We start from the raw sequence: 57671 nt of genomic DNA on the forward strand, positions 1-57671 counted from the left end.
GCAGAAGACGTCTGTCAGTCGTCTACATTACTCCAACATAAGTTCTAAAAACTAACCTAAAACCCTATTCAAACGTCTCACACTAACTTCCACCATAGCGGAACTTAATCTGAAACGCTTTCAGATGACGGGATTTTGTGCGCTCTTTTTTTCGATTCCTTTCGGCTACAAAAACGATGAAATAAAGCATGATTAAAACCAGTGGAACTTACCCTGACACGGATTTCCACTGGTTTTTAGGATTTTTATCAGACTAACTTCCACTTGGATTAGCGGTGGAAGTTAGTTTGGGAATTTACCTTTTTTGCATGACTTCCTAGTGGGTACGGATGTCAAACTCTTTAAACACAATACGTAAGTCCTTTAGCACTCTTTGACGCCCTCGGAAGCGTTCATCCCTTAAGACGCGTTCTAACTCTTCTTGTTGCTCTTTAGTTTGTTTGTTTCTATAATCTCTTAGGGTTTCATGAAAGAGATAATAGTCATCTAGCCACAGACCGCCCTCACTTATACGATGACTTATCTCACCCACTTCTTCATAAGGTTCTTTATTATATCTTCGTTTGTGGCTTTCCTGCTTACGGAGATAATCTAAAATTCGATTCCGGAATTTTGTTTTGAAATATTTCCTTAAACGAGGGATATCTTCTACCAGCCCTTCTTCTCTACTAATCAATTCATGTAGACATATCATGCCCTCTTGGTCCCAATCCGATAGCTCCCACAAATGAAGGTAATATTCATTTCTACACTTGTATACAATTCCTTGGACTTCTTCATACATTTTTTTAAGCATAATCTTCCCCTTTCTAGATACAGTCTAACAGATTCAGAAACACTTTTGGCACATTTCCTCCATTCTGCACCCTTTAGATCCTCAACTGCACAAAAAAGAGAGGACAAGCCTCTCTTTGGGTTATTTTTCGTCATTCATTTTTGACTTTACTTCATCATAAGATAATGCATGAGACTCCTCTTCTACGGTTTCAGGCATCTTTCCTGTTTCATAAAGAGCTTTAATTTGTGTACTATCCAATGTTTCATATTTCAATAATGCTTCTGCAATCAACTTATGAGTTTCACGATTTGATTGGATGATTTCAGCAGCTTTATTTCGTGCTTCATTTAATAATGAACGAACCTCTTCGTCAATTTCATAAGCTGTTTGTTCTGAAATTGATTTTTGAGGACTCTGTGCACCAAACATAGCATGATTTCCTTCATATTGTACTGGGCCAAGTTTTTCACTCATACCGTACTCTGTAACCATTGCACGCGCCATTTGTGTCGCTTGTTCAAAGTCGTTTGAAGCTCCTGTAGTTTGGACATTAAAGATAATTTCTTCAGCTACACGTCCACCCATTAAGCCAGCCAATTGCTCTTTCATATCTTCTTTAGATAGAAGCATTTGATCTTCCTTAGGAAGTGCAATCATGTAACCACCTGCACGACCTCTTGGTACAATTGTAACCTTATGAACAACACGGGCATTCGACAAGACTAGACCAACAATGGTATGTCCTGCCTCATGGTAGGCAACCAATTCACGTTCTTTTTGTGAAACTGTCTTATCTTTCTTAGAAGGTCCAGCAATCACTCTATCTTCTGCTTCATCAATATCTGAAGCATCAATTATCGATTTATTGCGACGAGCGGCAACCAAGGCTGCTTCATTCAAGACATTCTCTAAATCAGCACCAACAAAGCCTGGAGTTTGTTGAGCAACTAATTTCAAATCAACATCTTCTGCTAAAGGCTTGTTCTTAGCATGAACTTTCAAGATTGCTTCACGACCTTTGACATCAGGACGGCCAACCAATACTTTTCTATCAAAACGTCCTGGACGCAGAAGGGCAGGGTCAAGTACATCTGAACGGTTTGTAGCAGCGATGACGATAATCCCTTCATTTCCCTCAAAACCATCCATCTCAATCAAGAGTTGGTTCAAGGTTTGTTCACGTTCGTCATTACCTCCGCCTAAACCAACTCCACGTTGACGTCCGACAGCATCAATTTCATCGATAAAGATAATAGCTGGCGCTGCTTTTTTGGCATCTTCAAAAAGAGAACGAACACGACTAGCTCCAACTCCGACAAACATTTCTACAAAGTCAGAACCTGAGATACTAAAGAATGGAACGCCTGCTTCTCCGGCGACTGCCTTAGCAAGCAATGTCTTACCTGTTCCCGGAGGTCCCTCCAAAAGAACACCTGCTGGAATCCGGGCTCCAAGTTTTGTAAATCGTTTTGGATCTTTTAAGAATTCAACAACTTCAACTAGTTCTTGTTTTTCTTCCTCAGCTCCAGCAACATCTGAAAATCTTACTTTAATATCTTCTTTATTTGCAGCTTTAGCCTTACTACGTCCAAAACTCATTGGGTTACGACCATTGCCTCCCCCCATATTTCCCATCATAGAGAATAGGAAGAAGAATAGAATTCCAAATGGCACAATGGATACGAGTAGATTAATCCACATACCACTTGAACTTTCATGCTTAATAGTTACTTCTGCTTTATGGTCCGAAGCAAGTTTTTGCAATTCTGATACTGTAGTATCAGAGGGAAGAATAATACTTGAAAATTTCTCTACTGTTGTAACAGATTGAGAAAAGAACTGAATGCCTGTTTCTTCTTTACTTGTTTTAGGATTTTTATAGACACCCGAAACTTCGATAACACTACCATTTGGTTGGTAGGTTAATTCTTTTACATTGTCATCGGTAATTTCTTTTACCAATTCTGTATAATTAATTTGCTCACTTTTCCCTGCAACACTACCTGTACTAAAATACTGGTAAGCTGTAACTAGGAAAAAAATAAGTAATAACCATAGAAATGGATTTTTAATTAAACCATTATTTTGTTTTTTCATTAAAAATTGTTCTTTCTAATTTGAATACACTTCTTCTTTCAATACTCCAACATAAGGAAGATTACGATAATTTTCTTTGTAGTCTAAACCATAACCTACTACAAACTCATTTGGGATAGTAAAGCAGGTATAGTCTGCCTCAATTTCTACAACACGTCCCTCTGGTTTATCCAATAAAGTTGCAATCTTAACAGAAGCTGCATCTCTTGCAATAAACATATCTCGCAAATTCTTCAAAGTTTGACCTGTATCAATGATATCCTCTACAAATAGAACATGTCTTCCTTTAATATCTTGAGTTACATCTTGCTTGATATTGATGACACCACTACTTGCTGTTCCACCATGGTAGCTAGAAACCATCATGAAGTCCATTTCAATATGTGTATCAATATGTTTGACCAATTCAGCCATAAAAGGAATAGATCCTTTTAAAATCCCAACCAAGATTGGATTTTTTCCTGCATAGTCCTTAGTTAATTGAGCACCTAATTTTTTAGCAGCTTCTGTAATTTCATCGTGTGAAACGAGGATTTTTTTAATATCGTTTTCTAACATTTTTTTACCTATCTATTTTTTCTATATAAAGTACAGTGTTCATTATATCATTTTTCGTGTTTTTACTCAAATCACTAGTCGCAATTCCCAAAATTGAGACAATTTCACCAAATTGCTCAATAATCAGAGCAGATTTTCGCTTTTCCATAGGGATTTTCAAATCAATAAATAGACGTCTGAGTTTTTTTCTATGCCCATTTTGAATCAAAAAATCTCCTCTTTTTCGATGACGAATGAGTATTGATGTTTCCCGTGAAACAGGTATTCGTTGAATTGATTCACCTTCTAATGGAAGTCCAAAGGAAAATAAATAACCTTGATAAGATACCTGATTTTGATAGTGTAACACAAGTTCATCTTCCTTTTCATCAGCCTGCGGACTGATTTTACAAATCTGAAACTGTTGATACTCTTTTATCAATTCATAGCCATTTTTAAGCAGATGACGATACTGGCTTTTAGTTTTTAAAATTTGCCGAACTTCAGCAAACTGCGCTTTTGTAAGATTCAAATCTGGAAAACGATTCAGATAAGTTTGAAGTAAAACTCTTTGTGTAGACTCAGAGTAAGACAATAGCTGATCTAAATTTTCTACATCAATATTATTAGATAATTCAGCTATAGCTAAGTCATAATCTAAAATTTCATTTCCAATACTTAAGATTGCATCTCTAAATCTAGGATTTTCTTTCTCTAATTCTGGTAAATAAGAGTTTCGAATACGATTTCGAAAATAATGATTTTCCTTATTTGATGTATCTTCAAAGTGAAAAATTGAAGGAAAGTCTTTTTTCTGAAAATGCAAGAAGGGACGAATGATTTCTATCTCTCCTACTACTTGCTTCTCCTTAATTCCTGATAGATAGCGCAAACGAGTACCTCGAATCAAACGCATCAAAATCGTTTCCACCTGGTCATCAGCATGGTGGGCAGTGACTAAAGCTGTCGCACCTGTCTTTTTCATGACCTCTTGAAAAAAATCATAACGAAAATGTCGAGCCCGCGCTTCTGAAAATTCTCCTAAAAAATTGCTAATATAAATAGGAAGCTCTGCTTCAGCAGCTAACTTCCTTAATTCCTGTTCTTCCCAATCTGATTCTACTCTCTGCTTATGATTCACATGTGCTAAAATCAGTTCAATTTCTAACTCTTTTTGATAAGTAGATAATACCTTAAATAGAAACATAGAATCTAACCCACCAGAAAGAGCTAGCACCACCTTAGTATGCTTTTTGAAATATCCCTTCTTGAGAAAATGATTTAAAAAATCTTGTTTTCTCATTTTAGAACCTCATAAACATCCTTGGATATCTGAGAAATTGTATAATAATCAGAATTCTTAGTGAAAATAGAAAGAATAAATGGAGAATCTGCGTAGACAACACCCGTATCATGCTTAAATTCGTCCGCATCCCCAATTTTATGAGCTACCTTCACAGAAACACCTTTGGCAATTCGCTGATTATCAAAATCTGTTTTAGTCAAAGACTCTAGCACAAATCCATTTTGATTATAAATAGCTTCCATGACCTTCCCGGCCATCTTGGAAGAAATCAATTTTTCTTTTGGATCCCAATCATCTCCCATAATGGCAGACATCTTGGATTTGAATGTGGCATCAGATTGGTTTGAAATGTAATAACCCAATAGATTATGAGCTACATTATCAGATTCTTTAGATACTTTTGTGATTAAGTCCTTGAGAGAATACTCTTTATTATCCTCTTTTTTAGGAAGACTACCACTTCCCTCTGGTTTATAAGAACCTGGAAAATCATTGACTGCAGATACGTATTTTACAGTCGTATCTAACTGATAAAGACCATCATTTATTTTTTCTTGCGCATAATAGAGATAAGGGAGTTTCAAAACGCTAGCTGCATACATCTTTTCATCTTGATTGATACCTGCTTCTTTTCCAGTAGTCAGTTGCTTAACATAAATAGAGAATGAATCCTTCTGATATTTTTCCGATAACATTTCTTGGACTTTACTCATCCGATTATCTTCTTCAGAAGTTGATTCTTTAGCTACCCATCCAGCCTGATCAATATGTAGAAATTCTCTTCCTTCTACAAACATGGTCTTATCAATTGATACTTGTGAATAAGCTGATAAGGATGATTTCACTTCTTTTAAATCATAAGGACTATTGTACAGTTTAAAGTCAGATTCTAACCATACTTTTTTTATTATTGGAGTTACCTCTGACTGATCATATAAAAATCGTTTGTCCGCAGCTATAAATTGATGATTTGATAGCTTAAATACCGGAATTCCTTGTTTATTTAAGCGCCACTCGGTTATTTGAAAACTTGTTTTAGGAGTCAATTTTCCAGATTCCACTACTAAATCTTCATTCGCATAGACAGGAACTTCTCCATAAACCATAGGAGAACTTAGCTTTTCTCTAAAATAAATACCAAAGTCAGATTGTGAAAGGTAATAAATTTCTTTCGAAGTATAGACGACTTCTTTTTCTGTGCTAACGACTTTTGAGATGGTCAAAAAACTCGGTAGCAACAAAATAATTAAGAATTTACGCATTCTTCCTTTCCTTTTCTTCTTGTAAACACAATAATTGATTTTTATCAGCCAATTCTTCCAGCTTTTCATCTGATAAACTCAAAAATTGCTCAATTACATCTAATAAATTTTCCATTTTATCACCTTTGAAGCAAGTCAGGAATCGTATAAACTATTTCCCTCGACTTAGAATAATAGTACTTCGCTCGTGTATATTTGGCAGCATAATCCTCATCTTTCAACTTGGTAGCAAATGCTGTCTCCTTATCCTTTTCATCACTCAAAGTCCGATACTGAGTTTGCAAGTCTGCTAATTGCTGACGTCTTTGGAGTAATTGCTGATAACTCTGCGCTAAATTAAAAGTTGGCAAGATAAATAACAGCATAATCAAAATCAGTACCCAACCCATGAAACGATTCCGTTTTTGTCGCTCTTTCATCAGGTAGCGCCGACGTTGGTATTCATTTTGAATAAAAGAATTATTCAATTGTACAATATTCTTAGACATTTTCTTCTACCCGTGTTTCACTGATAATTTCATACATGCCTGCTGCATCTTCTTTTTTTGTACTATCTTTCATCTCCAGTACTTTTACAAGTAACAATTTATTTCCAAAACGAATTTCAACTTGGTCATTAACTTTCAAGTCCGTTGAACTTTTGGCCAAGATTCCATTCACCTTGATTCTGCCTTTATCTGCTACTTCTTTTGCGACTGTACGACGCTTGATAATTCGCGATACTTTTAAATATTTGTCTAATCTCATCCTTATTACCTCAACTTATTATTGTACCATTTTTATCTATTTTATAGAAGAAAAATATCAAATGGAATTTTCTTTCTTAGACTCTTTTATCTCTAATAAACTTTCTCCAAAAATCAGCAGACCTTCTAAAATTTCATAATCTTTCTTATTTTGGACATCAAATACAAGCTCCATTAATCCCTTATTCTCAGCGATGCCTGCTTTTAAGTTCGTTGCGGATAAAGCTTTAAAATAATCTTGAGCTAAAAACAGTCGTTGAGTGACTTTTTCAAATTGAACTGTAATTTTATTATCTTTTCTTTCCACACGTTGAACAAATACCTTGTCCAAATATGACTTGACTAAACCAATCTCTAAAAGATAGGCTACTACATCTGGGTATTCTCCAAAACGGTCTATCAACTCCTCTTGTAACTCTTCATAATTGACACGGTTGTCAATTTGACGAATTTTCTTGTAAATTTCAATCTTATGTCGTTGATCAGAAATATAAGTATCAGGAAGATAGGCATCAATTTGCAAAATCAACTCAGCATTCCCTCTGGTTCTTGTATTAGTGTTAGCATTACCGTTTCGTTTAGCAATAGCTTCCTCTAATAACTGCGAATACAATTCAAAACCAACAGAATCAATGAAACCAGACTGGGATTTTCCTAGGAGATTCCCTGCTCCACGAATCGAAAGATCTCGCATAGCAATCTTAAATCCAGATCCCAATTCTGTAAATCCTTTAATCGCTTCTAATCTCTTTTCAGAGACTTCACTAATCGATTTTTCTGGACGATACATGAGATAGGCATAAGCAATACGATTACTACGACCGACTCTTCCTCTTAACTGATACAAGGTTGACAAGCCCATATGGTCCGCATTTTCAATAAATAAAGTATTAGCATTTGGAATGTCCACCCCTGTCTCAATAATGGTAGTCGTCACCAAGATATCGTATTGTCCCTCAATAAAGTCTAGTAGAGTATTTTCCAACTGGATTTCACTCATTCGACCATGAACATATCCAATCGAAGCCTCTGGAATCAACTCCTGTAATTCTGAAACCTTCTGGTCAATCGTGTCAACTTTGTTGTAAAGGTAGTAAACTTGACCTCCACGCTCCATTTCACGCAAAACAGCATCACGAATGACACTCTCATTCTTTTCCAAAACATAGGTTTGCACTGGATAACGATTAGTCGGCGGAGTTTCAATAACAGACAAATCTCTGATTCCCAGCATAGACATATGGAGGGTACGAGGGATTGGAGTAGCGGTCAAAGTTAGGACATCCACTTGTTTCTTCAGTTCTTTCAAGGTTTCCTTATGCTTGACACCAAATCGCTGTTCCTCATCAATAATCATCAAGCCTAAATCAGCAAACACAACATCTTTTGACAAAACACGATGAGTTCCAATCAAGATATCAACTTGACCGTTTTTCAATTTTTCAAGTGTTTCAGTCTGCTCTTTTTTACTTCTAAAGCGACTCAACACATCAATATTAACTGCAAAATTTTGGAATCGTTCCTTAAAATTGGTATAGTGCTGTTGCGCTAAAACAGTCGTCGGAACTAGAACGACAACCTGTTTGTGATCATTGACAGCCTTAAAGGCTGCACGCATTGCAACTTCAGTCTTTCCAAAACCAACATCCCCAACTAAAAGTCGATCCATTGGCTGAGAAGCCTGCATATCTCTCTTGATTTCCTCGATACTACGAAGTTGATCATCCGTTTCAACATAAGGGAAGGCATCATCAAAAGCATCTTGCCCTTCATCATCGGCTGAGAAAGCAAAGCCCTTCAACTGACTACGTTCAGAATAGAGTTTAATTAAATCGTCAGCTATATCCTCTACCTGGTTCTTAACTTTTTGCTTGGCTTTTTTAAAATGACCGTCATTTAATTTATTGAGTTTTGGAGCTTTCCCATCACTTGAAACATATTTAGACAATAGATGAATCTGTTCTACTGGAATAGAGATTTGATCCCCGTTTTGGTATTGAACACTAACATAATCACGGTGAATCCCTTTGATTTCAATTGTTTCAATCCCTAGATATTGACCAATTCCATGGATATGGTGAACAACGTAATCTCCTTTTTCAAGTTCATTGTAATCTTTTAATCTCTCTGCGTTTGAAACATGTTGTCTTCGAAAACGACGTTTTAATTTCTTTTGAAAAATCTCATGTTCAGTTATCAATAAAATCTTTTCATCTACAAAATGAAAACCACGTCTGAGATTACCCTCTATTAAGTTTACAGATTCTTTACAGATACTTGACTTATCTCTGGAATCCAATTTAATCTGATATTCCTCTAACATATCCTCCAATGCCTTACTTCCCATTGAATTGCTAAACTGCAGAATAATGGTGTAATTCATTTTTTTATATCGCTCAATTTCTTCTTTTAGAAAAGAAAATTGATTGAAAAACTCCTGCATAGGATATTGATTAAATTGATAAATTTGATCAAACTTGAGATTTCCTAAACCCTTTTGCAGATTAGAGAAAAAGGTCACCGGACTCTGTTTTTTATAGATTTGCTCTGTATCAGCAAAATACTGCATCTCAGAAAATGCTTTACTGTTCTGTAATTCTTCTGTAAAGTATTGTGCTAATTCTCTTTCAAAGACTTCATACTGATTCATTAATTTTTGATAATCATCAAAGAATATTGGAGTATCTTTTTCAATATAGTCAAATACAGTCCATGTCTTATCATAGCATAAAGATAAAAATTTCCGTGAATCAGAATGAATTTGTTTTTGGTGAAAACTTGAAAGAATTTCTTCTAAGTATGATTTTAAAATAGGTGATAAAGTCTTTGAAATTTGTTTTTCTAAAACTGACTGACCTCGTTGATAATCCTTTTCTCTCAAAAGCATATCACTAGCTGGAAAAATGGTGAGTTCTGTCTGATTTTCTTTTGATAGTTGTGTTTCTACTTCAAATGACCTAATACCATCAATTTCATCACCAAAAAACTCAATTCGGCAAGGTTCTAACTGGGATATTTCAAAAATATCTAAAATATCTCCTCGCAGACTAAATTCACCCTGAGTTTGTACTTGAGTAACTTTTCGATAGCCTATTTCCTTTAACTGATGGATAAGCACGTGTTGGTCATATTCTTCACCAACTGTTATTTTTACAATACTATCTTTGAATACATTTGGAGACGGTAAAATCAATCGACTTGCTGCGATATTACAAACTAAAATCCCTTTCTTAGATGAATCAGTCAAAAAACGCAAGGCTTCAACCCGTGAAATGATTTTTTCTTGTGAAGACATCAAAAACTCGACCATAGGGGAGTCATCTACCAAAAACGGATAAACAAGTTCCTCACCCAAGATAGTGATAAGATCACTAACCAGTCCTTCTGCCTCTCCATAAGTGGACGTCAGTAACACAATCTTATCTTCTTTTTCTAGACTACTTGCAATTGCAAGAGCCTTAGTAGACGTTGATAAACCAAGTATTAGTTGTCTTTTCTTATCTGTCAGATTTTGATACCATTTTTTAATCTGATCATTTTCTGAGAATAAGTCTAATAAGGTCACCATTTATCCATTATACCTCTGCATTGTTTTCTCAAAATTTTTCTCTTGTAAATAGTAGTTTACAGAATCGTCAACCTTGTCAATAGACTGTAAAATATCAATATAATCATCCTTGTCAAACTTACTCAAAACATGGTGAACAACTGACATACCATTTTTAGGTCTTCCGATTCCAATCTTAACACGGTTAAAGACCTGAGTTCCAATATGTTGAATAATAGACTTAATACCATTGTGACCACCTGCTGAGCCCTTTGCTCTTAAACGAATTTTCCCAACTTCCATGTCAAGGTCGTCGTAAATGACGAGTAAATCTTCAATATCCAAACTATAGTAAGTCAATAAAGCATGAACTACTTTTCCACTTTCATTCATAAAGGTCGTTGGTTTGACAAGATAAATTTTTTCTCCATTTAGGAAAAAGGATGCTAGGTCAGCTTGAAATATCTTATCGTGTGTAAAAGTGACATTCTGTTTTTTCGCTAGTTGATCAATCAACATAAAACCAACATTGTGTTTTGTTTCAAAATATTTATCCCCTGGATTTCCCAAGCCTACAAGTAATTTGGTCATTTATTTTTCCTTTCAAAAGCCAAAAGGGTTGGAATTTTTTTCCAACCTAATTGACACAATTTATTAATTTTTTAGACATTAAAGCGGAATTCCATGATATCGCCATCTTGAACGATATATTCTTTTCCCTCTTCACGCAAACGTCCAGCTTCTTTTACGGCCTTTTCAGATCCATATTTCACCAAATCATCGTATGACATGGTTACTGCACGAATAAAGCCTTTTTCAAAGTCTGAGTGGATAATACCAGCTGCTTGAGGAGCCTTCATACCACGTTTGAAGGTCCAAGCGCGAACTTCTTTTTCACCAGCTGTGAAGTAAGTTCCCAATCCAAGCAAGTGGTAAGCTGCACGCGTCAACTTGTCAACGCCTGATTCTGTCAATCCAAGTGCTTCAAGAAACTCTTGCTTGTCTTCATCGTCTAACTCAGAAATTTCTTCCTCAGCACGCGCAGAAATAACGACTACTTCAGCATTTTCTGTCGCTGCAAATTCACGAATTTGTTTGACATAGTCGATAGAATCTGGATCTGAAACTACATCCTCATCTACATTAGCAACATAGAGAACTGGTTTAGTCGTCAAAAGGAAGAGACCTTTGACAACCTTTTGTTCCTCATCTGTGAATTCAATGGTACGTGCTGATTTCCCATCTTCAAGGACTGGTTTAATTTTTTGAAGAACATTAAACTCTGCTACTGATTCCTTATCTTTTTGCGTACGTGCCATCTTTTCTACACGTGCATAACGCTTATTGACTGATTCTAAGTCAGCAAGAATCAATTCCAGATTAATTGTATCAATATCTGCAAGTGGATCTACAAAGGCGTCTTCACGTCCTTGCTCGCGCATGACATTTTCATCATCAAAAGCACGAACTACGTGAACAATCGCATCTACTTCACGAATATTGGCCAAGAATTTATTCCCTAGCCCTTCTCCTTTTGAAGCTCCTTTTACAATCCCTGCAATATCTGTAAATTCAAATGTTGTGGGAACTGTCTTTTTAGGAATAATCATTTCAGTTAGTTTTTGTAGGCGTTCATCTGGAACTTCAACCATTCCAACGTTTGGATCAATCGTCGCAAATGGGTAGTTTGCTGCCTCTGCTCCTGCTTTTGTAATTGCATTAAATAGTGTTGATTTACCAACGTTTGGCAAACCAACGATACCTGCTGTCAAAGCCATATTTCTCATTCTCCGTTTTCATTTCAATCCCTAATATTATAACACAAAAAGGGATAAAGTGCTAACCCTCTAACTAAGGGTTCTCAGTCAATAATTTTATTCATTTTTCGATCAAAATCATAGCGTCCCATCATGACAACATGGTCACAATTACTGCATTTTATTTTGATATCTGCTCCCACACGTGTAATTTCCCAACGATTAGCTTTTTTTCCTGTTGACTTGATAGTACAAGCATGTGGTTTTTTCATTTCAACAAAATTTCCAACTTGATACATACTACTCTCCTTTTCTTTTTCGATTATATCATAAAAGAGGCGAGCTAAGCTCAACCTCTTTCACTTAATTAGTACGAACTGGTGTAATGAGCTGCATGAAGTCTTCGTCAGTATCTGCTGGCACAAGAGTAAATGGACGAACAGCTGAGATAAAGCTAATGGTCACCTTTTCGCTATTTAAAGCTTTAAGAGAATCAATCAAGTAAGTTGGGTTGAAACTAATGGTCAAATCATCCCCAGTAACCTGGTCAGTATCGATTTCTTCGTTTACTTTACCAACTTCTGGAGAGTGAACATGGGCACTAACAACCCCATCTTTAATTTCAAGTTTCACAGTACCATTTTGAGTCGCACTTGATAAAAGACGAGCACGTTCCATTGACTGGCGTAAGTTTACCACATCAAAAGTAATAGTGGTGTTAAAGTCTGTTGGAATCAAGCGATCTGTGTCAGGATAGTTTCCTTCTAACAAACGTGTGTAGAAACTAATATTTTCACTTCTAAAGAGGATTTGATTGTTAGCAAAGAAAATCTCTACAGTTTCAATATCATCTGTAAATACCGCTGAAAATTCGCGTAGAGAACGGCTAGGGATTACGACAGCAAAATCATCACTATTTTTTTCAAGAGTCAATTTTTTCTGGCTTAGACGATGAGAGTCTGTTGCCACTGTTTTTAACTCTTTGTGTTGACTCAATACAAAATGAACACCTGTCAAAATTGGACGACTCTCTTGTGTACTTGCAGCAAAAGCTGTTTCATTGATAATTTTCTTGAGTAATTTTGTTTCAAGAACCAAAGGAGTGCTTGCTGAAATTTCTTGGATTCGTGGGTACTGTTCGCTATCTTTTCCTTTTAGGGTAATTTCTGATTTTCCACTGGTTAAAACAATTTGATTTTGTTCAATTTCTTTAAAATCAAGAGTCACATCAGGTAGACTAGATACTACATTGATAAAGAAAGAAGCTTCAAGAAGAATCGAACCTAAAGAAGTAATTAACAAACCAGCATCTTCATTTTTTTGAGAAATAAAATTTTCAATTGAAATCTGACCATTTGAACCAATTAAAGTAACACCTTCGTTGGTCACGTCAATTTTTACTGTTGATAAAATAGGAATGGCATTTTTAGAACTAATAGCTCTCTTAGTAATATTTAAGGCTTGTAGAAATAAATTTTTATTAATTGAAAAATGAATCATGGATTCTCCTTTATTTATTTTTAATATTAGAAGGATAATAGTAATAATAGAGTCTGTGAAATCTGTGGAAAACAGACTAAAAGTAAGTCATATCAAGTTTTTTAGCTTGTTTAAAAAATGTGGATAAAAAAGATAAAAAAGCGAAAGTTATCCACAAGTTATTTGATTTTCTTTTTGATTGATTCAATTTCTAAACGTAAATTATCGTCTTCATCAATCAAAGATTTAATTTTTGCATGGGCATGAATGACTGTTGTATGATCTTTTCCTCCAAATTCCTTCCCAATTTTTGGAAGACTATTATCTGTCAGTTCTCTAGATAAATACATGGCTACTTGACGGGCTAAAACAATATTTTGAAGGCGTCTGCTTCCTTTCATTTCTTTGATACTAACACCATAAAAGTTACCAACTTCATTTTGGATTTTGTCAATTGGGATGACGAGCATTTGGCTAACATCTTGTTTGCGAGCTCTAATAGCTTCTGCAGCAATATCAATAGTGATATCCTTGATGTTTTTTACTCTGGCAATTAAAGTGATGTCATTGATAGCTCCCTCAAGATCTCGAACATTTGAGTCAAATTGCCCAGCTAGGTATTCTAGAGTATCACTTTGAAAATTGTAGCCTAAATGTTCCGTTTTACTTTGTAAAATGGCAATACGTGTTTCAAAGTCAGGGGGGGTGATAGTTTGTGTCAATCCCCAACTAAAGCGCGTGACAAGCCTCTCCTCGAGCCCTTCTAGATGTTTTGGACTACGATCACTGGTTAGGACAATCTGTTTTTGCTTGTCATGAAGGGCGTTAAAGGTATTGAAAAATTCTTCCTGAGTTGCGACTTTTTTTCCGCTGAGTGACTGGATATCATCGATTAACAAAAGATCAAGACTACGATAGGTCTTTTTAAACTTTTCCATTTCCCCAAGTCTTAGGTGATCAAGAAAGTCATTGATAAAGCTTTCGGCAGGAATATATTTAACACGCGCATTTGGAATATTTTTTAGAATTTCATTTCCAATAGCGTTTAACAGGTGAGTCTTACCAAGCCCAGGTCCTCCATAGATAAAAAGAGGATTATAGGTCAAGGCCAAATCTTCAGAGACAGCCAAAGCGGCTGATACTGCCCAAACATTTCCATCCCCTTGAATAAAATTATCAAAGGTATACTTTTCTTTTAATCCCGTATCCGAATAAGGAATAGATGCTAACTTTGGACTATAGTCATAAAGAGTTGAATTTGTAGCTTCTTCAACTTGTGAGATAGCCGTATCTTGAGGTTTAGTGAAAATATAGTGAGGAGTAATCTCAGCATCATAAATTTCAAATCCAGCAACTACAATAATATCTTTTAGTTGTTTTTCCCAGACCATTTCCATTTCAGATCGTGGTAAAAATATAGTGGCAACATTTTCCTCTACCTTGATGAGTTCAGCTTGAATAGCATAGAAATCATACATGGATCGAGTCAGTCTTTCTTGAGCAAATTCTAATATACGATTCCAAAATTGTTTTTCTTTCAATCCTTTCTCCTCCTTTACTATTTAAAAGTTTAATACTAGACCTATTTTACCATAGATAGTAAGAATTTTCCACAAGCTGTGAAAAATAATCCACAATGTTATCAAGTTTTATCCACAGGTTGGGGATAAAGTCAGAAACTATTGATTTATTAAGCTTTTTATCGAAAAAAATAGTGGATAACCTTGTGAGATAAAAAAATAAAAGAACAGCCTTATTTCAGGCTGTTGATAATTCTACTATATTCTTCTTGATTTGAAAAAGAAATAATGATTTTTCCACTATCTTTTTTAGATAGTTTAATTTCTACATCTAATCCGAGTAGTTTTTTTAACTGTTCTTCTTCATTTTGTATGAAATGATCATTTTTTTGCTGTTTCTTTTGTTTTTTCTCTGTCAGAAGAGCTTCTAATTTCCTTACAGAAATATCTTCTTCTATAACCCGTTGAAAGAAATAGTCTTGTTGTTCCTTATTCAATCCAACTAGCGAACGAGCATGTGCTTGTGATAGTTTGCCATTTTCTACTTCTGAGAGGATAGCATCTGGTAAGGAAAGCAAACGAATGGAGTTGCTAATATATGGACGAGACTTGCCCATTTTATCTGCAATTTCAGCATGGGTGAATCCTTTCTCTACGAGAGATTCATAAGCGCGTGCTTCTTCTATTGGATTTAAATTTTCTCTCTGTAAATTTTCAATGATGGATTGGACCATCATCTCTTGATCTGAAAGCTGTTTAACAACAGCTGGGATAGACCTTAGACCAGCTAAAAGTGAAGCCCGATAGCGTCTTTCTCCTGCAAGGATTTCATAACCAATAACAGGAGATTGACGAACAATAATCGGTTGAATGAGTCCATTTTCTTTGATAGACTGTGCTAGTTCATCTAGTTTTTCTCTATCAAATTCTTTTCGGGGTTGATAGGGATTTTTTTGTATATCCGTGATAGAAATCATTTCAAATTTTTCCATGATTCTACACTAACACATCTTTTCTCTTATGTAAAGTTTTCTTTACATAGATGTCAATTAAGATTCTAAATCACCTGAACTCTTGTCAAGCTTGATGGATGTAGTTTCTTCTTTACCGTTACGATAGTAAGTAATCTTAATGGTGTCTCCGATAGAATGATTGTAAAGAGCACTTTGTAAGTCTGTTGATGAAGCAATATCTTTATCATCCACTTTTGTAATCACATCGTATTTTTCGAGGTGACCATTGGCAGGCATATTACTTTGTACAGAACGAACAACTACGCCAGATGTAACATTACTTGGAATATTGAGTCTTCTGATGTCGCTTGTACTTATATTAGATAAATTAACCATCTGGATTCCCAAAGCTGGACGCGTCACTTTTCCGTTCTTTTCTAACTGTTCAATAATATTGATAGCATCATTTGCAGGAATTGCGAAACCAAGACCCTCTACAGATGTTCCTCCATTTGTGGCAATTTTACTTGAGGTAATTCCGATAACCTGTCCTTGAATATTGATCAGTGGGCCACCAGAGTTACCTGGGTTAATAGCAGTATCAGTTTGGATGGCTTTTGTAGAAATGGCTTGTCCATCTTCAGATTTTAAGGATACATTTCGATTGAGACTAGATACGATACCTTGAGTAACAGTATTTGCATATTCAGAACCTAACGGGCTACCAATGGCAATAGCAGTTTCTCCTACGGTTAACTTGCTAGAATCACCAAACTCAGCTACTGTTGTAACTTTTTCTGAAGAGATTTTGACGACAGCAATATCAGAGAAAGTGTCAGCTCCGACGATTTCTCCAGGTACTTTAGTTCCATCTGACAATCGAATATCTACTTTGCTGGCGCCATTTATAACGTGATTGTTGGTGACGATGTAAGCTTCTTTATCATTCTTTTTATAAATAACTCCAGATCCTTCACTAGAGATTTGCTGAGAATCTGTGTCAGTATCATCATTGCCAAATACGCTATTTTGTCTATTTGCTGAATAAGTAATAACGGAAACAACAGCATCTTTTACTTTGTTAACAGCCTGTGTTGTTGAATTTTCGTTCTTATAGGCAGTCTGTGTAATGGTGCTATTGTTATTAGAGTTGCTTACACTACTTTTTTGAGTTAGTTGAGCTATTGAAAAACTACCCAAGGCTCCACTAAAAAAGCTAATGACGATAACGACTAATAATTGAAACCCTTTTTTGTAAAATGTTTTTAAATGTTTCATATTTGCCTCCATATTTTTGAATTACTGAAAGTATAAACTGACTAGCTTAATTATAACTTAAACACAAAAGTTTTACACAAACTGTGGATAACTCTTTTAAAACTGTGATTTTCTCAATTGAAATCTATTTTTTATTTTGTGAATAAGATGTGAAAAAATAGAGAATATGTTAGAATAGAGTCATGAAAATTAAAATTGTAACAGTTGGGAAACTGAAAGAAAAGTATTTAAAAGATGGTATCGCGGAGTATTCAAAACGAATTTCTCGATTTGCTAAGCTTGAAATGATTGAGCTAGCAGATGAAAAAACACCAGATAAAGCCAGTGAGTCAGAAAATCAAAAGATTTTAGAAATAGAAGGGCAGAGAATTTTATCAAAAGTTGGTGACCGTGATTTCGTTATTGTGTTGGCTATCGAAGGGAAAATGTTCTCATCAGAAGAATTTAGTAAACAATTAGAAGAAGCTTCTATAAAAGGATTTTCTACTCTTACATTTATTATTGGAGGGAGTCTGGGGTTAGCACAGGATGTAAAAAAGAGAGCTAATCTTTCTGTTAGTTTTGGCCGTTTAACCTTGCCCCATCAGTTAATGAGACTAGTTCTTGTTGAACAAATCTATCGCGCTTTTACGATTCAGCAGGGTTCGCCCTATCATAAATAGAAAATTGACTTTTAATTGAATTTTTGGTAGAATAATGGTGTTAGGTCTCATAGCTCAGCTGGATAGAGCATTCGCCTTCTAAGCGAACGGTCGCAGGTTCGAATCCTGCTGGGATCAATATAGTAGCAAAGCTGGGAATTTTCCCGGCTTTTTTCTTAAAAAAGTACACTTGGGGAGAAAAAAATGACAGTTGAGAGAATTTTATCTAAAATGAAATTCCATTTTGTATAATGGTTTTTGTAAGTTAGCTTACAAAAAAAAAACATTTTAGGAGATTTTATTATGAAAAACACAGTTAAATTGGAACAGTTTGTAGCCTTGAAGGAAAAAGACTTGCAGGAGATTCAAGGTGGGGAAAGTAGAGTTTCAGACCTCATCCTTGATTTTCTTTTCCAACGAAAAAAGTAATGAAATAAGGAGAAAGAGTAATGAATTTACTTGGATTTGGGACAGTTATTGGTCATTTTTTAATTATTAGTTACAGTTACCATTTAATTTGTAAAGGTCAAATAAATAGAAAAGAGCTATACGTTTTTGGTGCTTATACATTACTAGTAGAAGTAGTACTTGAACTTTCCTTTTATCTTCTAAATTTGGATGGGTTAGGGACTGCAACATTTTTACTTCCTTTGGGCTTATATTCCTATTTTCGATGGATTAAACAGTATGAGAGGGATAGAGGACTATTTCTAAGTTTACTACTATCTCTTTTATATGAGAGCACTCATAACTTTCTGTCCGTAACTTTCTCCTCTATAACAGGAGACAATTTTGTTTTACAACATTATTACCCATTCTTTTTCGTTGTAACGGTGTTAACCTATTTTGTTGTCTTAAAAATAATTCATTATTTCCATTTGGAACTAATCTATTTTGACAAGGACTACCTTTATCCTTTCTTGAAAAAAGTATTTTTTGCTTTACTATTGCTACATATTGTATCTTTCGTTTCTGATATGGTAAGTACGATTAAACATTTGAATAGTTTTGGAAGTATTTTGTCATCTATTGTCTTTATCTCTCTATTTTTGACCTTCTTTGCAATGAATTCTCATAAAGAACAAATGGAGAAAGAGATTGCGTTGAAGCAGAAGAAATTTGAACAGAAACATTTACAGAATTATACAGATGAAATTGTCGGTCTGTATAATGAAATTCGTGGTTTTCGACATGACTATGCTGGTATGCTTGTCAGCATGCAGATGGCAATTGACAGTGGTGATTTACAGGAAATTGACAGAATTTACAATGAAGTTTTGGTCAAAGCCAATCATAAACTGCGTTCAGATAAGTACACTTACTTTGATTTGAACAACATAGAAGACTCAGCTTTACGAAGTTTGGTTGCTCAGTCAATTGTCTATGCTCGAAATAACGGTGTGGAGTTTACACTGGAAGTAAAAGATACGATTACCAAGCTCCCAATTGAACTATTGGATTTGGTTCGTATCATGAGCGTTTTATTGAACAATGCTGTCGAAGGATCGGCTGATAGCTATAAAAAGCAGATGGAAGTAGCAGTTATTAAGATGGAAACTGAAACAGTTATTGTGATTCAGAATTCATGTAAAATGACGATGACTCCTTCAGAAGATCTATTTGCCTTAGGATTCTCCACTAAGGGAAGAAATCGAGGAGTCGGATTAAATAATGTGAAAGAACTACTAGATAAGTACAACAACATCATTTTAGAAACAGAGATGGAAGGCAGTACATTTAGACAAATTATTAGATTTAAGAGGGAATTTGAATGAAAGTTTTAATTTTAGAGGATGTTATTGAACATCAAGTGAGACTAGAGAGAATATTGGATGAAATTTCGAAAGAATCGAATATTCCAATATCATACAAGACAACGGGAAAAGTCCGTGAATTTGAAGAATACATTGAAAACGATGAAGTAAATCAGCTTTATTTTCTAGATATTGATATTCATGGAATTGAGAAAAAGGGATTTGAAGTGGCTCAGCTCATTCGTCATTACAATCCTTACGCTATTATCGTCTTTATCACTAGTCGATCAGAGTTTGCGACTTTGACCTATAAATACCAAGTATCAGCCCTAGATTTTGTTGATAAGGATATCAATGATGAGATGTTCAAGAAGAGAATTGAGCAAAATATCTTCTATACGAAGAGTATGTTACTTGAAAATGAAGATGTGGTAGATTATTTTGATTACAATTACAAGGGAAATGATTTAAAAATTCCTTACCATGACATTCTGTATATTGAAACGACAGGGGTCTCTCATAAATTGCGCATTATTGGTAAGAATTTTGCAAAAGAGTTCTATGGAACAATGACAGATATTCAGGAAAAGGACAAACATACTCAGAGATTTTATTCTCCTCATAAGTCATTTTTGGTAAATATAGGCAATATTAGAGAAATTGATCGAAAAAACTTAGAAATTGTTTTCTATGAAGATCATCGCTGTCCTATTTCAAGGTTAAAAATTAGAAAATTAAAAGATATTTTAGAGAAAAAATCTCAAAAGTAATTGACAATTAGCAAGAAATTGATATAATGGTTATATCTGCTACAGATAGAAGGTCCGTTGGTCAAGGGGTTAAGACACCGCCTTTTCACGGCGGTAACACGGGTTCGAATCCCGTACGGACTATTTTATCCGCCATAGCTCAGTTGGTAGTAGCGCATGACTGTTAATCATGATGTCGTAGGTTCGAGTCCTACTGGCGGAGTATAGATAAAAGGGAACACAGCTGTGTTCCTCTTTTTGTATCAATTTGTATCACCAAGCATCTTCATAAGGAAGTCTGTTATTTCTTGAGGACTTTCTTTTTTTCCGTGTGCAATCCAAGTTTGGCAGACACCAAAAAGTGCATGAGTTAGATAAATACTACTATATTCTAATTCAGTGGTATTGAGATTCAGTTGCATAAATCGCTTTTGTAAATCTGTACTGAGCATGATATGAAGTTTATTTCGTAAGAAATTTTGGATTTCTTTGGTCCCATTTTCAGAAAGAAGGGCAGCCAGAAGTGGTTCTGATTCCAGATATTCAAAGACTTCTAAAATAGCGTCTCTTTTGTGATGAGCATGTTTTTGAAAAATATATTCAAATGTATGAAATAGCTTACTTTGATAGTGCTCAATCATATCATACTTATCCTTATAGTGAGTATAGAAGCTGGAACGACTAATTCCGGCTTTTTCTGCTAACTTGACAGTAGAAATTTGATCAAATGGTTGTTCCATTAGTAATTGTACCATAGCATTTTCAATAGTTCGCTTTGTTTTTAAGCGTTTGTTACTTTCTTGCATATTTCCTCCTTGTAAACAAATTAGACTATATGTCTAAAAATGGATTTTTTATCTTGTAATTTAGATTTTTTAATGTATAATCTATTATATCAAAATTTTAGACAATATGTTTAAAAAAGGAGAAACTATGTTTAAAGAATGGAAAGCAATTTTTAAAAAACCAACCTTTATTATTGTCATGATAGGGATTTCTCTTATTCCAGCTCTGTACAATATCATATTTTTGTCATCAATGTGGGATCCATATGGTCAAGTGTCTGACTTACCTGTGGCAGTTGTCAATAATGATAAAGAGGCTTCCTATAATGATAATACTATGGCAATAGGAAAAGACATGGTGTCCAATTTAAAAGAAAATAAAACCTTGGATTTTCATTTCGTGGATGAAGATGAAGGAAAGAAGGGATTGGAAGATGGCGATTACTATATGGTAGTGACTTTACCAAGTGATTTATCTGAAAAAGCAGCTTCTATTTTAACGGATCATCCAGAGCAAATGCAAATTGATTATCAGACTTCAAGTGGTCATAGCTTTATTGCCAGCAAGATGAGTGATTCTGCTATGACACAATTAAAGCAGAATGTTTCTACCAATGTAACCAAGACCTATACTAAAGCTTTATTTAACAAAATGGTCGATTTAAAGGATGGCATGAGTCAAGCAGATTCTGGTAGTGAAAAATTAACTGATGGAGCGAATCAGTTAGTGACAGGAAGTCAAACATTAACTACTAACCTACACTCTTTAGCAGATTCAAGTTTAACATTTTCAAATGGAACGGAACAGTTTACTAGAGGATTATCCTCTTATGTTTCTGGTGTCGAACAACTTCATCTTGCCTTAGGGAATTTTAATAGTGGTTTAGTTACATATACTGGTGCAGTGAGTCAATTAGATAGCGGATTAGGTCAATTATCTTCTAAAAGTCCTGAATTATTAAGAGGAATCAATCAGTTATATACTGGTGTAGAATCCTATACTGGCGGTGTTTCTCAGCTTAATGCTGGTCTTACTCAATTTTCATCTGGTGTTAGTGCTTATACAAACGGAGTGGGAAATCTTGCAACAGGTGCTCATCAGTTATCTAATCAATCAGCTACACTTCGAATGGGGGTGGAGCAATTAAGTGAAGGGATTCAACAACTTTCTAGCAAGTTAGATGCTTCGTCTGGGAAAAAAGATCAAATTAATCAATTATCTTCTGGTCTGAATCAGTTAAATCAAGTTATTCAAAATATTGATGTTGAAGATACAAAACAATTAGATTCTGTTTTATCAAGTATAGTATCTCTTTCTAATCAAATGTTAGCAAGTGCCCAGTCTGATAAAGCGACTACATTAGCCAATATTCAATTGACAGCAGCTTATCAATCATTGACAAGTGAGCAACAAGCTGAGATAAGCGCTTCTGTATCTCAACATTCGACTGATAGTGTTCAATCGGCTCAGTTAATTATAGCTTTAGTACAAGGTTTACAGGGAGGTTTAGAAAACTTACAAAATCAATCTTCTAATCTTTCGACATTAAAAAATCAAGCTAATCAAGTATTACCGCTTGCTGCTACTTCTTTGACAGGGTTGTCAAGTGGATTAACAGAGATACAAGGAGCTGTTACTAGTAAATTAGTTCCTGCTAGTCAGTCGATTGCATCAGGTATAAATACATATACTACAGGTGTTGATAAAGTTTCTCAGGGCGCAAGTCAACTAAGTGAAAAAAATGCCACCTTGACAGGTAGTTTGGATCAACTAGTTTCAGGCTCAAACACCTTGACACAAAAATCTTCTAACTTGACAGCAGGAGTTGGTCAATTAGTTGAAAAAACTCCAGAATTAGTGTCTGGTATTGAAAAATTATCAACTGGCTCTAACCAATTGAATCAAAAGAGTCAAGAATTGATAGCAGGAGTTGATAAATTGCAGTCAGGCTCTAGCCGACTAGCTGACAAATCTAGTCAGTTACTTTCAGGTGCTTCTCAATTAGAAAGTGGAGCTAATAAATTGGCAGATGGAGCTGGGAAACTAGCAGAAGGTGGAACAAAGTTAACTTCTGGATTGGAAGGTTTACAGACAGGAGTTGCTTCTTTGGGACAAGGATTAGGTAATGCTAGTGATCAACTCAAGTCAGCATCAACAGAATCTAAAAATGCAGAGATTTTGTCAAATCCTCTCAGTCTCTCCAAAACTGACAATGACCAAGTTCCTGTAAATGGAATTGCAATGGCTCCTTATATGATATCAGTTGCTCTCTTTGTTGCAGCAATATCAACGAATATGATCTTTGCGAAGTTGCCTTCAGGACGTCATCCGGAGAGCCGTTGGGCTTGGTTGAAATCTCGAGCTGAAATAAATGGTATTATAGCTGTTTTAGCAGGAATTTTGGTATATGGAGGAGTTCATCTTATTGGTTTAACTGCTAATCATGAGATGAGAACATTTATTCTCATTATCCTAACAAGTTTAGTATTCATGTCTATGGTGACCTCTTTAACAACATGGAATAGTCGTATAGGAGCTTTCTTTTCTCTTATTTTGCTTTTATTACAGTTAGCATCAAGTGCAGGTACTTACCCACTTACTTTGACAAATGATTTCTTTAGAGCTATTAATCCCTGGTTACCAATGAGTTATTCAGTTTCGGGATTACGACAAACAATCTCTATGACAGGAAATATTCATCATCAAGTCATTTTCCTTGCAGTGATATTAGCCCTATTTACTGGTTTAGGCATGCTAGCCTATCAACCTAAGAAAATGGAAGAAGATTAAAAAATCGATCAACTGGTCGATTTTTTAAGCCTTAGATAACTTTCGTCTGTGATTATAGATTCCAAATAGTAAGAGAGAAGTAAAGGAACAGATTGCTCCAGTAATAAAACCATTGGGAATGAAGGAAAGTGTAATAGTTCCGTTCCCCTTAGGAATATCAACTTTCATAAAACCAGTTTGAGCTTGTTTAATTTCTATTTTCTTACCATATTGGTAGGCAGACCAACCTTTGTCATAAGGAATGGTGAAGAAAATAGATGTATCTTGTTTGACATCATATGTAGCAAAAACCTTGTTTTTAGAAGTTGATACTGTTACAGGTTGTTCTTTAATTTTTTGAATTGCCTCAGTTAAAGTTTGGGTATCTAAACGATAGAAGGTAGGAGATTCAAATGATACTTGTGAATTTCCAGGAAAACTAATATTGATATTGAAAGTCTTTTTCTCTTTTGTATAGCCTAGATTAAAGAAGGAGAAGACATTATCAGTTGTAAAAGTCTTTTTTTCACCATTTACAAGGATGTCAACCTTCTTTTGTTTATCATTAGAAAAGTGAAGATTTGTGAAAGAAAGATAAACTTGGCTGTTTTCTGGTACTTCAATTTGATACTGAATTTCTGCATCCTCATTTGAAGAACTTGTAACACTAATCAAATCATCAGTATTTTCGGTTTTTTCATAAGGTATTGGAGAAAAATAATCAAAATTGACGTTAGCAAGTTGATTTAAAAATGAGGCCTGATTATCTAAGGTATGTTCATTGAACTTGACATCATTGTAAACAGATTGACTAGCAAATGCAATCGGAAGAGAGTATTGATTTTCATATAGGGTAAGATTATCTTTTTGATAGATATCTTGGAAACCATACTTATCAATAGGGGTTTCTGAGATATTGTACTGGATTCCAAATAAACTATCAGCCAAAATACTATTATTTGCATAGCGGAGATTAAGATTAGTCCCAGAGGATTTAAACCCAAGTTTATCCAAAGTAGAGCTTGCTGAACGATTTCGAACAGATGAAAATTGAGAGATTCCATTATAGTTGAATTTCATACTGTCATTTCCTGTCTGAGTCTCTAGTTTCTCAGTACGAGTAAATTGATTTCCAATATATGTTGAGAAAGATTCCATAGCTGGGATATCTCGATTATATGCACTTCGAGAAGCAAAGCCCCATTCTTTAGCAATTCCGTCCATTTGAGATGAAGCATTTAAACTTATTTCAACTATTATAAATAACGAGATTAGAATGGTAAACAGATTCACAGAGATAAACTTTTTGATAACTGCAAGGAGTAAAAGCGAATAGACAACCAAAAATTCAAGAGTAAGCAGAATATTCAAATCTGTTAAAAAAGAATAATGTGATTTTAGATAGATGGTAGCTAAAAATCCTGTTACTATAAGAAAAAGCGAAACTAAAAAATTCCAGATTTTAATTTCTTTTAGACGATTTAAGACTTCCGCTGCTGTGTAAATTAACAAGGTAGAGAAAATCCAAGCATAGCGATGTAAAAACATGTTTGGAGTATGCATGCCTTGCCAAAATAAATCAAGAGCTTCAATATAAAAGCTTGCAATTAGAAATGTAAAGAAGATTGCATAGATAAGTTTCACGTGAAACTTAATAGTTTTCAGTGTAAAAAATAAAATAGTCAAAATAAAGGGAAGTAGTCCTACAAAAATCATTGGAATAGCCCCATACTTGGTTGTATCAAAGGAATCAATGAATTGCTTAGCAAAAAGATCAAGATACCAGCTACTTTCAGTTTGAAACTTTGTAACTTCAGTCAATTTTTCCCCATGTGTCTGTAAATCAAACAGAGTAGGAAGAGTCAGAATCAAACTAGCCATACCAGCTAAAACGGAGGTGATTATGAAATCAAGAAAAGATGATTTTCGGGTTTTAAAGTCCCAAGAAATTTGACAGAGATACCAGAAAATAAGAAACAATGCTGTCATATAGCCAAAATAATAGTTTTGGATAAATAAGATTGACAGACTTGTAAAGTACAATAGGAATTTCTTTTCAGTGATGAGTAGCTGTAAACCAGTTATAATTAAAGGAATCAAGATAAAAACATCCAGCCAGGTTTTTATCTCTAATTGACTGACAGAGAAACTCATCAGAGCATATGAAGTAGATAAAGCTAGTTTTAAAGGCTTAGGAATCAATTGAAATAAATTATTTAAACTAAAGTAAGTTGACAGTCCAATCAATCCAAATTTTAAGAGAGTTGTCAGATAGACAGCATCTGGCATATTCGTTAGATCAAAAAAGTAAACTAGAGGTGAAAGGAAACTACCCAAGTAATAACTAGATAGGGCATAGAAATTTAATCCAAGGCCACTTGTAAAGGTGTAAAACAGACTACCATTTCCATGTAGGATATTTCGTAAAGCTACATCAAAAATAACGTATTGATGAAACCCATCTCCTAATAGTGGAGATGTATCGCTATTCCAGTAGATACCTTGAGATAGATATACTCCTATCATAATGATTACGGGAATGATGAAAGAAACAAAATAGGTCCAATATGTTTTAAAAAATAATTTCATGTTACCTCATAAAATGTTAGAAAACCCAGCTGGTTAACCCAACTGAGTTTTGAAGTTTTATTTAGTCTTTCCAAAGTTCTTTAACTTTTGCTTGTACTTCTACATTTTCTAGGAATTCATCATAGGTTTCATCGATACGGTCAATGACACCATTTTTAGATAAGACAATGATATGGTTAGCCAAAGTTTGAATAAACTCGTGGTCATGACTGGCAAAGATGATTGATTCTTTAAAGTTTTTCAATCCATCATTCAAGCTTGAGATAGATTCCAAGTCCAAGTGATTGGTTGGATCATCAAGTACAAGGACATTTGATTTTAAGAGCATGAGTTTTGATAGCATGACACGAACTTTTTCTCCCCCTGACAAGACGTTGACAGGTTTGTTAACTTCATCTCCAGAGAAGAGCATACGGCCGAGGAAGCCACGTAGGAAAGTATTGTCATCTTCTTCTTTACTTGCGAATTGACGCAACCAGTCAAGGATTGACTCTCCTCCTGCAAAATCTGCCGAGTTATCTTTTGGCAAGTAAGAACGGCTAGTAGTTACTCCCCACTTGACAGTTCCTTCATAGTCAATGTCCCCCATGATTGCACGAATTAATGCAGTCGTTTGGATGTCATTTTGACCAATAAGAGCTGTCTTATCACCTGGACGCAAGATAAAGCTGATATTATCTAAAATAGTTTCACCATCAATCTTTACAGTTAGATTTTCTACTGTCAAGAGATCATTACCAATTTCACGCTCCGCTTTAAAGTTGATAAATGGATATTTGCGACTAGATGGCACAATCTCTTCTAGCTCAATCTTATCAAGCATTTTCTTACGTGATGTTGCTTGTCTTGATTTAGAAGCATTAGCAGAGAAACGAGCTACGAATTCTTGCAATTGCTTAATTTTTTCTTCTGCTTTGGCATTACGGTCTGCTAGCAATTTAGCAGCAAGCTCAGAAGATTCCTTCCAGAAGTCGTAGTTTCCGACATAGAGTTTGATTTTTCCAAAGTCAAGGTCGGCCATGTGAGTACATACTTTGTTTAAGAAGTGACGGTCGTGGGATACTACGATAACTGTGTTATCAAAGTCAATCAAGAAGTCTTCTAACCAAGTAATCGATTGGATATCCAAACCGTTGGTAGGCTCGTCCAAAAGAAGAACATCAGGTTTACCAAAAAGTGCTTTGGCAAGGAGAACCTTTACTTTCTCACCGTTGGCCAATTCGCTCATGTTTTGGTAGTGTAATTCTTCTGGAATGTTTAGGTTTTGAAGGAGTTGAGAGGCTTCGCTTTCTGCTTCCCAGCCTCCAAGCTCAGCAAACTCTCCTTCGAGTTCGGCAGCACGAACCCCGTCCTCGTCTGAGAAATCTTCCTTCATGTAGATGGCATCTTTCTCTTTCATGATGCTATAAAGTTTTTCATTTCCCATGATAACAACATCAATGGCACGTTCATCTTCATAGTCAAAGTGATTTTGACGGAGAACAGAGAGACGTTCATCTGGGCCAAGAGAGATGTGACCAGTAGTAGGTTCGATATCTCCAGCTAAAATTTTTAAAAAGGTTGATTTTCCGGCACCATTAGCACCGATTAATCCGTAAGTATTTCCTTCTGTAAATTTGATATTGACATCATCAAAAAGTTTGCGATCACTAAAACGTAGTGAAACATCAGATACTGTAAGCAATGTTTTTCTCCTATATGTGTAATATATTTATTTTACTAGAAAATACAGAAATATTCAAATTTTTATCTGTCAATTTTGTGTAAATTAAATTTACAGCATACGTTACACAAATCCGTAAATAGCAAGGCTGATTTATTTTGATAAATTACGGTTATTTCATTAAAAAAATGCTATAATTGAAGGGACTATATCGAAGGAGAACAAAATGACTAAACCCATTATTTTAACAGGAGACCGTCCGACAGGAAAATTGCATATTGGACATTATGTTGGAAGTCTCAAAAATCGAGTATTATTACAGGAAGAGGATAAGTATGATATGTTTGTGTTCTTGGCTGACCAACAAGCCTTGACAGATCATGCCAAAGATCCTCAAACCATTGTAGAGTCTATCGGAAACGTGGCTTTGGATTACCTTGCAGTTGGATTGGATCCAAGTAAGTCAACTATCTTTATTCAAAGCCAGATTCCAGAGTTGGCTGAGTTGTCTATGTATTATATGAATCTGGTTTCATTAGCACGTCTGGAGCGTAATCCAACTGTCAAGACAGAAATTGCTCAGAAAGGCTTTGGAGAAAGTATTCCGACAGGCTTCTTAGTCTATCCAATCGCTCAAGCAGCTGACATCACAGCCTTTAAGGCCAATTATGTTCCTGTTGGGACAGATCAGAAACCAATGATTGAGCAAACTCGTGAGATTGTTCGTTCTTTTAACAATGCATATAACTGTGATGTCTTGGTAGAACCAGAAGGTATTTATCCAGAAAATGAGAGAGCAGGGCGTTTGCCTGGTTTGGATGGGAATGCTAAAATGTCTAAATCACTCAATAACGGTATTTATTTAGCTGATGATGCGGATACTTTGCGTAAAAAAGTGATGAGTATGTATACAGATCCAAATCATATTCGAGTGGAAGATCCAGGTAAGATTGAGGGAAATATGGTTTTCCATTATCTAGATGTTTTTGGTCGCCCAGAAGATGCTCAAGAAATTGCTGACATGAAAGAACATTATCAACGAGGTGGTCTTGGTGATGTGAAGACCAAGCGTTATCTACTTGAAATATTAGAACGTGAACTTGGTCCTATTCGTGAGCGCCGTATTGAATTTGCTAAGGATATGGGAGAAGTTTATAATATGCTTCAAAAAGGTAGTGAAAGAGCTCGTGAAGTTGCAGGTCAAACCCTATCTGAGGTTAAAGGGGCAATGGGACTTCATTACTTTAACTAAGTTTATTTTACAAGAAACTATCATTTCTATCTCGAAGAAAAGATAGTTTTTTATTTACCCCTGTAACATTTGACAAATTTTTATAGAATGGTATGATAGATACAATATAAAAAGAGTCAAGCTCAAAAAGAAAGAAAAGAGGAAACTTCGAATGTCTAATTGGGACACTAAATTTTTGAAAAAAGGTTTTACCTTTGATGATGTATTGCTTATTCCAGCTGAAAGTCATGTGTTGCCTAACGATGCAGATTTAACAACTAAATTGGCAGATAATTTGACTTTAAATATCCCAATTATTACCGCTGCCATGGACACAGTTACAGAGAGTCAAATGGCCATTGCTATTGCTCGTGCAGGCGGTCTCGGAGTTATCCATAAAAACATGTCAATTGCTCAACAAGCAGACGAGGTTCGTAAGGTAAAACGTTCTGAAAATGGAGTTATTATTGATCCCTTCTTCTTGACGCCTGAACATACAATTGCTGAAGCAGATGAGCTTATGGGTCGTTACCGCATCAGTGGTGTTCCAGTTGTTGAAACACTTGAAAATCGTAAATTGGTTGGTATTTTGACAAACCGAGATCTTCGTTTTATTTCAGACTATAACCAACCAATCTCAAATCATATGACTAGTGAAAATCTTGTGACTGCTCCTGTGGGTACAGATCTTTCAACAGCTGAGAGTATTCTTCAAGAACACCGTATTGAAAAACTTCCGTTGGTAGATGAAGAAGGCCGTCTTTCTGGTTTGATTACTATCAAAGATATTGAAAAAGTTATTGAGTTTCCAAATGCTGCTAAAGATGAGTTTGGTCGTCTTCTAGTTGCAGGTGCAGTAGGTGTTACTTCAGATACATTTGAACGTGCAGAGGCTCTTTTTGAGGCAGGAGCGGATGCGATTGTTATTGATACTGCGCATGGTCATTCTGCAGGTGTCTTGCGTAAAATTGCTGAGATTCGTGCTCACTTTCCAGATCGTACTTTGATTGCTGGAAATATTGCTACTGCTGAGGGAGCGCGTGCCCTTTATGAAGCAGGTGTAGACGTTGTCAAGGTTGGTATTGGACCAGGTTCTATCTGTACTACTCGTGTGATTGCTGGTGTTGGTGTTCCACAAGTAACAGCTATCTATGATGCTGCAGCTGTTGCGCGTGAATATGGTAAAACGATCATTGCTGACGGTGGAATCAAGTATTCTGGAGATATTGTAAAAGCCCTTGCTGCAGGTGGAAATGCAGTTATGCTTGGATCAATGTTTGCTGGAACTGATGAAGCTCCAGGCGAAACTGAAATCTTCCAAGGACGTAAGTTTAAGACTTACCGTGGTATGGGATCAATTGCTGCTATGAAGAAAGGTTCAAGCGATCGTTACTTCCAAGGTTCTGTCAATGAAGCAAATAAACTTGTTCCAGAAGGAATTGAAGGTCGTGTTGCTTATAAAGGAGCGGCAGCTGATATTGTTTTCCAAATGATTGGTGGTATTCGCTCTGGTATGGGTTACTGTGGTGCAGCTAACCTTAAAGAGTTGCATGATAATGCTCAATTTATTGAAATGTCTGGTGCTGGTTTGAAAGAAAGCCATCCTCATGATGTACAAATTACTAATGAGGCGCCAAATTATTCTATGTAAAAAACAATGAAAAGAACTCCCGTGAAAACAGGAGTTCTTTTACGATGTTATCAATTTTAATTTACAGCAACTTTACCATCCTGAATAGTAAAGATGCTTAGATTTTTTGGCAGATTTTGAAGATGATCTAAGCTTGTTGTTGTGATAAAGGTTTGGATTGACTGAGAAATCGTTTCTAATAATTTTAGTTGTCTAGTGTTGTCAAGTTCGCTCATAACATCGTCAAGCAATAATATCGGAGATTCTGTAGTAATACTTTCCATTAATTCGATCTCTGCTAATTTTATCGATAGGACGAGACTACGATGTTGACCTTGACTTCCAAAACTAGCATCCATCCCATTTATATAAAAAGAAATATCATCTCGATGAGGCCCAACACCAGTATTCTTTTTAAATAAATCTCTGGACCTACTTTTTTCTAAAGCAATTTTGAAAGATTCTGATAAATCTTCTTTGTCAGTTATCTTTACAGAAGATTGATAGGATATTGACAATTCTTCAATCTGATTAGAGAGTTCAAAATGTTTCTTACGCCCAAATGATTCTAGTTTTTTTATGAAATCTAAGCGGTGATTCATTACACGACATCCATAATCAACTAGCTGATCATCTAAGACTGAAAGGAAGGTTCCATCTATTTTTTGAGCTGATTTTAGATAAGTGTTTCTTTGCTTTAGGATGTGGTTATAATTGGTTAAGTCAGATAAATAGATTGGCTTGATTTGTCCAAGTTCCATATCAATGAATTTTCGTCGAATCGAAGGTGCTCCTTTAATTAGTTGTAAATCTTCAGGAGCAAATAAGACAACATTCATATGTCCGACATAATCTGAAAGGCGTGCCTGTTTTAGGTGATTAACTTTTGTCACACGTCCTTTTTGTGTTAGTTCGATTTCGAGAGGAATAGATCCCGTTTTTTTCTGAACAAGACCTGAAAGATGAAGTTGTTCCTCATCAAAATGAATGAGATTTTTATCTGTTCGAGTTCGATGGCTACGTGTTAAGGCTAAAAAATAGATAGCCTCTAACATATTTGTTTTACCTTGTGCATTACGTCCTAAAAAGACATTTAATTTAGGATTAAAGTCTATTTTCGTCTCTTTGTAGTTACGAAAAGTTTTGAGAGATAGTTGTTGTAGCCACATGATTATCTACCAGGGAATCGCGGAGCTTGTTTGCTTTTGGGTGATGAAGTAGGTTTTGATTTATCTTTTTTTACTCCTTTATTCATCTCCTTAACAAGTTTAGCGATTCGTTCTTTTTCAACTTTATCAGCTTGATATTCCTCGTTCTCCTCAGAAGTAGGTTGTGTCAACAAGATGTCAATATTCATGTCAGGGATGTCAACTTTATCACCAATACGAAGTTTTTTACCGCGACGACTCTCTAATTCCCCATTAAAGTAAACAGAATGTTCAGAGAGAAATGATTTGATAGCTCCTCCGCTATGTGTAATTCCAAGTTCTTTGAGTAGTGCTTGGAGGGTAATAAATTCTTCAAATAATTTGTATTCCATAATTCACCTCAATCTTTGGTATTATACCATATTTTCCTAAAAATAGTGAGAGAAACAGGGAGAAATGTAAGCGATTTTTATTTCAAAAGTGTTACAGAGAACAAGAAAATTTCAGGTTTTCGTGATATAATAGAAGTCTGTATATAAGGAGGTAAATCATGGAGTTAGTGCATGGAATTTCAACACATTTTATCCAATCAAAGAAGTTTAAAACGAACAAAATTACCGTGCGTTTTACAGCTCCATTATCTCTTGATACGATTGCAGGTCGCATGTTGAGTGCGAGTATGCTAGAAACTGCCAACCAGATGTACCCCACTTTTCAAAATTTTAGGAGACACTTGGCCAGTCTATATGGTACAGATATGTCAACCAATTGTTTTAGAAGAGGGCAAAGTCATGTTGTAGAATTGACATTTAATTATGTTCGTGATGAGTTTTTAAGTAAGAAAAATGTGCTAACTTCTCAGGTTTTGGAACTTGTAAAAGAAACTCTTTTTTCACCCGTAGTATTTGATAATAGGTTTGATTCGGCCTTATTTGAAATTGAGAAAAAACAATTGCTAGCAAGTTTAGCAGCTGATATGGATGATTCTTTTTATTTTTCACATAAAGAATTAGACAAGTTATTTTTTCATGATGAACGTCTCAAATTGGAATACAGTGATTTACGAAATCGTATTTTAGCTGAAACTCCACAAAGTTCTTATTCTTGTTTCCAAGAATTTTTGGCCAATGATCGAATAGATTTCTTTTTCCTGGGTGATTTTAATGAGGTTGAAATTCAAAATGTATTAGAATCATTTGCCTTTAAAGGTCGAAAAGGAGATGTGAAGGTTCAGTATTGTCAACCTTATTCCAATATACTACAAGAAGGTATGATTCGGAAAAATGTGGAACAGTCTATTTTAGAGTTGGGATATCATTGCTCTGCTGAATATGGTGATGAGCAACATTTACCCATGATTGTAATGAATGGTTTACTGGGTGGATTTGCTCATTCTAAGCTCTTTACAAATGTTCGTGAAAATGCTGGATTGGCTTATACTATTTCAAGTCAGCTTGATTTATTTAGTGGATTTTTGAGGATGTATGCTGGTATTGATCGAGAAAATCGGAATCAGGCTCGTAAAATGATGAACAATCAACTGCTTGATTTAAAAAAAGGTTATTTTACAGAGCTTGAGTTAGAGCAGACCAAGGAAATGATTCGTCGGTCTTTGTTACTTTCTCAAGATAATCAAGGTTCATTGATTGAACGTGCTTATCAAAATGCCTTACTTGGAAAATCTTCAGCAGACTTTAAAAGTTGGATTACAAAACTCGAGCAAGTTGACAAAGATGCTATTTGTAGAGCAGCTAATAATGTGAAACTACAAGCGATTTACTTTATGGAAGGAATAGAATGACAAAGGTTGTTTTTGAAGAAAAATACTATCCAGCTGTAAAAGAAATGATTTATCGAACTCGTTTGTCAAATGGATTGACAGTTGCTCTTTTGCCTAAAAAGGAATTTAAAGAGGTTTACGGGAGTGTAACTGTCCAGTTTGGTTCGATAGATACGCTTGTCACAGAAATTGACGGAGATGTAAAAAAATATCCTGCAGGAATTGCTCATTTTCTTGAACATAAATTATTTGAAAGAGAAGATTCTAGTGATTTGATGTCTGCTTTTACGAGTCTAGGTGCAGATAGTAATGCCTTTACAAGCTTTACAAAAACAAGCTATCTTTTTTCAGCAACGGATCATTTTTTAGAAAATTTAGACTTACTTGATGAATTAGTAACATCAGCACATTTTACTGAAGCTTCCATTTTGAGAGAGCAGGATATTATTCAGCAGGAACGAGAAATGTACCAAGATGATCCAGATTCGTGTTTATTCTTTTCAACCTTAGCGAATTTGTATCCTGGTACTCCTTTAGCAACTGATATAGTTGGAAGTGAGGAGTCCATTTCCCAAATCAATCTAACTAATTTGCAAGAAAATTTTACAAGGTTTTACAAACCTGTAAACATGTCTCTGTTTTTAGTTGGTAATTTTGATGTGGAGCTAGTACAGGGATACTTTGAAAGAAAAGAACGGAAAGATTTAGATGTTCAGGAAGTAGCAAGAGAAAAAATTGTTTTACAGGCTGTAAAGCAAACAGACAGTATGAGAATGGAAGTATCTTCTCCCAAACTAGCGATTGGAGTTAGAGGTAAGCGAGAAGTTTCTGAAGCGGATTGCTATCGACATCATATTTTATTAAAATTATTGTTTGCAATGATGTTTGGTTGGACTTCGGATCGTTTTCAAAAGTTATATGAATCAGGTAAAATAGATGCTTCCTTATCTCTTGAAATTGAAGTAACAAGTCGTTTTCATTTTGTTATGTTGACAATGGATACGAAAGAGCCAGTTGCTTTATCTCATCAATTTAGGAAGGCCATTCGTAATTTTACAAAGGATTTAGATATTACAGAGGATCATTTAGATATTATCAAAAGAGAGATGTTTGGAGAATTTTTCAGTAGCATGAACTCTCTTGAATTTATTGCAACGCAATATGATGCTTTTGAACATGGTGAGACAATTTTTGATTTACCAAAGATTTTACAGGAAATTACTTTAGAGGATGTCCTTGATGCTGGACATCATTTAATAGATGATGGTGACATAGTTGATTTTACAATATTCCCATCGTAGTAACCTATCATAATAGACACTAGAAAGAAGGGATGACAAGTATGAGAAAAAAAACAATTGGAGAGGTTTTACGATTAGCTAGAATCAATCAGGGATTGAGTTTAGATGAATTGCAGAAAAAGACAGAAATCCAGTTAGATATGTTGGAAGCAATGGAAGCAGACGATTTCGATCAACTTCCAAGTCCTTTTTACACGCGTTCTTTCTTGAGAAAATATGCATGGGCTGTTGAGTTAGATGACCAAATTGTCTTGGATGCTTATGATTCTGGGAGTATGATTACTTATGAGGAAGTAGATGTTGATGAAGATGAGTTGACAGGTCGTAGACGTTCCAGTAAGAAAAAGAAGAAAAAAACATCATTTTTACCTTTATTTTATTTTATCCTTTTTGCTTTATCGATTTTAATTTTTGTGACCTATTATGTTTGGAACTATATTCAAACTCAACCAGAGGGGCTTTCTCTTTCTAATTACAGTGTGGTTCAATCAACAAGTTCAATAAGTTCAACTAGCTCTGTTCCCCACTCCTCAAGTAGTAGTTCATCTAGCAGTTCTTCTAGTGTAGAATCAGCTATAAGTGTATCAGGCGAAGGAAATCATGTAGAAATCGCTTATAAGACAAGTAAGGAAACAGTTAAATTGCAATTGGCAGTTTCAGATGTTACAAGTTGGGTCAGCGTTTCAGAAAGCGAACTTGAGGGCGGTGTAACCTTATCACCGGATAATAAAAGTGCAGAAGCAACAGTTGCAACTAAAAGTCCTGTAACCATTACGTTAGGTGTTGTAAAAGGTGTTGCTTTGACAGTAGATAATCAGACTGTTGATTTATCGAAATTAACAGCCCAGACTGGACAAATCACTGTAACCTTTACTAAAAATTAAGGAAAAACGAATGAAAAAAGAACAAATTCCCAATCTCTTAACAATAGGTCGAATTCTCTTTATACCTATTTTTATCTTTATTTTAACGATAGGAAATTCGATAGAGAGTCATATAGTGGCAGCTATTATCTTTGCTGTTGCCAGTATTACCGACTATTTAGATGGATATTTAGCTCGTAAATGGAATGTAGTCAGTAATTTCGGTAAATTTGCAGATCCTATGGCGGATAAGCTACTAGTTATGTCGGCTTTTATTATGTTGATTGAGCTAGGTATGGCTCCAGCTTGGATTGTTGCAGTGATCATCTGTCGTGAGTTGGCTGTGACAGGTTTAAGGCTTTTATTGGTTGAAACTGGTGGAACAGTTTTAGCAGCAGCAATGCCTGGAAAAATTAAAACTTTCAGTCAGATGTTTGCCATTATTTTCTTGCTATTACACTGGACTTTGCTTGGTCAAGTTCTACTTTATGTAGCCTTGTTTTTCACTATCTACTCTGGCTATGATTATTTCAAGGGTAGTGCCTATGTATTTAAAGGGACATTTGGTTCGAAATGAAATCAGTAATTGATGTAAAAAATCTTTCTTTTCGTTATAAGGAAAGTCAGGAATACTATGATGTGAAGGATATTACGTTTCACGTGAAACGTGGAGAATGGCTTTCGATTGTAGGGCATAATGGTAGTGGTAAATCAACGACGGTTCGCTTAATTGATGGCTTACTAGAAGCAGAATCTGGAGAGATTGTAATTGATGGCCAACGGCTAACTGAGGAAAATGTTTGGAATATACGTCGTCAAATCGGTATGGTTTTTCAAAATCCAGACAATCAGTTTGTTGGAGCGACTGTTGAAGACGATGTTGCCTTTGGTTTGGAAAATCAGGGCCTTTCTCGTCAAGAAATGAAAAAGAGAGTGGAAGAAGCTCTGGATTTGGTTGGCATGTTGGACTTTAAAAAGAGAGAGCCAGCACGTTTATCGGGTGGCCAAAAGCAACGTGTGGCCATTGCAGGTGTTGTAGCCCTAAGACCAGCTATTCTAATCTTAGATGAAGCAACGAGTATGTTGGATCCTGAGGGGCGTAGAGAACTGATTGAGACAGTAAAAGGAATTCGGAAAGACTATGATATGACGGTCATTTCCATTACACATGATTTGGAAGAAGTTGCCATGAGTGATCGTGTATTGGTCATGAAAAAAGGGTCAATTGAATCAACTAGTAGTCCAAGAGATCTTTTCTCTCGAAATGATTTAGATCAAATTGGATTAGACAATCCTTTTGCCAATCAATTAAAACATTCTTTGAACCAGAATGGCTATGATTTACCTGAAAATTATTTGACAGAAAGTGAGCTAGAGGATAAGCTATGGGAATTGCTCTAGAAAATGTGAGTTTTACATATCAAGAAGGGACTCCCTTAGCTTCAGCAGCTTTGTCGGATGTTTCTTTGACGATTGAAGATGGTTCTTATACGGCTTTAATTGGCCATACAGGTAGTGGCAAATCAACTATTTTACAACTCTTAAATGGTTTATTGGTTCCAAGTCAAGGGAGCGTGCGGGTTTTTGATACCTTAATCACCTCGACTTCTAAAAATAAAGATATTCGTCAAATTAGAAAACAGGTTGGCTTGGTATTTCAGTTTGCTGAAAATCAGATTTTTGAAGAAACGGTTTTGAAAGATGTTGCTTTTGGCCCGCAAAATTTTGGAGTTTCTGAAGAAGATGCGGAGCAGATTGCGCGTGAGAAACTGGCTCTGGTTGGAATCGATGAATCACTTTTTAATCGTAGCCCGTTTGAGCTATCAGGTGGACAAATGAGACGTGTTGCCATTGCAGGCATACTTGCTATGGAACCAGCCATATTAGTCTTAGATGAGCCCACAGCAGGCCTAGATCCTCTGGGAAGAAAAGAGCTGATGAATTTGTTCAAAAAACTCCACCAGTCAGGGATGACCATTGTCTTGGTAACGCATTTGATGGATGATGTTGCTGAATATGCGAATCAAGTCTATGTGATGGAAAAGGGACGTCTAGTTAAGGGTGGTAAGCCAAGTGATGTCTTTCAAGATGTTGTCTTTATGGAAGAAGTGCAGTTGGGAGTACCTAAAATTACGGCCTTTTGTAAACGATTGGCTGATAGAGGTGTGTCATTTAAACGATTACCGATTAAGATAGAGGAGTTCAAGGAGTCGCGAAATGGATAGTATGATTTTGGGGCGTTATATCCCAGGGGATTCGATTGTTCACCGATTGGATCCACGTAGCAAATTGCTGGCTATGATGCTACTAATTTTGATCGTTTTTTGGGCTAATAACCCCTTGACGAATCTAATTCTTTTTATAGCGACAGGGATATTTATTGCCTTGTCAGGAGTATCTCTTTCATTTTTTATTCAGGGCTTGAAGTCTATGTTTTTCTTGATTGCCTTCACAACTATTTTTCAACTGTTTTTCATTTCTAATGGGAATGTTTTATTTGAGTTTTCGTTTGTGAGAATCACGGATTATGCTTTGCAACAAGCTGGGATTATTTTTTGTCGCTTTGTATTGATTATTTTCTTTTCAACTTTGTTAACCTTAACGACCATGCCCTTAAGTTTGGCATCAGCTGTCGAAGCTTTGTTAGCGCCTTTAAAGCGTGTGAAAGTTCCAGTTCATGAAATTGGATTGATGCTGTCCATGAGTCTACGTTTTGTTCCAACCTTGATGGATGATACGACGCGGATTATGAATGCACAGAAAGCGCGTGGAGTGGATTTTGGTGAAGGAAGCATTGCTCAAAAAGTAAAGGCTATGATTCCTATTTTGATTCCTCTTTTTGCGACAAGTTTAAAACGTTCGGATTCCTTGGCTATCGCCATGGAAGCGCGTGGTTATCAGGGTGGAAAAGGCAGAAGTCAATACCGACAATTGAAATGGACTCGAAAGGATACGCTGACCATTCTTGTTGTTATCGTACTTGGTTGTTGCTTATTTTTCTTAAAATCTTAGTAGCTTTCAGGAATTGATAAAAAAGTTACTGTAACAGTTCTTGATATAAAGGTAGGGATATGAACCGTTTTAAAAAATCAAAATATGTCATTATTGTTTTTGTCACTGTTCTGCTTGTATCAGCTCTCTTAGCGACGACTTATTCAAGTACAATTGTAACAAAATTAGGAGATGGAATTTCATTGGTTGATAGGGTTGTACAAAAACCTTTTCAGTGGTTTGATTCTGTCAAATCAGATTTGGCTCATTTGACACGAACATATAATGAAAATGAAAGTTTGAAGAAACAGATTTACCAATTAGAAGTTAAATCAAATGAGGCGGAAAGTTTAAAGACAGAAAATGAACAATTGCGTCAATTGCTTGATATGAAGTCTAAATTGCAAGCCACAAAGACTTTAGCAGCAGATGTTATTATGCGTTCTCCGGTATCTTGGAAACAGGAATTGACCTTAGATGTAGGCAAATCAAAAGGAGCTTCAGATAACATGTTAGCTATTGCAAATGGTGGTTTGATTGGGAGCGTTTCAAAAGTGGAGGACAACTCTACCATGGTCAACCTTCTGACAAATACGGAAAATGCTGATAAGATTTCTGTTAAAATTCAACACGGCACTACCACAATTTATGGAATTATTGTTGGCTACGACAAGGAAAATGAAGTTCTTAAAATTAGCCAATTAAATAGTAATAGCGATATTAGTGCGGGAGATAAGGTGACTACTGGTGGATTAGGAAACTTTAACGTTGCTGATATTCCTGTTGGTGAAGTGGTTGCCACAACGCATAGTACAGACTATTTGACACGAGAAGTAACTGTTAAATTGAGTGCAGATACTCATAATGTGGATGTGATAGAATTAGTGGGGAATTCATAATGAGACAGTTGAAGCGGGTTGGAGTGTTTTTATTGCTTCCTTTCTTTGTTCTAATTGACGCCCATATTAGCCAGCTTCTGGGCTCATTTTTCCCCCATGTACATTTGGCTAGTCATTTTCTTTTTCTATTTCTCTTATTTGAGACAATAGAAGTATCAGAATATCTCTATCTAGTCTATTGTTTTATGGTGGGCCTGGTTTATGATGTTTACTTTTTCCATCTAATAGGGATTGCAACTCTCTTATTTATCTTATTGGGAGCCCTTCTTCATAAATTGAATAGTGTTATTTTGTTGAATCGTTGGACAAGAATGCTAGCCATGATTGTCCTGACATTCCTGTTTGAAATGGGTAGTTATCTTTTGGCTTTTATGGTAGGGCTGACAGTGGATAACATGTCGATTTTTATAGTCTATAGCTTGGTACCGACGATGATTTTAAATTTTTTATGGGTTACTGTTTTTCAATTTATTTTTGAAAAATATTATCTATAAGAACGACATATAAATGTAACAAAGGCGTAATATTTATTGGAGTTTTTTTTGGTATACTAGTATTGTCTTAAACAGAAGGAGTATTTATTAACCATGAAGAAAAAAATCTTAGCCTCGCTTTTATTAAGTACAGTAATGGTTTCCCAGGCAGCAGTATTGACGACTGCCCATGCAGAAACGACTGATGACAAAATTGCTGCTCAAGATAATAAAATTAGTAACTTAACAGCACAACAACAAGAAGCACAAAAACAAGTTGATCAAATTCAGGAGCAAGTATCTGCTATTCAAGCAGAGCAATCTAACTTGCAATCTGAAAATGATAGATTACAAGCAGAATCTAAGAAACTCGAGGGTGAGATTACAGAACTTTCTAAAAACATTGTTTCTCGTAACCAATCTTTAGAAAAACAAGCTCGTAGTGCTCAAACAAATGGAGCTGCAACTAGCTACATCAATACGATTGTAAACTCAAAATCAATTACAGAAGCTATTTCACGTGTTGCTGCAATGAGTGAAATCGTATCTGCGAATAACAAAATGTTGGAACAACAAAAGGCAGATAAGAAAGCTATTTCTGAAAAGCAAGTAGCAAACAATGATGCTATCAATACTGTAATTGCTAATCAACAAAAATTGGCAGATGATGCTCAAGCATTGACTACTAAACAGGCAGAACTAAAAGCTGCTGAATTGAGTCTTGCTGCTGAGAAAGCGACAGCTGAAGGGGAAAAAGCAAGTCTATTGGAACAAAAAGCAGCAGCTGAGGCTGAGGCTCGTGCAGCTGCGGCAGCAGAAGCGGCTTATAAAGAAAAACAAGCTAGCCAACAACAATCAGTACTTGCTTCAGGTAATACCAACCTAACAGCACAGGTACAGGCAGTATCTGAATCTGCAGTAGCACCTGTTCAGGCTAAAGTACGTCCAACATATAACACAGATGCCTCAACTTATCCAATTGGTGAATGTACCTGGGGAGTTAAAACATTAGCACCTTGGGCTGGAGACTATTGGGGTAATGGAGCACAGTGGGCCACAAGTGCAGCAGCAGCAGGTTTCCGTACAGGTTCAACCCCTCAAGTTGGAGCAATTGCATGTTGGAACGATGGTGGATATGGACACGTAGCGGTTGTTACAGCTGTTGAATCAACAACACGTATCCAAGTATCAGAATCAAACTATGCAGGTAATCGCACACTTGGAAACCACCGTGGATGGTTTAATCCAACAACGACTTCTGAAGGTTTTGTGACATATATTTATGCAGACTAATTAGAGAGGGACTCGAATAGAGCCCTCTTTTTCAGGTTTTACCGTGACAATAACGATTAAAAATCCCATCAAAATAGCTTGAAAATATCGAAAAAGTATGGTAGAATAAAAATTGTCGTGTGAACGATAATACTCATTCTTGATGAATTGTGAAGCAGTTGCCCTTGGGTCGTTTTGCGAGTTGAAGTCAAGAAGAGGAAAAAAACAAAAAGGAGAAATACTCATGGCAGTAATTTCAATGAAACAACTTCTTGAGGCTGGTGTACACTTTGGTCACCAAACTCGTCGCTGGAACCCTAAGATGGCTAAATACATCTTTACAGAGCGTAACGGAATCCACGTTATCGACTTGCAACAAACTGTAAAATACGCTGACCAAGCATACGACTTCATGCGTGATGCAGCAGCTAACGATGCAGTTGTATTGTTCGTTGGTACTAAGAAACAAGCAGCTGATGCAGTTGCTGAAGAAGCAGTACGTTCAGGTCAATACTTCATCAACCACCGTTGGTTGGGTGGAACTCTTACAAACTGGGGAACAATCCAAAAACGTATCGCTCGTTTGAAAGAAATTAAACGTATGGAAGAAGATGGAACTTTCGAAGTTCTTCCTAAGAAAGAAGTTGCACTTCTTAACAAACAACGTGCGCGTCTTGAAAAATTCTTGGGTGGTATCGAAGATATGCCTCGTATCCCAGATGTGATGTACGTAGTTGACCCACATAAAGAGCAAATCGCTGTTAAAGAAGCTAAAAAATTGGGAATTCCAGTTGTAGCGATGGTCGACACAAATACTGATCCAGATGATATCGATGTAATCATCCCAGCTAACGATGACGCTATCCGCGCTGTTAAATTGATTACAGCTAAATTGGCTGATGCTATCATCGAAGGACGTCAAGGTGAGGATGCAGTAGCAGTTGAAGCAGAATTTGCAGCTTCAGAAACTCAAGCAGATTCAATTGAAGAAATCGTTGAAGTTGTAGAAGGCGACAACGCTTAATTCATAATAAATAGTAATTACCTAGGAGGGCGGGGCTTAGCCCGGCTCTCCTATTTTTAAAAAATATAGGAGAATCAAAATGGCAGAAATTACAGCTAAACTTGTTAAAGAGTTGCGTGAAAAATCTGGTGCTGGTGTTATGGACGCTAAAAAAGCATTGGTTGAAGTGGAAGGCGATATCGAAAAAGCGATTGAATTGCTTCGCGAAAAAGGTATGGCAAAAGCAGCTAAGAAAGCTGACCGTGTTGCTGCAGAAGGTTTGACTGGTGTTTATGTTGACGGTAACATTGCAGCAGTTGTTGAAGTAAATGCTGAAACTGACTTCGTTGCGAAAAACGCTCAATTTGTTGAGTTGGTAAACGCAACAGCTAAAGCAATCGTTGAAGGAAAACCAGCTAACAACGAAGAAGCTCTTGCTTTGACAATGCCTTCAGGTGAAACTCTTGAAGCTGCATACGTATCTGCAACAGCGACTATCGGAGAAAAAATCTCATTCCGTCGCTTTGCTTTGATTGAAAAAACAGATGCACAACACTTCGGAGCCTACCAACACAACGGTGGACGTATCGGTGTTATCTCTGTAATCGAAGGTGGAGACGAAGCACTTGCTAAACAAATTTCAATGCACATCGCTGCTATGAAACCAACAGTTCTTTCATACAAAGAATTGGATGAGCAATTTGTTAAAGATGAGTTGGCACAATTGAACCACGTTATCGACCAAGATAACGAAAGCCGTGCAATGGTTAACAAACCAGCTCTTCCACACTTGAAATATGGATCAAAAGCACAATTGACTGATGAAGTGATCGCTCAAGCTGAAGCTGACATCAAAGCTGAATTGGCTGCAGAAGGCAAACCAGAAAAAATCTGGGACAAAATCATCCCAGGTAAAATGGATCGCTTCATGCTTGACAATACTAAAGTTGACCAAGCTTACACACTTCTTGCACAAGTTTATATCATGGATGACAGCAAGACAGTTGAAGCATACCTTGAGTCAGTTAACGCTTCAGTAGTTGAGTTCGCTCGCTTTGAAGTTGGTGAAGGTATCGAAAAAGCTGCAAACGACTTTGAAGCTGAAGTTGCGGCTACAATGGCAGCAGCCTTGAATAACTAATTATAGAAAGGAAGTAAATTTGCTTCCTTTTTTCTATGCAGTCGATCCTTATAGGGAGAACTTCCTATTTTCAAGGTAAAAATAAAAAGCCCTATAATAAGGGCTAAGTGCATTTAGGAGACTAAACTTCAAATTCATAGAGTGTTGTAGAGAGATAACGTTCACCGTTATCTGGTGCTAGAGCAAGAACTTTTTTACCTGTACCTAATTTTTTGGCAATCTCGATGGCTCCGTAGATAGCTGCAGCTGAAGAAATCCCTACAAGGAAACCTTCTTTTCCACCAATTTCACGGCCGAGTGCTAGAGCATCGTCTGACGTTACACGAACGATACCATCATAAGCCTTTGTATCCAGTGTATCAGGAATAAATCCAGCTGATATACCTTGAATTTTGTGAGGACCAGGTTTTTCACCAGATAGAATAGCAGATTCATCAGCTTCCACTGCATAAACTTGAATGTTTGAATTTGCTGATTTGAGTGCATGAGAAACACCAGAAATTGTTCCACCGGTACCAACTCCAGCAACAAAGGCATCTAATCCATTTTTACCGAAAGCAGCTAGTATCTCAGCTCCTGTTGTTCTTTCGTGTACTTCTGGATTTGCTGGGTTGTCAAATTGAAGAGGAAGGAAACCATCACGTTCAGCAGCGATTTCTTGAGCCTTAGCAATAGCACCTTTCATTCCTTCGCTACCAGGAGTAAGGACGAGTTCAGCACCATAGGCTTGGATAATCTTACGTCGTTCCACACTCATAGTTTCAGGCATAACGATAACAACTTTATACCCTTTAGCAGCCCCTACCCATGAAAGTCCAATACCAGTGTTTCCACTTGTTGCTTCAACAATAGTAGAACCAGGTTTCAGAATACCGTCTTGTTCAGCTTTTTCAATCATGCTAAGAGCAATACGGTCTTTTACAGAAGAACCAGGGTTAAATGCTTCAAGTTTTACATAGACATCTGCAGCACCTTCTGGCACAATGTTGTTGAGTTTAACAATCGGAGTTTGACCGATTAGTTCAGTAATGTTGTTATAAATAGACATATGAATACCTCTTTGTATAAGATATCTCTAGTATAACGCTATCTATACCATTTGTAAAATATAGAAATCCTATCGAAGTGATAGGATTTTTTTATATCACAGGTCTAAGCCATTAATTTTCAAGCGATTGTGATAAGCTAATTCTAGTAAATAGGTGTAAAGGAGAACGCTATCCGTTTTCTTTTTGAATTGCTTCATTTTCTAGTAGGTCTTGGCAAGCATCTTTTTATGTTGCTAATTAAAGTAGCGGAGAAAATATCAGTGAAACACTGTATTATCTATTATTTACACAAGGTTTACAGGAACCTCAACTTCGCGTAAACCTTGATCAGTTAAAGTGACTTTTCCATTAAAAAACTCTATAAGTGAAGCTTTAATATTTTCTTTTTCTTCTTTATCAACATAAATCATCGTATCGACTTGATCTGTAAAGTTTGTATCCAGCTCCATGAGATTATGTTCTTTAAGGAAGTTACTGTACTCTTGGTACTGAGCATAAGACATTTGAATAGCAATGCCAGCCTGTTCTTTTATTTCAATAATACCAATTTCTTTGACACCTAAGGCGACACTGCCGGCGTAAGCACGAATCAGTCCTCCAGCGCCTAGTTTAATACCACCAAAGTAGCGTGTCACTACCACACAGACATTGGTAAGATTGTGATTTTCTAGCACCCCAAGCATGGGAACGCCAGCAGTACCACTAGGCTCACCATCATCACTTGTTCGTTTGATTTCACTACGTTCTCCAATAATGAAGGCAGAGCAGTTATGCGTAGCTTTGTAGTGTTCTTTTTTGATGGTGGTAATGAAGTCACGAGCCTCTTCTTCGCTATAAACACGCTTGGCATGACAGATAAAGCGTGATTTTTTGATTTCTTCTTGGACTTGACCGTCCTCTTTAATTGTTCTAAATTCCATGATTTAATTGTACTAAAAAATCATCTAAAGCGCTAGGTTTTTACGAATAAAGAAGTATGAAAGTAAATCCAAATTATCTTGGTCGCTTGTTTACTGAGAATGAATTAACAGAAGAAGAACGTCAGTTGGCGGAGAAACTTCCAGCAATGAGAAAGGAGAAGGGGAAACTTGTCTGTCAACGTTGTGATAGTGCTATTTTAGATGAATGGTATTTGCCCATCGGTGCTTACTATTGTCGAGAGTGCTTGCTGATGAAGCGAGTCAGGAGTGACCAAGCTTTATACTATTTTCCGCAGGAGGATTTTCCTAAACAGGATGTTCTTAAATGGCGTGGTCAATTAACTCCTTTTCAAGAAAAGGTGTCAGAGGGATTGATTCAAGCAGTAGAGAAGCAAGAGCTAACTTTAGTTCATGCGGTGACAGGGGCTGGAAAGACAGAAATGATTTATCAAGTTGTGGCTAAAGTGATTAATGGAGGTGGTGCAGTATGTTTGGCTAGTCCTCGCATAGATGTTTGTTTGGAGCTGTATAAGCGCCTGCAAAAGGATTTTGCTTGTAAGATAGCCCTCCTACATGGAGAATCGGAACCTTATTTTAGAACACCACTAGTTGTTGCGACAACCCATCAGTTATTAAAATTTTATCAAGCTTTTGATTTACTGATAGTGGATGAAGTAGATGCCTTTCCTTATGTTGACAACCCCACGCTTTACCATGCTGTCAAGAATAGTGTAAAGGAGAATGGGCTGAGAATCTTTTTAACAGCGACTTCGACTGATGAGTTAGATAAAAAGGTCCATTTAGGAGAACTAAAAAGACTGAGTTTGCCTAGACGATTTCATGGAAATCCGTTGATTATTCCTAAGCCAGTTTGGTTATCGGATTTTAATCGCTATTTGGATAAGAATTGTTTGTCACCAAAGTTAAAGTCCTATATTGAGAAGCAGAGAAAGACAGCTTATCCCTTACTCATTTTTGCTTCAGAAATTAAGAAAGGGGAGCAGTTAAAAGAAATCTTACAGGAGCAATTTCCAAATGAGAAAATTGGCTTTGTATCTTCTGTAACAGAGGATCGATTAGAGCAAGTACAAGCTTTTCGAGATGGAGAGCTGACAATACTTATCAGTACGACGATATTGGAGCGTGGGGTTACCTTTCCTTGCGTGGATGTTTTCGTAGTAGAAGCCAACCATCGTTTGTTTACCAAGTCAAGCTTGATTCAGATTGGTGGACGAGTTGGACGAAGCATGGATAGACCGACAGGAGATTTGCTTTTCTTCCATGATGGGTTAAATGCTTCAATCAAGAAGGCGATTAAGGAAATTCAGATGATGAATAAGGAGGCTGGTCTATGAAGTGTTTGTTATGTGGGCAGACTATGAAGGCTGTTTTAACTTTCAGTAGTCTCTTACTTCTGAAGAATGATGCCTCCTGTCTTTGTTTAGACTGTGATTCTACTTTTGAAAGAATTGGGGAAGAGAACTGTCCAAATTGTATGAAAACAGAGTTGTCAACAAAGTGTCAAGATTGTCAATTTTGGTGTAAAGAAGGAGTTGAGGTCAGTCATAGAGCAATTTTTACTTACAATCAAGCTATGAAGGATTTTTTCAGTCGGTATAAGTTTGATGGAGACTTCCTTTTAAGAAAAGTTTTTGCTTCAGTTTTAAGTGAGGAGTTAAAAAAGTACAAAGAGTATCAATTTGTTGTAATTCCATTAAGTAAGGAGAGATATGCTAACAGAGGATTTAATCAGGTTGAGAGCTTTGTAGAGGCAGCAGGCTTTGAGTATCTGGATTTACTAGAGAAAAGAGAAGAGAGAGCCAGTTCTTCTAAGAGTCGTTCAGAACGTTTAGCTACAGAACTTCCTTTTTTTATTAAAAGTGGAATCATTATTCCTAAGAAAATCCTACTTATAGATGATATTTATACTACAGGAACAACTATAAATCGTGTGAAGAAACTGCTGGAAGAAGCTGGTGCTGAGGATGTAAAAACATTTTCCCTTGTAAGATGAGGAAAAAATTTGCAAAAATAGAATGAAAGCGTTATAATAAAATCATAAAAACAAAAATGTTTAGAAAGAAGGTACTCATATGATTAAATATAGTATCCGTGGTGAAAACCTAGAAGTAACAGAAGCAATTCGTGATTATGTAGTTTCTAAACTCGAAAAGATCGAAAAGTATTTTCAAGCTGAACAAGAGTTGGATGCCCGAATTAACTTAAAAGTTTATCGTGAAAAAACGGCTAAAGTGGAAGTAACGATTCCGCTTGGATCTATTACTCTCCGCGCAGAAGATGTGTCTCAAGATATGTATGGTTCAATTGACCTTGTAACTGATAAAATTGAACGTCAGATTCGTAAAAATAAAACAAAAATCGAGCGTAAAAATAAAAATAAGGTAGCAACTAGTCAATTATTTACAGATGCTTTGGTGGAAGATCCAAATGTTGTCCAGTCTAGAGTTGTTCGTTCAAAACAAATTGATTTAAAACCAATGGATTTGGAAGAAGCTATTCTACAAATGGATTTGTTAGGACATGATTTCTTTATCTATGTGGATGTTGAAGATCAGACAACCAATGTGATTTATCGTCGTGAGGATGGCGAAATTGGTTTGTTAGAAGTTAAAGAATCTTAATTTCAATATGTGTAAAGGTAGGTTTACTGAATTGTAAACCTCCTTTTTCTTATAATTGATAGAATTACTGATTACACTTTTAAAAGTCGCTTTTTGAGGGTTATTATGGTATAATGGGTGCCAAGAGGTTTGGAATGAAAAAATTTTATGTAAGTCCAATTTTTCCTATTCTAGTAGGATTGATTGCGTTTGGAGTCTTATCCACTTTCATTATTTTTGTTAATAATAATCTGTTGACGCTTTTAATTTTGTTTCTTTTTGTAGGAGGCTATGTTTTTTTATTTAAGAAACTGAGAGTGCATTATACAAGGAGTGATGTAGAACAGATACAGTATGTAAACCACCAAGCGGAAGAAAGTTTGACATCTCTATTGGAACAGATGCCTGTAGGTGTTATGAAATTGAATTTATCTTCTGGAGAGGTTGAGTGGTTTAATCCCTATGCTGAATTGATTTTGACCAAGGAAGATGGCGATTTTGATTTGGAAGCTGTTCAAACGATTATCAAGGCTTCAGTAGGAAATCCGTCTACTTATGCCAAACTGGGTGAGAAGCGTTATGCTGTTCATATGGATGCTTCTTCCGGTGTTTTGTATTTTGTAGATGTATCCAGGGAGCAAGCCATAACAGATGAGTTAGTAACGAGTCGACCAGTGATTGGAATTGTATCTGTGGATAATTATGATGATTTGGAGGATGCAACTTCTGAGTCAGATATTAGTCAAATCAATAGTTTTGTAGCTAATTTTATATCAGAGTTTTCAGAAAAATACATGATGTTTTCTCGTCGGGTAAGTATGGATCGATTTTATCTCTTTACTGACTACACGGTGCTTGAGGGCTTGATGAATGATAAATTTTCTGTTATTGATGCTTTCAGAGAAGAGTCGAAACAGAGACAGTTGCCCTTGACCTTAAGTATGGGATTTTCTTATGGCGATGGAAATCATGATGAAATAGGGAAAGTTGCTTTGCTCAACTTGAACTTGGCTGAAGTACGTGGTGGCGACCAGGTGGTTGTCAAGGAGAATGATGAAACGAAAAATCCAGTCTACTTTGGAGGTGGGTCGGCTGCGTCTATCAAGCGCACTCGTACCCGTACTCGATCAATGATGACAGCCATATCTGATAAGATTCGTAGTGTGGATCAAGTGTTTGTAGTTGGGCATAGAAATTTAGATATGGATGCCCTGGGCTCTGCTGTAGGTATGCAGTTGTTCGCCAGCAATGTGATTGAAAATAGCTATGCTCTTTATGATGAAGAACAAATGTCTCCAGATATTGAACGAGCTGTTTCATTCTTAGAAAAAGAAGGAGTTACGAAGTTGTTGTCTGTTAAGGATGCAATGGGGATGGTGACTAATCGTTCTTTGTTGATTCTTGTAGACCATTCAAAGACAGCCTTAACATTATCAAAAGAATTTTATGATTTATTTACCCAAACTATTGTTATTGACCACCATAGAAGGGATCAGGATTTTCCAGATAATGCAGTTATCACTTATATCGAAAGTGGTGCAAGCAGTGCCAGTGAGTTGGTAACGGAATTGATTCAGTTCCAGAATTCTAAGAAAAATCGTCTGAGTCGTATGCAGGCCAGTGTTTTGATGGCTGGTATGATGCTGGATACTAAAAATTTTACCTCACGAGTGACTAGTCGGACATTTGATGTTGCTAGCTATCTCAGAACGAGAGGAAGTGATAGTATTGCTATCCAAGAAATCGCTGCGACAGATTTTGAAGAATATCGTGAGGTCAATGAACTGATTTTACAGGGGCGTAAATTAGGTTCAGATGTACTGATAGCAGAGGCTAAGGACACGAAATGCTATGATACAGTTGTTATTAGTAAGGCAGCAGATGCCATGTTAGCTATGTCGGGTATTGAAGCGAGTTTTGTTCTTGCGAAGAATACACAAGGATTTATCTCTATCTCAGCTCGCAGTCGTAGTAAATTGAATGTACAACGGATTATGGAAGAACTGGGAGGTGGAGGCCACTTTAATTTGGCTGCAGCTCAAATTAAAGATTTAACCTTGTCAGAAGCAGGTGAAAAACTGACAGAAATTGTATTAAATGAAATAAAGGAAAAGGAGAAAGAAGAATGAAAGTAATCTTTTTAGCAGATGTCAAAGGAAAAGGTAAAAAAGGCGAAATTAAGGAAGTACCAACAGGGTATGCGCAAAACTTTCTTATCAAAAAGAACCTAGCAAAAGAAGCGACTGCTCAAGCGGTAGGTGAGCTTCGTGGTAAACAAAAATCTGAAGAAAAAGCTCACGCTGAAATGATTGCAGAAGCAAAAGCAATTAAAGCCCAACTTGAATCAGAGGAAACTATTGTAGAATTTGTTGAAAAGGTTGGTCCAGATGGCCGTACCTTTGGTTCTATTACCAATAAGAAGATTGCAGAAGAATTGCAAAAGCAATTTGGAATTAAGATTGATAAACGTCATATTCAAGTACAAGCTCCGATTCGAGCAGTTGGTTTGATTGATGTACCAGTGAAAATCTATCAAGATATCACAAGTGTAATCAACCTTCGTGTGAAAGAAGGATAAGTTTACACCTTCTTGACAAGATTGTAAAAGGAAGGGAAGTCTGATGGCAGAAGTAGAAGAGTTACGAGTACAACCTCAAGATATCTTAGCTGAGCAATCCGTTTTAGGGGCTATCTTTATTGATGAGAGTAAGCTTGTTTTTGTGCGAGAATACATTGAGTCTCGGGACTTTTTTAAGTATGCCCATCGTTTGATTTTCCAAGCTATGGTTGATTTATCCGATCGTGGTGATGCTATAGATGCAACAACGGTTCGTACCATTCTTGATAATCAAGGTGATTTGCAGAATATTGGTGGCCTGTCTTACCTAGTTGAGATTGTCAATTCTGTGCCCACTTCTGCTAATGCGGAGTATTATGCTAAAATCGTTGCAGAAAAAGCAATGCTACGTCGTTTAATTGCCAAGTTGACAGAGTCTGTCAACCAAGCTTACGAGGCTTCACAACCAGCTGATGAAATCATTGCTCAGGCAGAAAAAGGCCTGATTGATGTCAGCGAAAATGCTAATCGAAGTGGATTTAAGAACATTCGAGATGTGTTGAATGTCAACTTTGGAAATCTGGAAGCTCGCTCGCAACAAACGACCGATATTACAGGTATTGCGACAGGCTATCGTGATTTAGATCATATGACGACTGGTCTGCATGAAGAGGAGTTGATTATCTTAGCAGCTCGTCCGGCGGTTGGTAAGACAGCCTTTGCCTTGAATATCGCTCAGAACATTGGGACTAAGTTGGACAAAACGGTTGCTATTTTTTCACTGGAAATGGGTGCGGAAAGTCTAGTGGATCGTATGTTAGCGGCAGAAGGTTTGGTGGAATCCCATTCTATCCGTACGGGTCAATTGACTGATGAGGAGTGGCAAAAATATACCATTGCTCAAGGGAATTTAGCTAACGCCAGTATCTATATCGATGATACGCCAGGGATTCGGATTACAGAGATTCGTTCTCGTTCTCGTAAATTGGCTCAAGAAACGGGCAATCTTGGTTTGATTTTGATAGATTACTTGCAATTGATTACAGGTACAGGCCGAGAAAATCGTCAACAAGAAGTTTCTGAAATTTCTCGTCAGTTGAAGATCTTAGCCAAGGAACTGAAAGTTCCTGTAATTGCTCTAAGTCAGCTTTCTCGTGGTGTAGAACAACGTCAGGACAAGAGACCGGTCTTGTCTGATATTCGTGAATCTGGGTCTATTGAGCAGGACGCTGATATCGTAGCTTTTCTCTATCGCGATGACTACTATGAACGTGGTGGTGAAGAAGAGGACGGTATCCCAAATAATAAGGTGGAAGTTATTATCGAGAAAAACCGTAGTGGAGCTCGTGGAACAGTGGAATTGATTTTCCAAAAAGAATACAATAAATTTTCAAGTATCTCAAAAAGGGAGGCATAAAATGACAGATGCATTTACAGATGTAGCTAAGATGAAAAAAATCAAAGAGGAAATCAAGGCACATGAGGGTCATGTAATTGAAATGACTTTGGAAAATGGACGTAAGCGCCAAAAAAATAGATTGGGTAAGCTAATTGAAGTTTATCCATCCCTATTTATTGTGGAATTTGGGAATGTGGAAGGAGATAAACAAGCTAATGTTTACGTTGAATCCTTTACTTACTCAGATATTCTTACAGAAAAGAATTTGATTCATTATCTGGACTAAAGTGAGAAATTTTCTCACTTTTTCTTTTTTCTCCGAATAGTTTAAGTGAAGGCAATCTTCGATTTATATTAGTTTCAAGGAGGAAGAATGAAAATTTTACCGTTTATAGTAAGAGGGACAAGTTATTGTTTGAAGATGTCAGTTAAAAAGGTTGTTCCTTTTTTAGTAGTAGGATTGATGCTAGCAGCGGGTGATAGTGTCTATGCCTATTCTGGAGGGAATGGGTCGATTGCGCGTGGAGATGATTATCCTGTTTATTATAAAAATGGGAGCCAGGAGATTGATCAGTGGCGCATGTACTCTCGTCAGTGTACTTCTTTTGCAGCCTTTCGTTTGAGTAGTGTCAATGGTTTTGAGATTGCAAAGGCTTATGGAAATGCGAATGAATGGGGACATCGTGCTCGTCGTGAAGGCTATCGTGTAGATAATACACCGACGATTGGCTCTATTGCTTGGTCTACTGCAGGAACTTATGGGCATGTTGCCTGGGTGTCAAATGTAATGGGAGATCAGATTGAGATCGAGGAATATAACTATGGTTATACAGAAGCCTATAATAAACGAAGTATAAAAGCAAATATGATGACAGGATTTATTCATTTTAAAGATTTGGCTGGTGGCAGTGTTGGGAATAGTCAAACCTCAGTTTCAACAGGAGGAACACATTATTTCAAGTCTAAGTCTGCTATCAAAAATCAGCCATTAGTTAGCGCAACTGCGATTGATTACTATTATCCTGGGGAGAAGGTTCATTATGATCAAATTCTCGAAAAAGATGGATACAAGTGGTTGAGTTATACAGCTTATAACGGAAGTCGTCGTTATATTCAGCTAGAAGGAGTGGCTTCTTCACAGAATTATCAGAACCAATCAGGAAACATCTCTAGCTATGGATCCAATAGTAGTTCAACTGTCGGTTGGAAGAAAATAAATGGTAGTTGGTATCATTTCAAATCAAATGGGTCTAAATCAACAGGCTGGTTGAAGGATGGTTACAGCTGGTATTATTTGAAATCATCTGGTGAAATGCAGACAGGCTGGTTAAAGGAAAATGGCTCGTGGTATTATCTGGATAGTTCAGGGGCAATGAAAACAGGCTGGTATCAAGTTTCTGGTAAGTGGTATTATTCTTACTCTTCAGGTGCCTTAGCTGTTAATACGACGGTGGATGGCTACAGAGTAAACAGTGATGGAGAACGAGTATAGAAAATTGGAGTAGGAAATTTTTCCTGCTCTTTTCTGTAAGCAGTTTCCTTGACATTTTTCTTATTTTGCGCTATCATATATCTATATAATATATGGGAGTCTGTGTACAGTCTGAGAGGAAGTGTTAAACTTCGACCGCACCTGATCTGGGTAATGCCAGCGTAGGGAACGATACTTAGTCTATTCTTGACCTTTTCCATATATGGTAAAGGTTTTTCTTTTTGTCAAAGGAAAACGAGAAGAGGAGGTTTTTATGAAAGCAAGCATTGCCTTGCAAGTTTTACCCTTGGCACAGGGGATTGATCGGATTGCTGTTATCGATCAGGTCATTGCTTATCTACAAGCTCAAGAAGTGACCATGGTGGTGACACCATTTGAAACGGTCTTGGAAGGGGAGTTTGATGAGCTCATGCGCATTCTCAAAGAAGCGCTGGAAGTGGCAGGGCAGGAGGCAGATAATGTCTTTGCCAATGTCAAAATAAATGTAGGAGAGATTTTAAGTATTGATGAGAAACTTGAAAAGTATACTGAGACGACACATTAGTCTATTGGGCTTTCTGGGAGTCTTGTCAATCTGGCAGTTAGCAGGTTTTTTTAAACTTCTCCCCAAGTTTATCCTGCCGACACCTTTTGAAATTCTTCAGGCCTTTGTTCGTGATAGAGAATTTCTCTGGTACCATAGCTGGGCGACCTTGAGAGTGGCTTTGCTAGGTCTAATTTTGGGAGTCTTGATTGCCTGTCTCATGGCTGTGCTCATGGACAGTTTGACTTGGCTCAATGACTTGATTTACCCTATGATGGTGGTTGTTCAGACCATTCCGACCATTGCCATAGCTCCTATCTTGGTCTTGTGGCTAGGTTATGGGATTCTGCCCAAGATTGTCTTGATTATTTTGACGACAACTTTTCCTATCATCGTCAGTATTTTGGACGGTTTTAGGCATTGTGACAAGGATATGCTGACCTTGTTTAGTTTGATGCGGGCCAAGCCTTGGCAAATCCTGTGGCATTTTAAAATCCCAGTCAGCCTGCCTTACTTTTATGCAGGTCTGAGGGTCAGTGTCTCCTACGCCTTTATCACAACAGTGGTATCTGAGTGGTTGGGAGGCTTTGAAGGACTAGGTGTCTACATGATTCAGTCCAAGAAACTGTTTCAGTATGATACCATGTTTGCTATTATTATTCTGGTATCGATTATCAGCCTTATGGGTATGAAGCTGGTTGATGTCAGTGAAAAATATGTTATTAAATGGAAACGTTCGTAGAATAAGAATGTTTCAAAAAAGAAAAGAGGAAATCAAAATGAAGAAAACATGGAAAGTGTTTTTAACTGTTTTAACAGCTCTTGTAGCTGTCGTGCTTGTAGCTTGTGGTCAAGGAACTGCTTCTAAGGACAACAAAGAAGCAGAACTCAAGAAGATCGACTTTATCCTAGACTGGACACCAAATACTAACCACACAGGGCTATATGTTGCCAAGGAAAAAGGTTATTTCAAAGAAGCTGGAGTGGATGTTGATTTGAAATTGCCACCAGAAGAAAGCTCATCTGACTTGGTTATCAATGGTAAGGCACCATTTGCAGTGTATTTCCAAGACTACATGGCTAAAAAATTGGAAAAAGGAGCAGGAATCACTGCCGTTGCAGCTATTGTTGAACACAATACATCAGGAATCATCTCACGTAAATCTGACAATGTAAGCAGTCCAAAAGACTTAGTTGGTAAGAAATACGGGACTTGGAATGACCCAACTGAACTTGCTATGTTGAAAACCTTGGTAGAATCACAAGGTGGAGACTTTGAGAAGGTTGAAAAAGTACCAAATAACGACTCAAACTCAATCACACCGATTGCCAATGGCGTCTTTGATGCTGCTTGGATCTACTATGGATGGGACGGAATTCTTGCTAAATCTCAAGGTGTAGATGCTAATTTCATGTACTTGAAAGACTACGTTAAAGAATTTGACTACTATTCACCAGTTATCATCGCAAACAACGACTATCTGAAAGATAACAAAGAAGAAGCTCGTAAAGTCATCCAAGCCATCAAAAAAGGTTACCAATATGCTATGGAGCATCCAGAAGAAGCGGCTGATATCCTCATCAAGAATGCACCTGAACTTCAGGAAAAACGTGACTTTGTCATCGAATCTCAAAAATACTTGTCAAAAGAATACGCAAGCGACAAGGAAAAATGGGGTCAATTTGATGCAACTCGCTGGAATGCCTTCTACAAATGGGATAAAGAAAATGGTATCCTTAAAGAAGATTTGACAGATAAAGGCTTCACCAACGAATTTGTGAAATAATGACAGAAATAAGACTAGAACACGTCAGTTATGCTTATGGTCAGGAGAGGATTTTAGAGGACATTAACCTGCAGGTGACTTCAGGTGAAGTGGTTTCCATCCTAGGCCCAAGTGGTGTTGGAAAGACCACCCTCTTTAATCTAATCGCTGGGATTTTAGAAGTTCAGTCAGGGAGAATTGTCCTTGATGGTGAAGAAAATCCCAAGGGGCGCGTGAGTTATATGTTGCAAAAGGATCTGCTCTTGGAACACAAGACGGTGCTTGGTAATATCATTCTGCCCCTCTTGATTCAAAAGGTGGATAAGGCAGAAGCTATTTCCCGAGCGGATGAAATTCTTGCGACCTTCCAGTTGACAGCTGTAAGAGATAAATACCCTCATGAACTAAGTGGTGGGATGCGCCAGCGTGTAGCCTTGCTCCGGACCTACCTTTTCGGGCACAAGCTCTTTCTCTTAGATGAAGCCTTTAGCGCCTTGGATGAGATGACCAAGATGGAACTCCACGCTTGGTATCTTGAGATTCACAAGCAGTTGCAGCTAACGACCCTGATCATCACGCATAGTATCGAGGAGGCTCTTAGTCTCAGCGACCGCATCTATATCTTGAAAAATCGCCCTGGGCAGATTGTTTCAGAAATTAAACTAGATTGGTCTGAAGATGAGGACAAGGAAGTCCAAAAGATTGCCTACAAACGTCAAATCTTGGCAGAATTAGGCTTAGATTAAGTAGAAAAATAGGGAGTTGGTGAAGATTATCCTTTACCAGCGCCCTTTTTCTTTTAAAAATGAGAAAATTTCGGTATAATAGTCAATTATACCGAAATCATTCTATAATCGTTGATACATAAGGGTTTTATGTGTCGCTTTTTTTTATTTTGTGGACTTTTTTAAGAACTTTTTATTTTTTCGAGGGCAGTTTCAAAGAATGAGACTGCTCTTTTTTGATTTTCTTTTGATAAATGGCTGTAAGTGTCCATAGTTACAGATATTTTTGCATGGCCAAGCCGTGTCTGTATTTCCTTGTATGGCAGGCCAGCATTAAGCAAGATACTAGCGTGAGTGTGTCGGAAAGCATGAAAGCCTAAATCAGTACAGTTAGCGTTTTTTAAGTGCTTATGTAGGCGGTAATCAACTTTTCGAGTATTGACATAGTTGTCAAAGCTATCAGAGAATACTTTCTCATAGGTTAAGCCAATGTTTCTACCGTTTTCTGCTTGTCTTGCTCGGTAGAGACGAAGCATGAGCACTGTTTTATGATCAATATCTAAAACTCTATAGCTTGATTTTGTCTTAGGAGTGTTTACCTGGTTTAAAATGTTGAGTGTTTTGTTAATATCGATCGTTCCGTTCTGCAGGTCAATATCAGACCATTCCAGGGCCA

The 57671-nt window shown here is 36.6% G+C and carries 55 protein-coding genes, 3 tRNA genes and 1 riboswitch (1 of these 59 running past the window's edge); of the genes, 34 read left to right on the top strand and 24 right to left on the bottom strand.

The window, feature by feature from the left end:
* Nucleotides 1-316: 316 nt before the first annotated feature.
* The 16 genes from HT689_RS02610 to HT689_RS02680 all read right to left on the bottom strand — a co-directional run bounded on the left by HT689_RS02610 (nt 317) and on the right by HT689_RS02680 (nt 17260).
* Nucleotides 317-796, bottom strand: coding sequence for a sigma-70 family RNA polymerase sigma factor (locus HT689_RS02610; RefSeq protein ID WP_173224791.1), 480 nt, complete (start codon nt 794-796; stop codon nt 317-319).
* A 120-nt stretch (nt 797-916) separates the two neighbouring features.
* Complete coding sequence (ftsH, locus tag HT689_RS02615; RefSeq protein WP_173280793.1) at nt 917-2875, bottom strand: ATP-dependent zinc metalloprotease FtsH; 1959 nt, start codon at nt 2873-2875, stop codon at nt 917-919.
* Nucleotides 2876-2890: 15 nt separating this feature from the next.
* Entirely contained in the window at nt 2891-3433 is a 543-nt protein-coding gene (hpt, locus tag HT689_RS02620) for a hypoxanthine phosphoribosyltransferase (protein ID WP_000892171.1), read from the bottom strand.
* 4 nt (nt 3434-3437) lie between these two features.
* Complete coding sequence (gene tilS / locus HT689_RS02625; protein ID WP_173224798.1) at nt 3438-4715, bottom strand: tRNA lysidine(34) synthetase TilS; 1278 nt, start codon at nt 4713-4715, stop codon at nt 3438-3440.
* Nucleotides 4712-5980: a serine hydrolase gene (locus tag HT689_RS02630; RefSeq protein WP_173280795.1), complete on the bottom strand. Its 1269-nt coding sequence runs from the start codon at nt 5978-5980 to the stop codon at nt 4712-4714. The genes tilS and HT689_RS02630 overlap by 4 nt, the downstream gene beginning before the upstream one ends.
* The gene (locus tag HT689_RS09895) at nt 5973-6095 is read right to left on the bottom strand and encodes an SP_0009 family protein (protein WP_257884889.1); all 123 of its coding nucleotides are present in this window, start codon (nt 6093-6095) and stop codon (nt 5973-5975) included. Before HT689_RS09895 ends, HT689_RS02630 begins: the two co-directional genes overlap by 8 nt.
* Before the next feature lie 4 nt (nt 6096-6099).
* On the bottom strand, nt 6100-6468 hold the full coding sequence (locus HT689_RS02635) for a septum formation initiator family protein (RefSeq protein ID WP_050216165.1): 369 nt from the start codon (nt 6466-6468) through the stop codon (nt 6100-6102).
* A complete protein-coding gene (locus tag HT689_RS02640; protein ID WP_001234978.1) occupies nt 6461-6727 on the bottom strand; it encodes an RNA-binding S4 domain-containing protein in 267 nt (88 codons plus the stop codon). Before HT689_RS02640 ends, HT689_RS02635 begins: the two co-directional genes overlap by 8 nt.
* A 57-nt stretch (nt 6728-6784) precedes the next feature.
* Nucleotides 6785-10294: a transcription-repair coupling factor gene (gene mfd / locus HT689_RS02645; RefSeq protein ID WP_173224805.1), complete on the bottom strand. Its 3510-nt coding sequence runs from the start codon at nt 10292-10294 to the stop codon at nt 6785-6787.
* Nucleotides 10295-10864, bottom strand: a complete 570-nt coding sequence (pth, locus tag HT689_RS02650) for an aminoacyl-tRNA hydrolase (protein ID WP_173224808.1) — start codon at nt 10862-10864, stop codon at nt 10295-10297.
* A gap of 71 nt (nt 10865-10935) precedes the next feature.
* A complete protein-coding gene (gene ychF, locus HT689_RS02655; protein ID WP_173224811.1) occupies nt 10936-12051 on the bottom strand; it encodes a redox-regulated ATPase YchF in 1116 nt (371 codons plus the stop codon).
* Between the two features lie 83 nt (nt 12052-12134).
* Nucleotides 12135-12329, bottom strand: a complete 195-nt coding sequence (locus HT689_RS02660) for a DUF951 family protein (RefSeq protein WP_000285186.1) — start codon at nt 12327-12329, stop codon at nt 12135-12137.
* Nucleotides 12330-12393: 64 nt separating this feature from the next.
* Nucleotides 12394-13530: a DNA polymerase III subunit beta gene (dnaN, locus tag HT689_RS02665; protein WP_173224814.1), complete on the bottom strand. Its 1137-nt coding sequence runs from the start codon at nt 13528-13530 to the stop codon at nt 12394-12396.
* Nucleotides 13531-13688: 158 nt separating this feature from the next.
* Nucleotides 13689-15050 carry a chromosomal replication initiator protein DnaA gene (gene dnaA, locus HT689_RS02670; protein ID WP_050242855.1) on the bottom strand — a complete coding sequence of 454 codons (1362 nt, stop codon included), beginning with the start codon at nt 15048-15050 and terminating at the stop codon, nt 13689-13691.
* 212 nt (nt 15051-15262) lie between these two features.
* Nucleotides 15263-16021 carry a ParB/RepB/Spo0J family partition protein gene (locus tag HT689_RS02675; protein ID WP_050252627.1) on the bottom strand — a complete coding sequence of 253 codons (759 nt, stop codon included), beginning with the start codon at nt 16019-16021 and terminating at the stop codon, nt 15263-15265.
* 57 nt (nt 16022-16078) lie between these two features.
* Nucleotides 16079-17260, bottom strand: coding sequence for a S1C family serine protease (locus HT689_RS02680; protein WP_050242853.1), 1182 nt, complete (start codon nt 17258-17260; stop codon nt 16079-16081).
* 182 nt (nt 17261-17442) lie between these two features.
* On the opposite strand from HT689_RS02680, the gene rlmH reads away from it, so the two are divergent.
* From rlmH to HT689_RS02715, 7 genes are all read left to right on the top strand, one after another.
* Entirely contained in the window at nt 17443-17922 is a 480-nt protein-coding gene (rlmH, locus tag HT689_RS02685) for a 23S rRNA (pseudouridine(1915)-N(3))-methyltransferase RlmH (protein ID WP_173224817.1), read from the top strand.
* A 43-nt stretch (nt 17923-17965) separates the two neighbouring features.
* Nucleotides 17966-18039, top strand: a tRNA-Arg gene (locus tag HT689_RS02690).
* A gap of 165 nt (nt 18040-18204) precedes the next feature.
* On the top strand, nt 18205-18330 hold the full coding sequence (gene comC, locus HT689_RS02695; protein ID WP_101786261.1) for a competence-stimulating peptide ComC: 126 nt from the start codon (nt 18205-18207) through the stop codon (nt 18328-18330).
* A 20-nt stretch (nt 18331-18350) separates the two neighbouring features.
* Nucleotides 18351-19676 (top strand): competence system sensor histidine kinase ComD, encoded by a 1326-nt coding sequence (gene comD, locus HT689_RS02700; protein ID WP_173251468.1) that lies wholly within the window; start codon nt 18351-18353, stop codon nt 19674-19676.
* Nucleotides 19673-20425: a competence system response regulator transcription factor ComE gene (gene comE, locus HT689_RS02705; protein ID WP_000866065.1), complete on the top strand. Its 753-nt coding sequence runs from the start codon at nt 19673-19675 to the stop codon at nt 20423-20425. Before comD ends, comE begins: the two co-directional genes overlap by 4 nt.
* Nucleotides 20426-20476: 51 nt before the next feature.
* Nucleotides 20477-20548, top strand: a tRNA-Glu gene (locus HT689_RS02710).
* Between the two features lie 5 nt (nt 20549-20553).
* Nucleotides 20554-20627: transfer RNA gene (locus tag HT689_RS02715), tRNA-Asn, on the top strand.
* Nucleotides 20628-20667: 40 nt separating this feature from the next.
* On the opposite strand, the gene HT689_RS02720 is transcribed toward HT689_RS02715, so the two are convergent.
* Complete coding sequence (locus HT689_RS02720) at nt 20668-21210, bottom strand: TetR-like C-terminal domain-containing protein (protein WP_001158275.1); 543 nt, start codon at nt 21208-21210, stop codon at nt 20668-20670.
* 127 nt (nt 21211-21337) lie between these two features.
* Between HT689_RS02720 and HT689_RS02725 the strand changes: the two genes are divergently transcribed.
* Nucleotides 21338-23980, top strand: coding sequence for a YhgE/Pip domain-containing protein (locus tag HT689_RS02725; RefSeq protein WP_173251466.1), 2643 nt, complete (start codon nt 21338-21340; stop codon nt 23978-23980).
* 24 nt (nt 23981-24004) lie between these two features.
* Here the strand turns inward: HT689_RS02725 and HT689_RS02730 are convergent, their stop codons facing one another.
* A complete protein-coding gene (locus tag HT689_RS02730) occupies nt 24005-26548 on the bottom strand; it encodes a YfhO family protein (protein WP_173251463.1) in 2544 nt (847 codons plus the stop codon).
* A gap of 61 nt (nt 26549-26609) precedes the next feature.
* Nucleotides 26610-28232 (bottom strand): ATP-binding cassette domain-containing protein, encoded by a 1623-nt coding sequence (locus HT689_RS02735; RefSeq protein WP_173251461.1) that lies wholly within the window; start codon nt 28230-28232, stop codon nt 26610-26612.
* Nucleotides 28233-28437: 205 nt separating this feature from the next.
* Between HT689_RS02735 and trpS the strand changes: the two genes are divergently transcribed.
* Both trpS and guaB read left to right on the top strand, forming a co-directional pair.
* The gene (trpS, locus tag HT689_RS02740) at nt 28438-29463 is read left to right on the top strand and encodes a tryptophan--tRNA ligase (RefSeq protein ID WP_173224834.1); all 1026 of its coding nucleotides are present in this window, start codon (nt 28438-28440) and stop codon (nt 29461-29463) included.
* Between the two features lie 151 nt (nt 29464-29614).
* Nucleotides 29615-31093, top strand: a complete 1479-nt coding sequence (guaB, locus tag HT689_RS02745) for an IMP dehydrogenase (protein WP_000073430.1) — start codon at nt 29615-29617, stop codon at nt 31091-31093.
* A 56-nt stretch (nt 31094-31149) separates the two neighbouring features.
* On the opposite strand, the gene recF is transcribed toward guaB, so the two are convergent.
* A complete protein-coding gene (gene recF / locus HT689_RS02750) occupies nt 31150-32241 on the bottom strand; it encodes a DNA replication/repair protein RecF (RefSeq protein WP_173224838.1) in 1092 nt (363 codons plus the stop codon).
* 2 nt (nt 32242-32243) lie between these two features.
* The gene (gene yaaA, locus HT689_RS02755) at nt 32244-32612 is read right to left on the bottom strand and encodes a S4 domain-containing protein YaaA (RefSeq protein WP_172923668.1); all 369 of its coding nucleotides are present in this window, start codon (nt 32610-32612) and stop codon (nt 32244-32246) included.
* A 158-nt stretch (nt 32613-32770) separates the two neighbouring features.
* Here yaaA and HT689_RS02760 point away from each other — a divergent pair, with 158 nt between their 5' ends.
* The 12 genes from HT689_RS02760 (at nt 32771) to tsf (ending at nt 43943) form a co-directional block, all read left to right on the top strand.
* Nucleotides 32771-34021 (top strand): pitrilysin family protein, encoded by a 1251-nt coding sequence (locus tag HT689_RS02760; RefSeq protein WP_173224841.1) that lies wholly within the window; start codon nt 32771-32773, stop codon nt 34019-34021.
* Complete coding sequence (locus tag HT689_RS02765; protein ID WP_173224843.1) at nt 34018-35301, top strand: pitrilysin family protein; 1284 nt, start codon at nt 34018-34020, stop codon at nt 35299-35301. The genes HT689_RS02760 and HT689_RS02765 overlap by 4 nt, the downstream gene beginning before the upstream one ends.
* Before the next feature lie 41 nt (nt 35302-35342).
* Entirely contained in the window at nt 35343-36185 is an 843-nt protein-coding gene (rodZ, locus tag HT689_RS02770; RefSeq protein WP_173224846.1) for a cytoskeleton protein RodZ, read from the top strand.
* 10 nt (nt 36186-36195) lie between these two features.
* Nucleotides 36196-36741: a CDP-diacylglycerol--glycerol-3-phosphate 3-phosphatidyltransferase gene (gene pgsA, locus HT689_RS02775; RefSeq protein ID WP_049511275.1), complete on the top strand. Its 546-nt coding sequence runs from the start codon at nt 36196-36198 to the stop codon at nt 36739-36741.
* Entirely contained in the window at nt 36738-37565 is an 828-nt protein-coding gene (locus HT689_RS02780; RefSeq protein WP_173224848.1) for an energy-coupling factor ABC transporter ATP-binding protein, read from the top strand. The genes pgsA and HT689_RS02780 overlap by 4 nt, the downstream gene beginning before the upstream one ends.
* The gene (locus tag HT689_RS02785) at nt 37550-38389 is read left to right on the top strand and encodes an energy-coupling factor transporter ATPase (protein WP_173224851.1); all 840 of its coding nucleotides are present in this window, start codon (nt 37550-37552) and stop codon (nt 38387-38389) included. The genes HT689_RS02780 and HT689_RS02785 overlap by 16 nt, the downstream gene beginning before the upstream one ends.
* A complete protein-coding gene (locus HT689_RS02790) occupies nt 38382-39176 on the top strand; it encodes an energy-coupling factor transporter transmembrane protein EcfT (protein WP_173224855.1) in 795 nt (264 codons plus the stop codon). Before HT689_RS02785 ends, HT689_RS02790 begins: the two co-directional genes overlap by 8 nt.
* A 59-nt stretch (nt 39177-39235) precedes the next feature.
* Nucleotides 39236-40054, top strand: a complete 819-nt coding sequence (gene mreC, locus HT689_RS02795) for a rod shape-determining protein MreC (protein WP_173224857.1) — start codon at nt 39236-39238, stop codon at nt 40052-40054.
* Nucleotides 40054-40548, top strand: a complete 495-nt coding sequence (mreD, locus tag HT689_RS02800) for a rod shape-determining protein MreD (RefSeq protein WP_172929838.1) — start codon at nt 40054-40056, stop codon at nt 40546-40548. The genes mreC and mreD overlap by 1 nt, the downstream gene beginning before the upstream one ends.
* Before the next feature lie 93 nt (nt 40549-40641).
* Nucleotides 40642-41820, top strand: coding sequence for a CHAP domain-containing protein (locus HT689_RS02805; protein ID WP_081530007.1), 1179 nt, complete (start codon nt 40642-40644; stop codon nt 41818-41820).
* Between the two features lie 223 nt (nt 41821-42043).
* Entirely contained in the window at nt 42044-42823 is a 780-nt protein-coding gene (gene rpsB / locus HT689_RS02810) for a 30S ribosomal protein S2 (protein ID WP_000268466.1), read from the top strand.
* Between the two features lie 79 nt (nt 42824-42902).
* Complete coding sequence (gene tsf / locus HT689_RS02815; protein ID WP_050223249.1) at nt 42903-43943, top strand: translation elongation factor Ts; 1041 nt, start codon at nt 42903-42905, stop codon at nt 43941-43943.
* Between the two features lie 121 nt (nt 43944-44064).
* On the opposite strand, the gene cysK is transcribed toward tsf, so the two are convergent.
* Together cysK and HT689_RS02825 are read right to left on the bottom strand one after the other, a co-directional pair.
* A complete protein-coding gene (gene cysK / locus HT689_RS02820) occupies nt 44065-44991 on the bottom strand; it encodes a cysteine synthase A (RefSeq protein WP_173224859.1) in 927 nt (308 codons plus the stop codon).
* Nucleotides 44992-45276: 285 nt separating this feature from the next.
* Nucleotides 45277-45912 carry a YigZ family protein gene (locus tag HT689_RS02825; RefSeq protein WP_173224861.1) on the bottom strand — a complete coding sequence of 212 codons (636 nt, stop codon included), beginning with the start codon at nt 45910-45912 and terminating at the stop codon, nt 45277-45279.
* Between the two features lie 56 nt (nt 45913-45968).
* On the opposite strand from HT689_RS02825, the gene HT689_RS02830 reads away from it, so the two are divergent.
* The 12 genes from HT689_RS02830 (at nt 45969) to HT689_RS02885 (ending at nt 57016) form a co-directional block, all read left to right on the top strand.
* Nucleotides 45969-47267 (top strand): DEAD/DEAH box helicase, encoded by a 1299-nt coding sequence (locus tag HT689_RS02830; RefSeq protein WP_173224863.1) that lies wholly within the window; start codon nt 45969-45971, stop codon nt 47265-47267.
* Nucleotides 47264-47926 carry a ComF family protein gene (locus HT689_RS02835; protein ID WP_173251456.1) on the top strand — a complete coding sequence of 221 codons (663 nt, stop codon included), beginning with the start codon at nt 47264-47266 and terminating at the stop codon, nt 47924-47926. The genes HT689_RS02830 and HT689_RS02835 overlap by 4 nt, the downstream gene beginning before the upstream one ends.
* A 79-nt stretch (nt 47927-48005) precedes the next feature.
* Entirely contained in the window at nt 48006-48554 is a 549-nt protein-coding gene (raiA, locus tag HT689_RS02840; protein WP_173251454.1) for a ribosome-associated translation inhibitor RaiA, read from the top strand.
* A 134-nt stretch (nt 48555-48688) separates the two neighbouring features.
* The gene (locus HT689_RS02845) at nt 48689-50662 is read left to right on the top strand and encodes a DHH family phosphoesterase (RefSeq protein WP_173218770.1); all 1974 of its coding nucleotides are present in this window, start codon (nt 48689-48691) and stop codon (nt 50660-50662) included.
* Nucleotides 50659-51111 (top strand): 50S ribosomal protein L9, encoded by a 453-nt coding sequence (gene rplI / locus HT689_RS02850; RefSeq protein ID WP_173224870.1) that lies wholly within the window; start codon nt 50659-50661, stop codon nt 51109-51111. Before HT689_RS02845 ends, rplI begins: the two co-directional genes overlap by 4 nt.
* Before the next feature lie 43 nt (nt 51112-51154).
* Complete coding sequence (gene dnaB, locus HT689_RS02855; protein ID WP_050142692.1) at nt 51155-52507, top strand: replicative DNA helicase; 1353 nt, start codon at nt 51155-51157, stop codon at nt 52505-52507.
* Nucleotide 52508: 1 nt separating this feature from the next.
* Nucleotides 52509-52775, top strand: coding sequence for a Veg family protein (locus tag HT689_RS02860; RefSeq protein ID WP_000128619.1), 267 nt, complete (start codon nt 52509-52511; stop codon nt 52773-52775).
* Between the two features lie 87 nt (nt 52776-52862).
* Complete coding sequence (gene cbpD / locus HT689_RS02865; RefSeq protein WP_173224872.1) at nt 52863-53981, top strand: choline binding-anchored murein hydrolase CbpD; 1119 nt, start codon at nt 52863-52865, stop codon at nt 53979-53981.
* A gap of 82 nt (nt 53982-54063) precedes the next feature.
* A riboswitch (TPP riboswitch) is annotated at nt 54064-54166 on the top strand.
* A 68-nt stretch (nt 54167-54234) separates the two neighbouring features.
* Nucleotides 54235-54525, top strand: coding sequence for a thiamine-binding protein (locus HT689_RS02870; RefSeq protein WP_000647659.1), 291 nt, complete (start codon nt 54235-54237; stop codon nt 54523-54525).
* Nucleotides 54488-55246: an ABC transporter permease gene (locus HT689_RS02875; RefSeq protein ID WP_173224875.1), complete on the top strand. Its 759-nt coding sequence runs from the start codon at nt 54488-54490 to the stop codon at nt 55244-55246. Before HT689_RS02870 ends, HT689_RS02875 begins: the two co-directional genes overlap by 38 nt.
* 37 nt (nt 55247-55283) lie before the next feature.
* Nucleotides 55284-56291: an ABC transporter substrate-binding protein gene (locus HT689_RS02880; RefSeq protein WP_173224878.1), complete on the top strand. Its 1008-nt coding sequence runs from the start codon at nt 55284-55286 to the stop codon at nt 56289-56291.
* Nucleotides 56291-57016 carry an ABC transporter ATP-binding protein gene (locus tag HT689_RS02885; protein WP_173224880.1) on the top strand — a complete coding sequence of 242 codons (726 nt, stop codon included), beginning with the start codon at nt 56291-56293 and terminating at the stop codon, nt 57014-57016. Before HT689_RS02880 ends, HT689_RS02885 begins: the two co-directional genes overlap by 1 nt.
* 161 nt (nt 57017-57177) lie before the next feature.
* Here HT689_RS02885 and HT689_RS02890 read toward each other — a convergent pair whose 3' ends face one another.
* Nucleotides 57178-57671, bottom strand: the end of a protein-coding gene (locus HT689_RS02890) for a site-specific integrase (protein WP_173224883.1). 673 nt of this gene lie beyond the right edge of the window; only the last 494 of its 1167 coding nucleotides appear in the window; its start codon lies beyond the right edge, outside the window; its stop codon occupies nt 57178-57180.

This window comes from Streptococcus sp. 2342 (assembly GCF_013276795.1).
Lineage (GTDB): Bacteria > Bacillota > Bacilli > Lactobacillales > Streptococcaceae > Streptococcus.

What these genes read in the sequence shown, in the direction of transcription:
- ftsH (WP_173280793.1), bottom strand. Translation starts at nt 2,875, where the DNA reads ATGAAAAAACAAAATAATGGTTTAATTAAAAATCCATTTCTATGGTTA.
- HT689_RS02660 (WP_000285186.1), bottom strand. Translation starts at nt 12,329, where the DNA reads ATGTATCAAGTTGGAAATTTTGTTGAAATGAAAAAACCACATGCTTGT.
- HT689_RS02720 (WP_001158275.1), bottom strand. Translation starts at nt 21,210, where the DNA reads ATGCAAGAAAGTAACAAACGCTTAAAAACAAAGCGAACTATTGAAAAT.
- comD (WP_173251468.1), top strand. Translation starts at nt 18,351, where the DNA reads ATGAATTTACTTGGATTTGGGACAGTTATTGGTCATTTTTTAATTATT.
- pth (WP_173224808.1), bottom strand. Translation starts at nt 10,864, where the DNA reads ATGACCAAATTACTTGTAGGCTTGGGAAATCCAGGGGATAAATATTTT.
- HT689_RS02845 (WP_173218770.1), top strand. Translation starts at nt 48,689, where the DNA reads ATGAAAAAATTTTATGTAAGTCCAATTTTTCCTATTCTAGTAGGATTG.
- HT689_RS02760 (WP_173224841.1), top strand. Translation starts at nt 32,771, where the DNA reads ATGGAGTTAGTGCATGGAATTTCAACACATTTTATCCAATCAAAGAAG.
- ychF (WP_173224811.1), bottom strand. Translation starts at nt 12,051, where the DNA reads ATGGCTTTGACAGCAGGTATCGTTGGTTTGCCAAACGTTGGTAAATCA.
- cbpD (WP_173224872.1), top strand. Translation starts at nt 52,863, where the DNA reads ATGAAAATTTTACCGTTTATAGTAAGAGGGACAAGTTATTGTTTGAAG.
- dnaB (WP_050142692.1), top strand. Translation starts at nt 51,155, where the DNA reads ATGGCAGAAGTAGAAGAGTTACGAGTACAACCTCAAGATATCTTAGCT.
- raiA (WP_173251454.1), top strand. Translation starts at nt 48,006, where the DNA reads ATGATTAAATATAGTATCCGTGGTGAAAACCTAGAAGTAACAGAAGCA.
- HT689_RS02630 (WP_173280795.1), bottom strand. Translation starts at nt 5,980, where the DNA reads ATGCGTAAATTCTTAATTATTTTGTTGCTACCGAGTTTTTTGACCATC.
- HT689_RS02610 (WP_173224791.1), bottom strand. Translation starts at nt 796, where the DNA reads ATGCTTAAAAAAATGTATGAAGAAGTCCAAGGAATTGTATACAAGTGT.
- tilS (WP_173224798.1), bottom strand. Translation starts at nt 4,715, where the DNA reads ATGAGAAAACAAGATTTTTTAAATCATTTTCTCAAGAAGGGATATTTC.
- HT689_RS02875 (WP_173224875.1), top strand. Translation starts at nt 54,488, where the DNA reads ATGAGAAACTTGAAAAGTATACTGAGACGACACATTAGTCTATTGGGC.
- yaaA (WP_172923668.1), bottom strand. Translation starts at nt 32,612, where the DNA reads ATGGAATACAAATTATTTGAAGAATTTATTACCCTCCAAGCACTACTC.
- rlmH (WP_173224817.1), top strand. Translation starts at nt 17,443, where the DNA reads ATGAAAATTAAAATTGTAACAGTTGGGAAACTGAAAGAAAAGTATTTA.
- comC (WP_101786261.1), top strand. Translation starts at nt 18,205, where the DNA reads ATGAAAAACACAGTTAAATTGGAACAGTTTGTAGCCTTGAAGGAAAAA.
- hpt (WP_000892171.1), bottom strand. Translation starts at nt 3,433, where the DNA reads ATGTTAGAAAACGATATTAAAAAAATCCTCGTTTCACACGATGAAATT.
- mreD (WP_172929838.1), top strand. Translation starts at nt 40,054, where the DNA reads ATGAGACAGTTGAAGCGGGTTGGAGTGTTTTTATTGCTTCCTTTCTTT.
- HT689_RS02675 (WP_050252627.1), bottom strand. Translation starts at nt 16,021, where the DNA reads ATGGAAAAATTTGAAATGATTTCTATCACGGATATACAAAAAAATCCC.
- rplI (WP_173224870.1), top strand. Translation starts at nt 50,659, where the DNA reads ATGAAAGTAATCTTTTTAGCAGATGTCAAAGGAAAAGGTAAAAAAGGC.
- HT689_RS02860 (WP_000128619.1), top strand. Translation starts at nt 52,509, where the DNA reads ATGACAGATGCATTTACAGATGTAGCTAAGATGAAAAAAATCAAAGAG.
- mfd (WP_173224805.1), bottom strand. Translation starts at nt 10,294, where the DNA reads ATGGTGACCTTATTAGACTTATTCTCAGAAAATGATCAGATTAAAAAA.
- rpsB (WP_000268466.1), top strand. Translation starts at nt 42,044, where the DNA reads ATGGCAGTAATTTCAATGAAACAACTTCTTGAGGCTGGTGTACACTTT.
- HT689_RS02680 (WP_050242853.1), bottom strand. Translation starts at nt 17,260, where the DNA reads ATGAAACATTTAAAAACATTTTACAAAAAAGGGTTTCAATTATTAGTC.
- HT689_RS02835 (WP_173251456.1), top strand. Translation starts at nt 47,264, where the DNA reads ATGAAGTGTTTGTTATGTGGGCAGACTATGAAGGCTGTTTTAACTTTC.
- HT689_RS02790 (WP_173224855.1), top strand. Translation starts at nt 38,382, where the DNA reads ATGGATAGTATGATTTTGGGGCGTTATATCCCAGGGGATTCGATTGTT.
- HT689_RS02635 (WP_050216165.1), bottom strand. Translation starts at nt 6,468, where the DNA reads ATGTCTAAGAATATTGTACAATTGAATAATTCTTTTATTCAAAATGAA.
- pgsA (WP_049511275.1), top strand. Translation starts at nt 36,196, where the DNA reads ATGAAAAAAGAACAAATTCCCAATCTCTTAACAATAGGTCGAATTCTC.
- HT689_RS02785 (WP_173224851.1), top strand. Translation starts at nt 37,550, where the DNA reads ATGGGAATTGCTCTAGAAAATGTGAGTTTTACATATCAAGAAGGGACT.
- guaB (WP_000073430.1), top strand. Translation starts at nt 29,615, where the DNA reads ATGTCTAATTGGGACACTAAATTTTTGAAAAAAGGTTTTACCTTTGAT.
- cysK (WP_173224859.1), bottom strand. Translation starts at nt 44,991, where the DNA reads ATGTCTATTTATAACAACATTACTGAACTAATCGGTCAAACTCCGATT.
- HT689_RS02870 (WP_000647659.1), top strand. Translation starts at nt 54,235, where the DNA reads ATGAAAGCAAGCATTGCCTTGCAAGTTTTACCCTTGGCACAGGGGATT.
- recF (WP_173224838.1), bottom strand. Translation starts at nt 32,241, where the DNA reads ATGTGGCTACAACAACTATCTCTCAAAACTTTTCGTAACTACAAAGAG.
- HT689_RS02765 (WP_173224843.1), top strand. Translation starts at nt 34,018, where the DNA reads ATGACAAAGGTTGTTTTTGAAGAAAAATACTATCCAGCTGTAAAAGAA.
- HT689_RS09895 (WP_257884889.1), bottom strand. Translation starts at nt 6,095, where the DNA reads ATGGAAAATTTATTAGATGTAATTGAGCAATTTTTGAGTTTATCAGAT.
- HT689_RS02880 (WP_173224878.1), top strand. Translation starts at nt 55,284, where the DNA reads ATGAAGAAAACATGGAAAGTGTTTTTAACTGTTTTAACAGCTCTTGTA.
- comE (WP_000866065.1), top strand. Translation starts at nt 19,673, where the DNA reads ATGAAAGTTTTAATTTTAGAGGATGTTATTGAACATCAAGTGAGACTA.
- rodZ (WP_173224846.1), top strand. Translation starts at nt 35,343, where the DNA reads ATGAGAAAAAAAACAATTGGAGAGGTTTTACGATTAGCTAGAATCAAT.
- dnaN (WP_173224814.1), bottom strand. Translation starts at nt 13,530, where the DNA reads ATGATTCATTTTTCAATTAATAAAAATTTATTTCTACAAGCCTTAAAT.
- HT689_RS02640 (WP_001234978.1), bottom strand. Translation starts at nt 6,727, where the DNA reads ATGAGATTAGACAAATATTTAAAAGTATCGCGAATTATCAAGCGTCGT.
- trpS (WP_173224834.1), top strand. Translation starts at nt 28,438, where the DNA reads ATGACTAAACCCATTATTTTAACAGGAGACCGTCCGACAGGAAAATTG.
- mreC (WP_173224857.1), top strand. Translation starts at nt 39,236, where the DNA reads ATGAACCGTTTTAAAAAATCAAAATATGTCATTATTGTTTTTGTCACT.
- HT689_RS02730 (WP_173251463.1), bottom strand. Translation starts at nt 26,548, where the DNA reads ATGAAATTATTTTTTAAAACATATTGGACCTATTTTGTTTCTTTCATC.
- HT689_RS02825 (WP_173224861.1), bottom strand. Translation starts at nt 45,912, where the DNA reads ATGGAATTTAGAACAATTAAAGAGGACGGTCAAGTCCAAGAAGAAATC.
- HT689_RS02805 (WP_081530007.1), top strand. Translation starts at nt 40,642, where the DNA reads ATGAAGAAAAAAATCTTAGCCTCGCTTTTATTAAGTACAGTAATGGTT.
- HT689_RS02885 (WP_173224880.1), top strand. Translation starts at nt 56,291, where the DNA reads ATGACAGAAATAAGACTAGAACACGTCAGTTATGCTTATGGTCAGGAG.
- HT689_RS02780 (WP_173224848.1), top strand. Translation starts at nt 36,738, where the DNA reads ATGAAATCAGTAATTGATGTAAAAAATCTTTCTTTTCGTTATAAGGAA.
- HT689_RS02830 (WP_173224863.1), top strand. Translation starts at nt 45,969, where the DNA reads ATGAAAGTAAATCCAAATTATCTTGGTCGCTTGTTTACTGAGAATGAA.
- tsf (WP_050223249.1), top strand. Translation starts at nt 42,903, where the DNA reads ATGGCAGAAATTACAGCTAAACTTGTTAAAGAGTTGCGTGAAAAATCT.
- HT689_RS02725 (WP_173251466.1), top strand. Translation starts at nt 21,338, where the DNA reads ATGTTTAAAGAATGGAAAGCAATTTTTAAAAAACCAACCTTTATTATT.